The sequence below is a fragment of the Bradyrhizobium genomosp. I (2014) genome, assembly GCF_000261685.1.
In the GTDB taxonomy this organism is placed as follows: Bacteria; Pseudomonadota; Alphaproteobacteria; order Rhizobiales; family Xanthobacteraceae; genus Bradyrhizobium.
In genome coordinates, this window is the sequence record NZ_AJQE01000330.1 from 1 (window position 1) to 44,184 (window position 44,184).

The window sequence follows — 44,184 nt, forward strand, 5'->3', positions numbered from 1 at the left end:
GATCCCGCGCATCGGCGCGCCGTAGATGACGATGTTGGGTTTCGGGAGCTGCGGCGTCGGGTGATAGGCCGGAAGCCGCGGCAGATAGGCGTAGTACATCGAGAGATCGGCGATCTCCTGGTCGGTCAAGTTGATCGCGAACGGCGACATCACGGCATTGGTGCGCGCGCCTGAGCGGAAATCGTGCAGCTCCTTGTAGATCACGGCCGCATATTGACCGGCGAGATTGGGCGAGTCCGCGCGGCTGATGCCTGTGGGGCCGTGGCAGATCGCGCAGCGCTGCGCCAGCGTGGCGCCGCGGCCGATCGCCTCCTGGTTCGATCGTGACAAGGTGCTCGAGGTGAGCACGACCTCGGACAGGCGCACGGTCTCCTCCGGCGCCGCCACGGTCGGGGCGCGCTGCGGCACGCCGGCGGCGCTGCAGATCGCGTCCCAGACATTGGCGAATTGCACCCAGGGCTGCGCGAAGGGCAGCACGATGAACCCGGCAATGGCGGTCACGATCAGGATCGCCGCGGTGATGCCGACGCCGATCCTGAAATGCCTGTTACGGAAGCTAAAGAGGTCGCGGGCGCTCATCACTGCGCTCCCACATAGACGGCCGGCACCGAGGTGCCTTCGGTCAGCGCCAGCGTCAGGATCGGGTAACCGTAATTGGTGATGGTGAGGCCGATCATCAGCGCCACCCACAGCGCATGGGTGTTGAGCGCGACAGGCACGGTCGCGGGCTGGTGCACGGCCAGCGCAAAGCGATAGGGGCCGGCCGCAGCCTCGGGTGCGCGCATGCCGCGCGCGAGAATGACCAGGAAGAGGATGCCCGAGGCCAGCACGATGAAGCCGCCGATCGCGGAGAAGGTGACGGAGAGCGCCTGCGGCGCGATCGCGGGATCGCTGAAGTCGAAATAGGCCATGCGGCGCGGCATGCCCAAAATGCCGACCCAGTGCCACGGGAAGGTGGTGACGATCATGCCGATGAACCACAGCCAGAGCTGGGTGCGGATCAGGCGCAGCTCGATCAGTTCGCGCCCGGTCAGATGCGGCCACAGATCATAGGCGATCGCAAAATACATGATCACGATGGCGCCGCCGAAGATCAGGTGGAAATGGCCGGTGATCCACTGCGTGTTATGGATTGAGGCATCGAGCTGGTAGCTCATGTTGATGAGGCCGCCGGCGCCGCCGAAGCCGAGCATGACGAACGAAAACGCGAGCGCCAGCATCATCGGATTGTCCCAGGGCAGGGCTCTGATCCAGCCGAACATGCCGCGCCCGCCGCGCAGGCGTGCGGCGATCTCGACGGAGGCGCAGATCGTGAACACGGTCAGCAGCGTCGGCAATGCCACCAGCGCTGTGAAAGCCGAATGGATGAACTTGAAGCCGGCGCCGACCTGCGGATCGGCAAAGGTGTGATGCATGCCGATCGGCATCGCCACCACCAGGAACAGGATGAAGGAGATCCGCGCCATGCTGTCGGAGTAGACCCGGCCCCCGATCGCGCGCGGCACGATGGTGTAATAGGCGATGTAAGTCGGCATCAGCCAGAAATAGACGATGGCGTGCAGCGTCCAGGAGAAGAACACCCGCGCCAGGCCGGCGTCGATGGTGGCCTTCAGTCCCGCCGCAACAGGAATGATCTGGAGCAACAGCTCGAGAGCCGCGCCGACCGCAGTCCATGCCCACAGATACGAGCCCGCGACATTGGCGAACATGGCGAGCGGCACCGGCGCGCCGGGATGGGCCTTGCGCCAGACGCGCAGATTGATCGACATCAGCGCGACCCAGATCCAGGAGCCGACCACGACCAGCACCACGCCGAGATAGTAGAACACGTTCCCGATCAGCGGCGGATAGAAGGTGTAGAGCACGGAGGCGCGCCCCATTGCGATCGGGACCACCGCCATGATGCTGCCGATCACGATCAGCCAGAAGCCGGCCCAGGCCCAGCGGACGCCGACCAGGCGCTGCTCCAGCGCGGACTCGCTGATGGCGTAGCCGAATCCCATCGCGACCAGGGTCGGGAACACGTAGCCCATCACCGTGCCGTGCGCGGTCAGCGAGCGGTAATAGAGCTCGGGGTTCGAAAGCCAGGTGCCGATCGGACTGCGGATGAACATCTGCCAGGCGCCGAGCGTGAGCGCGACGCCAAACACCGCGAAGGCCAGCCAGAAATGGGCGAGGATGAGCTTCCTATTGGCCAACACAGCTCAGCCTCCCGCCGCCCTTCGCGCGGCCGGCGAATTCGGTCTTGTCGATCACCTTGACCTTGCCCCACATGCCTTCGTGACCAAAACTGCAAAACTCCTGGCAGGGCATCAGATAGTCGCCGGTCCTGGTAAAGCGCATGAGCTGCTCGGAAATGTAGCCCGGCACCAGCATGGTGTTGACGTTGGTGCCCTGGATCAGGATGCCGTGCACGACATCGGCGCTGGTGGCGCGCAGCGTGATCGGCGTGTCCGCGGGCACCAGGATGCAGGCCGGCGTGAAGGAATATTGCTGCCCGATCGCGCGCACGGTCACATTGCCATTGGCCTCCAGCACGCTGCCGAGATTGCTCTCGACGAATTCGCCGGAGAGATGCAACCGCGATGGATCGGTGGTCTCGACGCGCGGTTGCGGCATGGTTGCACGATGGATGCCGGCGAATGCCGCGAGCAGCGCCATGCCAACGATGATGATCACGGCAATAGTGGCCCAGCGCCGCTCGATGCGGGCCGCGACCTCGGCGCTGTCGGGATGGATTTCCTCTGCGCTCATTGCAGCGGCCCGCGTGGCAGGAAGACGAACAGGTAGAAGGCGAGCCACATCGCGACCACACAGGCGGTGGCGAGGCCGGCGACCACGATCGCACCGGACGGGCCTTGTGCGACGACCTCTTCGACGGCCTGGTCGGCGGCGGCTGGGCTGGTCGGCGGATCGGAATTGATCATGACGGATCTCTGGCGTCTCTCAGTTCAGCGGTGCAGACCGCAGCTCGTTGGCCTCGCGTGCCGAGATCGGCGTGCCGCGATTGCCCCAGGCGGTGCGGATATAGGAGACGACGGCGGCGATCTCGTTGTCGGATAGAAGTCCCGCAAAGGGTGGCATGCCGTAGGGCATCGGATTGCCCTTGGTGCCCGGCGGATAGCCGCCATTGAGCACCATGCGGATCGGATTGACCGCCGACTGCATCTCGATCGACTGATTGTTGGCGAGCGGCGGCCAGTGCGGCGGCTTGCCTTCGCCCTGCGTGCCGTGACAGCTCGCGCAGTGCTTGTCGTAGACGGTCTTGCCGAGGCTGATCAGCAGGCTGCTTTCGGTGGTCGGCAGCCTCGAGCTTGCCGGCGACGGAGGCGAGGGCTCCGCAATGCTCTTGAGGTACACCGCCATCGCCCTGGTGTCCTCATCGTTGAGATATTGCAGGCTGTTGTGCACGACCTCGGCCATCGGGCCGTAGACGACGCCGCGCATGGAGACGCCGGTCTGGAGCAGGTCGGTGATGTCCTTGATGCTCCAGTCGCCGAGCCCAGCCTCGCGATTTGACGTGAGCGAGGGCGCGTACCAGTTCTGCATCGGGATCAGGCCGCCCTTGAAGGCCTCCGATTGCGAGGTGCCGCCGAGCGCGTTGATGGGCGAATGGCACATGCCGCAATGGCCGAGGCCCTCGACGAGGTAGGCGCCGCGATTCCATTCCGCGGATTTGGTCGGGTCAGGCTTGAACTCGCCCTCCGAAAAGTAAAGCGTGCGCCAGCCGAGGATCAACTGCCGGTTCGAATAGGGGAAGCGGAGATCGTGCTCACGATTGCGCTGGCTCACGGCAGGGATTGACTTCAGATAGGCGAAGATCGCCTCAGTATCGGCTCTCGTGACCTTGGTGTACGACGCGAACGGCATTGCCGGATACATCAATCCGCCGTCCGGAAAGCGGCCGTAGTGCATCGCCTTGTAGAAGTCTTCGGCAGTCCATTTGCCGATCCCGGTGTCGCGATCCGGCGTGATGTTGGAGGAATACAAGGTGCCGAAAGGCGTCGGCATGGCGCGTCCGCCGGCGAAGGTGCGCCCCTCGGGCGCCGTGTGGCAGGCGATGCAGTCGCCGGCCCGCGCCAGATATTCACCGCGCGCGACGAGGCTGTGGCCGTCCGGGCCAGGCTTCGGCTGCGCCTCGGCGGACGAACCGGCGAAGAGCAACAGCCACACGGCAAGGATTGGTGAACACGATCGCAATTCCGTCTCCTCAGTCCGGTTCGCTGCCGCAGGCGAACGGCAGCACGTACGTGCCCTTCGGGGCCGGCGCGATGTTCACAGGCGCTGGGCGGCTCGCGAGCCATGCCGCGACCGCCGTCACGTCTTCCTCGGTAAGCCGGGCAGCGACCTGCTGCATGCAGTCCGGCGCTGTCGCCGTGCGCGTGCCATAGCGCCAGGCTCCCAACTGCGCGCTGATGTAGTTCGGGCGCAGTCCGAGCAGACCCGGAATTCCCGGCTCCATTCCGGTCAGGGCCGGGCCATGGCAGCTCCCGCACGCCGGAACCTGGCGCTGCGGATCGCCCCGCGACACCAGTGACTGGCCGTGCTGCAGCACCTCCTTGCTTGCATCGCTTGCTGCCACGGGCGGCAGAGCGGGATGCTGATCCGCAAAGTAGTCGGCCATCTGCTGCAGGTACGGATCGGGGAGGAATTCGAGCAAATAGTTCATCGGCGGGTATTTTCGCCGGCCATTCTTGAAGGCAATAAGCTGGTTGTAGAGATAGCCGGCCGGCTTGCCGGCAAGCCGCGGGAAATAGACGTCATTGGTGCCTTCGCCTTGATTGCCGTGACAGGGCGTGCAGGCCTCGACCCGCGCCGCCATCGTGTCCGGCGGCTGATTGGCCGTCTGTGCGGCCGCACCGCCAGCGGCAGCCAAGGTGACAATCACGGCGGCCGAAGCCACGGCGCGAGCGAGCACTTTCGTCGCCCTCCACAGTACTGGTCCGGTTGATTCCGGATCACATCGTACAGCGGCATTATTGCGCCAATATTCTCTCGCGCAAGTTCGGATGCGTGTGATGACGTTTGGTCGCGCCGTCCGCATTCGCAATTCCGATCGAATTCGACGGGACCTGCGTGCTTTTTTGAAAACCAGGCATAGCGCTGTGGCCTCGCGGCAGTTGCTGCCCGAGCTTTGCGTCGTGTCGCCCCTCTTTTGTCACAAGGGCGCAGGGAAGGCCGGATGCCGGCCGGGCACCCGCGGTCCACTGTGCGAAGGTTGCGCTACAAGAAGCTGCACAGCGGCATACAGGTGAGGCCCAACAACCGGCCTTCCCTGCGCAGTGGTTTGACGGCTTATGCCGAGCTCTCCCCGGGGAGCGATGCACTATTGCCCCCGTCGCCTTGCGGATGACTGATGCGCGCGCCCGGTCGGGCCGCCACATCACCGCAAGACTTGGCGCACAGACCCCGGGCGCTAGGACGACACGGTTTTGCCGTACGCCGACAGCACCGGTCGTATGCGCGCTGGCCATCGCTCACGGTTGCCCGCCCTGCGACGCCTCTCGCGCCGGTGCTGCCTGCGTCCACCGCAGCTCACCCCGCGTGTCGTGACGATCGCGATACGCCCCTCTGACCGGGATGAGGTGGCAGGATAATGCGATAAATCAGAATTTCTGTAAAGGCGAAAATCTTTGCGCGAGGCAATTGACCCGGTGGTTGGGTGTTTTGGCCGACGGGCAGCGCAAGGGCTGGTAGAGGGCGAAGGCGATCGGGCCGAGACCTGGAGCAGCGACGGAACACCGCTTGCCGCGAGCGGTACGCCTTTAAGGGTTGTATTTCATGAGATGTTCAACGAGAATCCGAGTCGGGCGCGGGGCTTTTGGAGCGGGACTGTCTAGATGGCGCGCTGGAAGCAATCGTGGAGCGAGGAAGACCTCGATCGGCTCAGGAAGCTTGCAGGCACCAAGCCGATTGCGACGATCGCGAAAGAGCTCGGACGGACCACGGGGACGGTGCTCGCGAAGGCGATCGAGCAAAAGCTCCCCGTGGTCCATCGGGTCGAGCGCGCGGCGCAATAGCTGGACACGCAGTGAGCCTGGAACTCCAGCCGGTCAATGCCCGGGTTTCACGTCGCCCCATTCATGCTATCCACGCGATCCGGCTGTTGCGATCGGTCGGTGTCCGTCCGGCGCCATGCAGCGATTCGCATCGCGCTTTGAGGGACGGTTCAGCCCCGCGGCGAACGCGGCGGCCTGCGCTTCACCGCGTGCCGGCGCGGCGAGCGAGTCACGCGCGGGCGCAGGCGGCTTGCGGCGGCGGGTCGCGGCTTGGCCGCGACTTGCGGACCGCGGGCTAGCTCCATCAGCATGCGCAGCGCCTCGACCACGGAGCGGGCGCGCACGGCGCTGCGGCCGATCGCGCCAAAACGCTGCTCGCGATGGACGATGCGGCCGTCGCGCGCGGCGGCGGCGAAGTGCACCAGGCCGACCGGCTTGCCGGGCGTGGCGCCGCCGGGACCGGCAATGCCGGTGATGGCGACGGCGAGATCGACATCGGCGCGCTCCAGCGCGCCGATCGCCATCGCGGTTGCGGTCTCCTTGCTGACCGCGCCGAAATTGGCGAGCGTGCTCGCTTCGACCCCGAGCATCGCGCGCTTGGCGTCGTTGGAATAGGTGACGAAGCCGCGGTCGATCACGTCGGAGGAGCCGGGGATATCGGTCAGCGCGCCGGCAACGAGGCCGCCGGTGCAGGACTCCGCGGTCGCGATCGTCAGTTTGCGCATCCGGCACAGATCGAGCAGCGAGCGGGAGAGGGCGCGTGCGTCGCTGCCGCCCATGGCCTAGACGCTCCGGGTCTTTTCGTTGAACGGCAGGCGGATGGTGGCGCTCGCGGTGGCCGCGATGCCTTCCTCGCGGCCGGTGAAGCCGAGCCGCTCGCTGGTGGTCGCCTTGACCGCGACGCGGGAGATGTCGACGCCGGAGATCTCGGCGACGCGCGCACGCATGGCATCGCGCAAGGGGCCGATCTTCGGCCGCTCGCAGATGAGCGTGACCTCGAGGTTGGCGACGCGGCCGCCGCGCTGGGCGACGCGCTCGATGGCGTATTTCAGGAACTGGTCGGAGGAGGCGCCCTTCCACTTCGCGTCGCTCGGCGGAAAGTGCGAGCCGATGTCGCCGTCGGCCAGTGCCCCGAGGATGGCATCCACCAGCGCATGTAGGCCGACATCGCCGTCGGAATGGGCGAGGAAACCTTTGGTGTGCGGCACGCGCACGCCACAGATCATGAGATGGTCGCCTTCACCGAAGGCGTGCACGTCGTAGCCCGTGCCGGTCCTGATGTCGCCGAGCAGGCTCGCCAGGCGCGCTTCCTCGCGCACGAAATCCTCGGGAGTGGTGAGCTTCATGTTGGCAACATCGCCTTCAAAGGTTGCAACCGTCAATCCCGCCCATTCGGCAATGGCGGCATCGTCGGTGAAATCAGAGCGCCCGTCTTTGGCGGCGCGACGATGCGCCTCGAGGATGACGTCGAAACGAAAGGATTGCGGCGTCTGCGCGATTCTGAGGCGCGCCCGATCCGGCGTGTCCTCGACATTGCCGCTGTCACCGGTGACCTTGATGGTGTCGGTGACGGGCACGACCGGGATCGCAGCGCCAGTGCGGCTCGCCGCTTCGATCGCGCGCGAGATCACGCCTTCAGAGACGAACGGGCGGGCCGCGTCGTGGATCAGGACGATGTCCGGCTCGTGCTTCGCCAGCGCCTCGAGGCCGGCGAGCACCGAAGCCTGCCGCGTCGCGCCGCCATTGGCCGGCGGCTCGTGCCTGAGCCCTGCGACCGCTGCGGTGAACATGGCGCTGTCGTCGGGGTTCACCACCGGCTGCACCGCTGATACGTCCGGATGGCGGCTGAAGGCCTCCATGGCGCGATAGATCACGGGCACACCGCCGATCTCGCGATACTGCTTCGGCCCGCCGGCGCCTGCGCGCAGTCCACGCCCGGCTGCGACGAGGACGACTGCGGTGCGCTGTGATTTTGCCATAGGACTCGAATACTCAGTTGCTCGTCAAAGAGTCGGGAGTGGTGATTGCCGGCATGCCTCTAGCACGGCAGGCCCGCAAAAAAAGGGGTTTCCCCGGATTGTGGGAAACAGCATTTTGCTGCACTGCACTTGAAAGATTTGCAGAACTGTCTAAACTGTAGGCATGACGCTTGACTGCACAAGAATTGTGCGCAAGATAGGTCATGGCAGGCGCGATGAGGCCCTGTCCAGTCAACGAGACCCCCGTGACCGGCTCGGCAATATCCGGCTCTAAGCCGTTGAAAATAGGCGATATTGATATCGCCACCCCGGTCTTCCTGGCGCCGATGTCGGGTGTGACTGACTCGCCCGTCCGCCGGCTGGCCGCCGACCTTGGGGCTGGTCTTGTCGTGTCCGAAATGACTGCGAGCGATGAGCTCGCCAATGGCCATCGGATGTCTCGCTTGCGCTGCGAAGCCACCGGCATCGGCCCACACGTGGTCCAGCTCGCCGGCTGCGAGACGCACTGGATGGCCGAAGGCGCCCGGATCGCCGAAGCCGAAGGTGCCGATATCATCGACATCAACATGGGCTGTCCGGCCCGCCACGTCACCGGCGGCCAGTCCGGCTCGGCCCTGATGCGCGACCTCGACCATGCCGTCAGCCTGATCGATGCGACGATCGCGGCGGTGAAAGTGCCGGTGACGCTGAAGATGCGGCTCGGCTGGGACGACCGCACGCGCAACGCGCCGGAGCTGGCGCGGCGCGCGGAAGCCGCCGGCGTCAAGCTCGTCACCGTCCATGGCCGCACCCGCTGCCAGTTCTACAAGGGCGAGGCCGATTGGGATGCGATCCGCGCCGTGCGCGAGGCCATCGCCATTCCGCTCGTCGTCAACGGCGACATCACCTCCTACGAGAAGGCGCTCGCGGCATTGCAGGCCTCGGGCGCCGACGCGGTGATGATCGGCCGCGGCGCTCAGGGCCAGCCCTGGCTGCCCGGCCAGATCGGCCGCCGCCTGAAGGGCGGGGCTGAGGAAGCCGTGCCCTCGCTCGCGACGCAGTTGCAATATGTTCGCACGCTCCATGATGGCGTCTGCGCGCTCTATGGCCTGCGCGTCGGACTGAGGCATGCCCGCAAGCATCTGAGCTGGGCGCTCGACGTCGCAGCGCAGGCGAGCCGTGCGCCGGCCGAGAAGCTGAAATCCTGGCGCCAAAAGATCCTGGTCTCGGAGGATCCGCGCCTCGTTCACGATTCACTGCAAGACGCCTTCGACGACTTCGCATGGAGCGCTGCTGCATGAGCTCGGCTGCTGAACATCGTCGGCCGCTTCAGTCCGACAGCGACGCAATCCTGGATGCCTTGCCCAATCCCGTGCTCATGATCGGGCCGGACGGCAAGATCGTCGCCGCCAATATCGCGACCGAAGCCTTCTTCGAGATCTCGACGCAATTCCTGAAGCGGCAGTCGTTGAAGGAGCTGGTGCCGTTCGGCAGCCCCTTGCTGGCGCTGATCGACCAGGTGCGTTCGTCGAACTCGCCGGTCAACGAATACAAGGTCGATCTCGGCACGCCGCGCATGGGCGGCGACCGCCAGGTCGATCTGCACGTGGCCCCGCTCACCGAGCGGCCCGGCCACATCGTGGTGATGCTGCAGGAGCGCACCATCGCCGACAAGATGGATCGCCAGCTCACCCATCGCAGCGCGGCGCGCTCGGTGATCGCGCTGGCTGCGATGCTGGCGCACGAAATCAAGAACCCGCTGTCCGGCATCCGCGGTGCGGCGCAGCTTCTGGAGCAGCAGGCCTCGTCCGAGGACCGCATGCTGACGCGGCTGATCTGCGACGAGGCCGACCGCATCGTGACCCTGGTCGACCGCATGGAGGTGTTCGGCGACGAGCGGCCCGTGGTGCGCGGCCCCGTCAACATCCATTCGGTACTCGACCATGTGAAGCGGCTGGCGCAGTCGGGCTTTGCCCGCAACATCCGCTTCATCGAGGATTACGATCCCTCGCTACCGCCGGTGCTGGCGAACCAGGATCAGCTCATTCAGGTGTTCCTCAACCTCGTGAAGAACGCCGCGGAAGCCCTGATCGACGTTCCCGACGCCGAGATCCAGCTCACCACCGCCTTCCGTCCCGGCGTCCGCCTGTCAGTCCCCGGTCAAAAATCCAGGGTATCCCTGCCGCTGGAGTTCTGCGTGAAGGACAACGGACCAGGCGTGCCGGACGATCTGCTGCCCAACCTGTTCGACCCGTTCGTGACCACCAAGCAGACCGGCTCGGGTCTCGGCCTGGCGCTCGTCGCCAAGATCGTCGGCGATCACGGGGGCATTATCGAATGCGAATCTCAGCCGCGCAAGACCACCTTCCGCGTGCTGATGCCGATGTATTCCACATCGGTGAAACATGCCGATCAAAGCAGTCGCGCCGACTCTGCCGGGAAGTCGTCGCCTGCGTCACAGGGGGCAAAATGAGGACCAACGATGCCCGCAGGTAGCATTCTCGTAGCCGATGACGATACCGCCATCCGCACCGTTCTCAATCAGGCACTGTCCCGCGCCGGTTACGAAGTGCGGCTGACCGGCAATGCCGCAACGCTGTGGCGCTGGGTCAGCCAGGGCGAGGGCGATCTCGTCATCACCGACGTGGTGATGCCGGACGAAAACGCCTTCGACCTGCTGCCGCGGATCAAGAAGATGCGGCCCAATCTGCCCGTCATCGTCATGAGCGCGCAGAACACGTTCATGACGGCGATCCGGGCTTCCGAGCGCGGGGCTTACGAATATCTGCCGAAGCCCTTCGACCTCAAGGAGCTGATCGCCATCGTCGGCCGCGCGCTGGCCGAGCCGAAGGAGCGGACCTCGACGCCGGACGAGGACGCCGAGATGGAGGCGATCCCGCTGGTCGGCCGTTCGCCGGCGATGCAGGAAATCTACCGCGTGCTGGCGCGCCTGATGCAGACCGACCTCACCGTGATGATCACGGGCGAGTCCGGCACCGGCAAGGAGCTGGTGGCGCGCGCGCTGCACGATTACGGCAAGCGCCGCAACGGCCCGTTCGTCGCGGTCAACATGGCGGCGATCCCGCGCGATCTCATCGAGTCCGAATTGTTCGGTCATGAGCGCGGTGCCTTCACCGGCGCCAACACGCGCGCCTCCGGCCGGTTCGAGCAGGCCGAGGGCGGCACGCTGTTCCTGGATGAGATCGGCGACATGCCGATGGAGGCGCAGACCCGTCTCTTGCGCGTGCTGCAGCAGGGCGAGTACACCACCGTCGGCGGCCGCACCCCGATCAAGACCGACGTGCGCATCGTCGCGGCCTCCAACAAGGATCTGCGCGTGCTGATCCAGCAGGGCCTGTTCCGCGAAGATCTGTTCTTCCGCCTCAACGTCGTGCCGCTGCGACTGCCGCCGTTGCGCGAGCGCATCGAGGATCTGCCGGATCTCGTGCGTCACTTCTTCGCGCTGGCCGAGAAGGACGGCCTGCCGCCGAAGAAGCTCGATGCGCTGGCGCTGGAGCGGCTGAAGCAGCACCGCTGGCCCGGCAACGTGCGCGAGCTGGAAAATCTCGCCCGGCGCCTCGCCGCACTCTATCCGCAGGACGTGATCACGGCCTCCGTCATCGACGGCGAGCTGGCGCCGCCCTCGGTCAGCCCCGGCGCCGCGGTCCAGCAGGGCGTCGACAATCTCGGCGGCGCGGTGGAGGCGTATCTGTCCTCGCACTTCCAGGGCTTCCCGAACGGCGTGCCGCCGCCCGGCCTCTATCACCGCATTCTCAAGGAGATCGAGGTGCCGCTGCTCACGGCCGCGCTGGCCGCCACCCGCGGCAACCAGATCCGCGCCGCCGACCTGCTCGGCCTCAACCGCAACACGCTGCGGAAGAAGATCCGGGATCTCGATATCCAGGTTTATCGGAGCGGGGGGTAGCTCTCGAAGCCGACGGTGGCTCAGCTCCCCCTACCAGAGCGGAGCTGAGCCTGTCCGGATCGCGCTGGCCGTTGTGGCTGACGCGGTGAGCAGAAGTCCAGTGGCGCCGAATTGTTCCGCGGTCAGGAATCGGACCGTCCGCCACAGGTGGCGGCGAACACATTCACCTGATGATTGCGCCCGTGGACGGCAGGACGCGCGCGGCGTAGGCCGTCGGCTCCTGCAGGCCGGGGCCGTTGACCAGGAGGTCCGCGGCCACGATCAGCAGCAGAACGGCGGAAACCATTACCCCGAGGAAGAATCTGTCCATCCCGGTCAAGCCGCAGCGGCCGGAATCCGTTCCCGCAGATTAGGCCGCCAAAGATCGGCCTGTGGATTGTGCCCCTCCGCCGCGGGGGCTGCGCCGTGGAATTGTCGCAATTCGGCAACAATGTGGTACGAATACATCAGTATCCGCCCGTCGCGGATCTGTTTTCATCACCTCCATTGCCGGAATGACCAGCGCAGAGACCTCGGCCGCACACTTTGACACGGCCCCAGCGGAAGAGCCCCGGCGTTGGTCGGTGCGGCGCTGGCTGGCGCCCTTTGCCGTGGCGCTGGCGCTGCTGTCGGCCCTCCTGACCTTCCTGGTCCTGACCGGCCTCACCCAGATCGAGCCGACGCCCGAAGTCGTTCGCTCGTTCTACCTGATCAATGCGGCCACGATCCTTCTGCTGGTCGGCATCATCGTCCGGGAGCTCTGGCAGCTGATCCTGGCGCGGCGACGGGGCAGGGCGGCGGCGCGCCTCCATGTCCAGATCGTCAGCCTGTTCTCGATCGTGGCGGTGCTGCCGGCGGTGCTGGTCGCCATCGTCGCCAACGTCACCATCGAGCGCGGCCTCGACCGGCTGTTCTCCGGCCCGACCAAGGAGGTGATCCAGAACTCGCTGACGATCGCGCGGGCCTATATGCAGGACCATGCGCAGCTGATCCGCGGCGACATTCTCGGCATGGCCAACGACATCGCCCATGCGAGGCCGCTCTATGACCAGGACCGCCGCTCGTTCCGGGAGATGCTGACCGCCAGTGCCGGCTCGCGCAACCTGCCCGGTGCGATGATCATCGACAAGAACACCAATATCCTGGAATCCGCCGACACCGGCATGCGGCTGGCCTATTCGCCGCCCGCACCCGATTTCCTCAGCAACGTCAACGAGAACGAACCCGAGATCGCGGTGCTCCCGGACGCGAGCTTCGTTGCCGCGGTGATCCGCTTGCGCGCGTTCAACGACACGTTCCTCTATGTCGCCCGTCCTCTTGATCCGAATGTCGTCAATCAGCTCAAGCAGACCGAAGTCAGCGTCGCCGAATATGCCCAGATCGAGTCGCGCCGGCTCGGCATCCAGGTCGCCTTCGCGCTGATGTTCGCGGTGATAGCGCTGACCATTCTGATGGCCTCGGTGCTGATCGGCCTCAACTTCGCCAATTCGCTGGTTTCACCGATCCGGCGGCTGATGAACGCGGCGCAAACGGTCTCGACCGGCGACCTCCATGTCCAGGTGCCCGTGCACCAGTCGGAAGGCGATCTCGCCCAGCTGGGCGAGACTTTCAACAAGATGACGCAGGAATTGCGCAGCCAGCGCGACGAGCTCGTCAACGCCAGCGATCTCATCGACAGCCGCCGCCGTTTCATCGAGGCCGTGCTGTCCTCGGCGAGCGCCGGCATCATCGGCGTCGATGCTTCCGGCAGCGTCGGCATCCTCAACCGCTCCGCCGAGAAGCTGATCGGGCACTCCGAAGCGGAGACGCTCGGCCATCCGCTCTCCGACGTGCTGCCCGAGCTCGACGAGATGATGAAGACGGCGCGCGAGGGAACCCAGCGCCTGGTGCAGGGCCAGATCACGATCACCCGGGACGGCGCCGAGCGCAATCTGTCGGTCCGCGTCAGTGCCGAGAAGAACCAGCCGCACGACAGCTACATCATCACGCTCGACGACATCACCGAGCTGGTCTCGGCCCAGCGCACCTCGGCCTGGGGCGACGTCGCGCGCCGCATCGCGCACGAAATCAAGAACCCGCTGACGCCGATCCAGCTCTCGGCCGAGCGCATCCGCCGCAAGTTCGGCAAGTCCATCACCGAGGACAAGGACAAGCAGATCTTCGACCAGTGCACCGACACCATCGTGCGTCAGGTCGACGACATCAGGCGCATGGTCGACGAGTTCTCGCGTTTTGCGCGGATGCCGAAACCGGTGATGGAAGGCGAGGACGTCGCCGACACCGTGCGGCAGGCGGTTTTCCTGATGAAGGTCGCCCATCCCGAGATCGATATCGAGGCCGAGTTCAAGCAGGATCCGCTCCGCGCCCAGTTCGACCGGCGGCTGATCTCCCAGGCGGTCACCAACATCGTCAAGAACGCCACAGAGGCGATCGAGCAGGTCCCGCCGGAGGAGCTCGGCAAAGGCCGTATCGACGTCGTGGTGTCACGCGAAGGCGACGACGTGCTGATCGACGTCATCGACAACGGCATCGGCCTGCCCAAGGTCGCGCGCTCGCGCCTGCTCGAGCCGTACGTCACCACGCGCGCCAAGGGCACCGGGCTGGGGCTGGCCATCGTCGGCCGCGTGCTGGAAGACCACGGCGGGCGGATCGAGCTGAAGGACGCCTCCGACTTCCGCGCAGGCCAGCGCGGCGCCTGGATGCGGATGCGCTTTGCCATCTCAGGGCAACCCGCGAAGTCCGAGACGACCGAGCCGGCGCCGGCGGCCGAGGCCAAGGAAGTGACCGAGACGACATCCAAGCCCGGAATCAAGCAAACCGTCACGGAATCCATCAAGAACCAGGAAACAAAAGAGCCGGACGCCGGAACCAAAGAGCCGGCTGAAAAGACCAATGAATCACCGAAAATCGAAGCCTCAACAGGCAGCTGACAAGGCGGGCGCGACCCATGGCAAGTGAAATTCTGATTGTCGATGATGAGGCCGATATTCGGGATCTCGTTGCGGGCATTCTCGAAGACGAGGGGTTCGTCACCCGGACCGCACGTGACAGCGATACGGCGCTCGCCGAGATCGCCAACCGGCGGCCGCATCTGGTGTTTCTCGACATCTGGCTGCAGGGCTCCAAGCTCGACGGCTTGCAGCTGCTGGAGCAGGTCAAGAAGGACAATGCCGATCTGCCCGTCGTGATGATCTCCGGCCACGGCAACATCGAGACCGCGGTCGCCGCGATCAAGCGCGGTGCCTACGACTTCATCGAGAAGCCGTTCAAGGCCGACCGGCTGATTCTGGTCGCGACCAGAGCGCTGGAGAATTCGCGGCTCAAGCGCGAGGTCAAGGAACTGAAGCAGCTCGCGCCGAGCGCCAGCCAGCTCGTCGGCCGTTCGCCGAGCATGAATCAGCTGCGCCAGACCATCGAGCGCGCGGCGAAGGCCAACAGCCGCATTCTGATCGTCGGCCCTGCCGGCGCCGGCAAGGAATTGACCGCACGCACGCTGCATACGGCCTCGGGCCGTGCCGACGGTCCCTTCGTGGTGATCAACGCAGCCGCGATCACGCCCGAGCGCATGGAGCACGAGCTGTTCGGCGTCGAGCAGTCCAACGGCGAGCAGCCGCGCAAGCCTGGCGCGCTCGAGGAAGCCCATGGCGGCACGCTGTTCATCGACGAGATTGCGGACATGCCGCGGGAGACCCAGAACAAGATCCTGCGCGTGCTGGTGGAGCAATCGTTCCAGCGCGTGGGCGGCACTGCCAAGGTGCAGGTCGACGTGCGCATCATCTCATCGACCGCGCGCAATCTGGAAGAGGAGATCGCGGCCGGCCACTTCCGCGAGGACCTCTATCATCGGCTCTCGGTGGTGCCGATCCGCGTGCCGGCGCTGTCGGAGCGGCGCGAGGACATTCCGGAATTGATCGACTACTTCATGGAACAGATCTCGGCCGGCAGCGGCCTGCCAAAGCGGCAAATTGGGCAGGACGCGATGGCGGTGCTGCAATCGCATGTCTGGCCCGGCAATGTGCGCCAGCTCCGCAACAACGTCGAAAGGGTCATGATTCTCGCGGCAGGCGGGCCGGAGGTCATCATTACGGCCGACATGTTGCCGCAGGACGTCGGCTCGATGGTGCCGGCGATGCCGACCAGCAACAACGGCGAGCACATCATGGGCTTGCCGTTGCGCGAGGCGCGCGAAGTGTTCGAGCGCGACTATTTGATTGCACAGATCAGCCGTTTTTCAGGAAATATTTCTCGTACGGCTGAGTTCGTTGGCATGGAACGTTCGGCGTTACATCGGAAATTGAAGGCGCTCGGCGTCGGCTGACGCGTTTTCGAGCGAAATGGGATGCAGTTCGGTGTCAGGAAAGCGCGCCAACACGATAATCTGGCGCGCGATCTTGCGGCCACGCGCGAGAGATAAGCGGGGAAAATCATCGATTTCCGTAGTTTTTCGGGACAATAGGGCGTGGCCTGCCGCGTGAAGCGGCTTGCCTAATATCCCGACCTGTCCTCTAATCGAACCGCCGTTCCTTCCGAGGGGGATCTCATGAGGGAACGGCAACCGGGAGAGGCCCCAAACGTCACAAGAGGGCTGCAACCGGCGCAATAAAAAGAAACTCAAAGCGAGAAAAAAACAATGGCGGCAGACCGCGCACAAAACCTACAGGACACATTTCTCAATCACGTTCGCAAAACCAAGACGCCACTGACGATCTTTCTGGTCAACGGAGTGAAGCTCCAGGGTATCGTGACCTGGTTCGACAATTTCTGTCTGCTGCTGCGGCGCGACGGTCACTCGCAGCTCGTCTACAAGCATGCGATCTCGACCATCATGCCGGGCGCACCCATCCAGTTGTTCGAAGGCGGCGAGGATCAGCCGGCTTGAGAGTGATCTGATTGGAACCCCGGAATTTCGGCGGGGATGCCGACCGTCCGCAGTCGGCAGGGGCTCATACGGGGCGGGTGCTGGTCATCGGCCCCTACTTGCGAGTGCGCTCAGGCAATGCCGATGCGCAATCGGAAGGTTATGTCCTTCGCAACGCCGAGGCGCGGCTCGACGAGGCCGCGGGCCTCGCGCGCGCGATCGATCTCGTCATTGCCGACGCCATCATCGCTCCGGTCAGCCAGATCCGGCCCGCGACCTATATCGGCAAGGGCAAGGTCGAGGAGATCACCGGGCTGATCAAGAGCCTCGATGTCGAGCTCGTGGTGATGGATTGCGCGCTGGCGCCGATCCAGCAGCGCAACCTCGAGAAGGAATGGCAGGCCAAGGTGCTCGACCGCACCGGGCTCATTCTGGAAATCTTCGGCCGCCGCGCCAAGACCAGGGAAGGCTCGCTCCAGGTCGAGCTTGCGCATCTCAACTACCAGCGCTCGCGCCTGGTGCGCTCATGGACCCATCTGGAGCGCCAACGCGGCGGCTTCGGTTTCATGGGCGGTCCCGGCGAGACGCAGATCGAGGCGGACCGCCGCCTGATCCAGGAGCGCATCTCCAAGCTCGAGAGCGAACTGAAGAAGGTGCAGGCGACGCGGCGTCTGCACCGCGCCGGCCGCCAACGCGTGCCGTATCGCGTCGTTGCGCTGGTCGGCTACACCAATGCCGGCAAGTCGACGCTGTTCAACCGCCTGACCCGCGCCGACGTGCAGGCGGCCGACATGCTGTTCGCAACGCTCGACCCGACCTTGCGCGCGCTCAACCTGCCGCATGGCGGCAAGGCGATGCTGTCGGACACCGTCGGCTTCATCTCCAATCTGCCGACCCAGCTCGTCGCCGCCTTCCGCGCCACGCTGGAGGAGGTGCTGGAAGCCGACGTCATCCTGCATGTCCGCGACATCTCGCACGAGGACGCCGAAGCGCAGCAGAGCGACGTGGATGCCGTGCTGCGACAGCTCGGCATCAACCCTGACGATTCCGGCCGCATCATCGAAGTCTGGAACAAGATCGACCGTTTCGACGCCGAGCAGCGCGACGAACTCCTGAACATCGCCGCGCGCAGGCCGGAGGATCACCCGGCGATGCTGGTCTCCGCCGCATCGGGTGAGGGCATCGACGCACTGCTCGCCGCGATCGAGCAACGCCTCGCCGCCAAGCGCACCACGCTCGACCTCTCCATCGACGCCGCCGACGGGGCCGGCATCAGCTGGCTGCATCGCAATGCCGAGGTGCTGGCCAAGGAGCTGCACGACGGCCGCTTCGACATGACCGTGCGGGTGGACGAAACCAAGCGGGATATCGTGGTGAACAGGTTCGACGCCGTGCCGCATCACGCCACATAAGCGGTGTCGTCCCTGCGAACGCAGGGCCCCATAACCACAGGATGGAGTTTGGTGCACGGTATTGGCCGCGTCGCGCCACAGCGAGATCACGCGGTATGGGTCCCCGCGTACGCATCGCGTACGCAGGGACGACGCCGGAATTAGCGGCGGGCTTGATTGCGCTCCTCTGACGGCGGCTTCGTCTCGGCTTTGGCTGCATTCCACAGCGCGTCCATCTCCGCAAGCGACGCCTGCTCGAGCGTCCGGCCCTGCGCCTCCAGCGCGCGCTCGATGTAGGCAAAGCGCCGCTCGAATTTTGCATTGGTCGCGCGCAAGGCGGCCTCCGGATCGGCGTCGACATGACGGGCAAGGTTGACGAGGGCGAACATCAGGTCGCCGGTCTCTTCTGCCAGCTCCTGCTTGTCGTTGCGGTCGAGCGCGGCCTCGATCTCGTCGGCTTCCTCGCGGATCTTTGCGAGCACGGCGCGCGGGTCGTTCCAGTCGAAGCCGACGGTGGAGGCCTTGCGCTGGAGCTCCATGGCGCGCGTCAAGGCGGGCTGGCCGCCCTTCACGCCTGATAGCAGCGAGTTGTGGGACGGCACCTGCTCCGGCGGGCGACGCGCGGCGCGCTCGGCCTTCTCCTCGGCCTTGATGCGGTCCCAGACTTCCTTGACGTGGGCGGAGGCGAGATTGCCGTCCTTGTCGGCGAAGACATGCGGATGGCGCCGGATCATTTTTCGCGTGATGGCCTCGACGACGTCCCCAAAATCGAACGCGTTCTGCTCCGATGCCATCTGGGCGTGGAACACGACCTGGAGCAGGAGATCGCCGAGCTCTTCTCTGAGATCGTCGAGATCGCCGCGGGTGATGGCGTCGACCACCTCGTAGGCTTCCTCGATGGTGTAGGGCGCGATGGTCGCAAAATTCTGCTCGAGGTCCCAGGGGCAGCCGGTCACCGGCGTGCGCAGTGCCGCCATGATCTCGATCAGGCGGGAAATGTCGCGGGAAGGGGTCATTGCGGGGCAGTCTCCTAGCTTCCAGCGTTATGCCAAAAGCGGACCGCCGTTCCCAGCGCGGGTGCGCGGAACGGGCCGATTTCCACCGATTGGCTGATACGTTCCACAATGTTAAAGCGCGGGCCATGAGCGACACATTTTCATCAGAAACCGCCCTGGTGCTGTTCTCCGGCGGCCAGGATTCCACCACCTGCCTCGCCTGGGCGCTCAGCCGCTTTGCCCGCGTGGAGACGCTGGGGTTCGACTACGGCCAGCGCCATGCCGTCGAGCTGGCCTGCCGCGAGCGCCTGATCGACGGCATCAGGCGGCTGCGTGCGGATTGGGCTGTAAGGCTCGGCGAGAGCCATACGCTGTCGATCCCGACGTTGGCGGCCGTTTCCGAGACCGCGCTGACCCGCGACGTCGCGATCGCGATGGGCGCGGACGGCCTGCCCAACACCTTCGTGCCCGGCCGCAACCTGGTGTTTTTGACCTTCGCCGCAGCGCTGGCCTACCGGCGCGGCATCAGCCACATCGTCGGCGGCATGTGCGAGACCGACTATTCCGGATATCCGGACTGCCGCGACGAGACCATCCGCGCCATGCAGGCCGCGCTCTCGCTCGGCATGGCGCGCAAGTTCGAGTTGCATACGCCCTTGATGTGGATCGACAAGGCGGTGACGTGGAAGCTCGCGCATGATCTCGGCGGCGAGGGGCTGGTCGATCTCATCCGCGAGCACTCCCACACCTGCTATCTCGGCGAACGCGGCGCGCAGCACGATTGGGGCTATGGCTGCGGCGAGTGCCCGGCGTGCAGCCTGCGGGCGAAGGGGTGGCGGGAGTTCGTGGCGGGGAAGTAGGTCCGCCGCACTGCTCTCGCGTGCCCCGGACGCAGCGCAGCGCTTCTTCAGCGGTGCGCTGCAGAGCCGGGGCCCATGCCTCGGCAACCTATCGTGCCGTCATCTGGGTCCCGGCTCTGCGCCGCAACGCTTGCGCGTTGCAGCTTGTCCAGGACACGAGAGCGAGCCGCTTGCAATGGCGGGTGCGAGCGCGACCTACCGAAAATCCTCCGGCCGCAGCTCGATCGGCTTGCCGTGCGGGGTGCGGTCGGCTGCGTGGTCCCACGCATCCCGGTAGCGGTGCAGCGTCGCCATCGAGGCGACGCCCTTGCGCGCGACGAGGCCTTCCAGCGTGGCGAGCCAGTGCAGATAGTAGGTCTCGCCGGTATCGGGGTCGCCGGCGGCCTGCGCGCGCTTGATCTCGGACGCCAAGGCTGCGGCCCATTCCGGCCAGGTGAACACGCCGCGTTCGTGCAGCGTCAATGCCATCGCGAACGCATGCGCTTCCCAGGGCGCGCGGAACACCGGGCCGTTGTCATCGCGGGGGATGCTCGGAATGGCCGCCGTCGCGGCCGTGGCAGCTTGTGTGCTGCTCATCATACCGGGTCCAAATAGGGCTCGAACGCGTCGATCGAGACCTTCGTCGTCGGATCACCATCGGGGCCCCAGAGTTCGCGGCCTTCGAACACCACCGTATAGAGCCATTGCGGGTTCTCGCCGCGCTCAATCGCCGCGGAATCCGGAAACACATGACAGCCATGGTTCAGCTCGACGACACCGACATGGCCGCGCACATAACGCGGCAGCCGCGTGTGCGTCGCCGGATGGATGTTCTTGGCGCGCACGCGGTCGCCGATCTTGAACCTGGGCGGCGCAGGAGCAGGGCGGTCGAATTTGCCGCGCACCATCACGCGCTCGACATTGGCAAGATCGAACTTGCCATGCTTGAGCGCCTTGGCCGGCCGCACCGCATGCCCGGCAGCGACGTCCTCGCGGGTGAGATAGCCCTTGGCGATCAGCATCTCCTCCAGACCGAGAAACCATTTCCTGTAGTAGGAGCTGGAGAGATAAACGTCAGGCGGCAGCGTCTCGCGATAGAAGCGCGAGGTATCGATGTTGTAGGCACCGGCGGCGCCCATTGCACGCACCATCGCCAGCACGCGCTCTTCCCAATGGGCGTGGAACATCGGCTCGTTCGGCTCAGGCTCGACCTTGCCGAACCCGTCCATGCCGCCCATGTCGTGCACGCCGTTCATGACGGCGCTCCAGGCGTCCGCGGAAAGCCGGTGCCGATCATGGAATCGCGGGTGACGAGCTCGGCGAGCTGCTCCTCGCTCCAGCCCTCCGTGCCTGCGGGGCGCATCGGCAGCACCAGGAAGCGCGTCTCGGCGGTCGAGTCCCACACCCGGATCTCCATGTCCTTGGGCAGGGTGACGTCGAAATCGGCGAGCACGCCGCGCGGGTCCTTCACGGCGCGGGAGCGGTAGGGTGCCGCCTTGTACCAGACCGGCGGCAGTCCCAGCATTTCCCAGGGGTAGCAGGAGCACAGCGTGCATACGACCATGTTGTGGCGCTGCGGCGTGTTCTCGACCACGACGAGATGATCGCCGACGCGGCTGACATGGCCGAGCGTGCCGATGGCCTTGCTGCCGTCCTCCAGCAGCGCCTTCTTGAAGGCCGGATCGGTCCAGGCCTTGGCGACGACGCGTGCGCCGTTGTGTGGGCCGATCTTGGTCTCATAGGCCTGGATGATGGCGTCGAGCGCGGCCGGCTCGACATAGCCTTTCTCGGTCAGGATCGTTTCGAGCGCGCGCACGCGCAGCTCGGTCTCCGACAGCTCGGAATGGTCGTGATCGTGGTGGTGGTCGTGGCTCATGGCGGTCAAGATAGGCGCAATGGTCCCCGCCTGTCGAGCGTTCGTTGCCGCGCAATACGGGCACGTCAGCGTGACGACATCTGTGCGCCGGTATCCCCGCAAACAGCGTGGATTGGTGACGGACTGGGCGAGCATCGCGAGGATGGCATGCCGCAGGAGAGCGGCGCCGCGTTGAAGTCCGACCGCTTCTACTACTATGCAATCCAGGACGCTGCCTTCGCTATCTATGCGGAGCTGCCTATCACCAAGCCTGCGGCAGCAAGCGCCGCGGCCGCCGTGCTCGGCGTGCGCGGCAATGGCGGTCTCAAAGCACCGCCGCATGAAATCGACATCGTCGCGATCCAGGGCGACAAGGTGTTCTTCATCGCCGCATCGGACGCTGTGAAGACCACTCCGATTCCGGCCTGCGAGAAGGTCTGGAGGCAGATGATGGCCAAGAAGACGCCGCAGGACGCCATGGCCCGCGAAGACCAAGCCATGGACGCCTACACCAAGTGCTTCGCCAAGGAAGCGCCAAGCCAGAGCTGGTTCGCAGCGGCCGTCAAGAAGGCGCAGAGCCATCTCGATCTGCTGCCGCTACGCTAGACCAGCAGCTCGAGCATCTTGCGCCATCCTTCCATCGGGACCTTCATCGCCAGAGCCGCCGGCTGAGTGATCACGTGTCGCTGTCTCGATCATTTCATGCCGCGTGCCGAAGCCGCTGTGGGCGCGCGAGGACCCGGCTTTCCCACGGGCATTCGAGTTGCCGGATAGGCGAATCCAGCCCGGCTTGCGCAAGTGCCGCGAACCGCACGCGCCGTCCATAGAGGAAAATGCGTCAGGTTTTTTAATGGGTTAGATTTGGTCGCGGCGGCTGTGCCGAGAGCCATGTTCGGCGAATGCGATCCCACGAGCTTTCATCTTGTGCTCGCGAAAGGTAGGCGGGATACTACGGGCCTGTATCAGGCCTCGCGGCATCCGGTCCGGCACCAGCTGGAGACCGGGCTTGCTGTTCGCGTAACGAGTTGGCTGCGACCGACGATGAATACGCAGACCCGCGCCCCGAAAGGCGAACGTCATCGGTTGACGGTGCTTTTCTCTGACCTCGTGGGGTCAACAGCCTTAGGTAGAGATATCGAATCCGAGCACCTTTCCGAGCTCCTGAGCCAACTGCGGGAGATTTGGCATCGCGCGGTCGCCGGGCACGGCGGTCGCATCATCAGAACGCAGGGAGACGGTGCCCTCGCCGTGTTCGGCTATCCCCAGTCGGGCGAGGACGACGGTCGTCGCGCCGCGGAGGCGGCACTCGATATCCACGAGTGGGTTGGGCAGTTGCGCCATGATGGCGTGCCGCCGGCTCTCATGCCGCTGCAAATGCATTCCGCCATCCACGCCGGCACCTTGCTCCTGACCGAGGGAGATATCGAGTCCGGCCGATACGACCTGATCGGCGATGTCGTGAACACGGCGGCGCACCTGTCGCGCTACGCTGCGCCGGGGCAGGTCCTCGCCAGCATCGATGCCCTCGGTCCGCATGCAAATTTCTTCGAGCTCGGCGACCGCCTTCAGACATCGGGTGCAGCGGCCGGAATGCCGCAGGCGCGCGTGGTGCTGAGACGAAGCACGGCGACCCGCCGATTCGAGGCAACTTCTCGTCGCGGCCTGACGCCCTTTATTGGTCGCAACGAGGCTTTCAACTTTCTGGCCGGTTTTCTCAGCGAGGCACATTCGACCAGGCAACGTTGCGTGGTCGTCGTCGGCGGTCCCGGGCTCGGGAAGACGCGGCTCCTGGAAGAAGTGTTGCAACACTGTGGTACCGAGCCCTTCAAGCTGCTGCGGGGCAGCTGCGAAAGCTATGCCGGTGCCGAGGTCCTGCAACCATTCCTGCAAATGCTGCGCACCTACCTGGGAATCCGGCCGGACGCATCTGTCGTCGAGGCCGACGAGATTGCCCGCGCAGGCCTGCAGCCATGGGCCGCCCAGCTCGGGCCGCGTGCTGAATCGATCCTCGCGCTGGCGTCGACCGGCGCCGATGCGCGCGGCGGCCGGATGACCGTCGACGGCGTGGTCGGTGACCTGCTCGGATTCTTTACCGTCTTGTCGGCGCAGGGGCCGTCGGTGCTGGTGATCGACGACTGGCAATGGTCCGACGACGCGAGCCGGCAGCTGCTGGAGGTCCTCCTGCAATTGCCCAATGGACCGCGCGTCATCCTCGCCAGCCGGCCGCGCGACGACGGCACGGAATGGATTTCCAGCGCGCCTCATCTGCAGCTCGAGCCGTTCCAGGGCCCGGAGACGGATCTGGCTGTGCGACGCTGGGTGCCACAGGCCGATCCGTTCCTAGTGGCCCGCGTTCACGCCTATGCTGGCGGGGTGCCGCTGTTCATCGAAGAGCTGTGCCACTCCATAGCGGCCAACGATCCTCTTTCGTTCGAGATACGCAGCAAGCAGGGATGGATCGCAACGCTGGTCGCCTCGCGGTTGGCGCGCCTGCCGCCGGATGAGGTGAACGTGGTGCGCGCCGCGGCGGTCATAGGAAACACGGTGCCGCACGGGTTGCTGGTTTCGGCCTGCGGCAGCGAACCCGACCCGGCAAAGATGCGGGCACTGGCCGACGCAGATTTTCTTTACGCCGATCCAGCGGGCGGCGTCCTGCGCTTCAAGCACGGCATTACGCGGGACGCGGTGTACGACACGATCGGCCTGCACGAGCGTCAGGCATTGCACAGGCGCATCCAGGGCGAATTGCTGGCACGATCCGGGCAGGCCGATCGCGAGGACACGCTGGAAGCGCTGGCCTACCATTCGCGCGGCGCAGGTCATTGGGAGAGCGCGGCCCATTATGCCGAGCGCGCCGGCGACAAGGCCATGGCTGCGTTCGCGCTGGATCGCGCCCGAGCCCAATATCAGGTGGCCATGCAATCGCTGGATCGCGTGCCGGATCGCTCGCGCGAGCAGTCGTTGCGCTGGTGCTTGCTGGCCAATAAATTAGGTCTGGTCAACATTTTCGACCCGATGTCGTTGACCGACGACACCACCGTCTTTGAGCAGGCGGTCGTGATCGCGACATCGCTCGGCGACACCGGCGCGATGGCCAGTGCCTATGAATGGCTCGGTTACATGTGCTACGGGTTCGGCCGCTTTCGGGAGGGCGTGACACACACACGGACAGCACTTGAATTGGCGCGCAAGCTCGGTGAGCACCGCATGATCGCGCAGATCGAAGCGTCACTGGGCCAGATTCTCGCGGCAAGCTGCCAATACGACGAAGCCATCACCTTGATCGACGCGGCCATCTCGACCAAGCAGCAACGCAGCCGCCGGCATGGCGCGATCGCCATCGGCACGGCCTACGCGTTGTCGTGCAAAGGCAGTGTGCTCGCCGATCGCGGAGATTTCGACGGCGCTCACGAGTGTTTCAAAGAAGCGATGGCCTTGGTCGAAGGCTCGACCCACCCGGTCGTCAGTTCGGTGCGCAATTGGGTTTCGGTCGTGCTGGTCTGGCAAGGTCGCTGGCAGGAGGCCGAGCGGCTCGCCGTCGAGGGAGCTCGTGTCGCCGAGAACATGCGCAGCCTGCTGCTGCTGGCTGCCTGCCGCGCCGCGTCCGGATTTGCCCGCTGGTCGGCGACCGGCGATGCCGAAGGTTTGCAGCAATTGCGGAACGCGGCGGAATGGATGGAAAGGCGAAACTTCCACTTCTACACGTCGGTTCAATATAGTTGGCTGGTCGAGGCGGCAGCAGCCGAAGGTGATGTCGATGCGGCACGGCGGTACGCCGCCCATGTCCTGCGCCGCGCGCGGGAAGGCGAGCGGCTAGGCGAAGCGGCGGCATGCCGCTCGCTCGCGAAGCTCGCGGCCCGGCGCCGGGATTTCGGACTAAGCCGGCGCTGGTTGCAGCGGGCCGAAACCTCCGCAGGCTGGCGTGGGTCGCTGCGCGACGCCGCCCTGAATCTGGCTGCGCGCAGTGAGCTTCTCGCGCAGCAGGGGCAGGGCGAGGCGGCCCGCGAGACGGCAGTGGAAGCCGCCGAGAAACTGCAGGCGCTCGGCATGCGCTGGCATGCGGAGCAGGCGATCCGGCTTGTCGCCGGCACGCCCGTCATCTGCGCCAACGATGAGATAGCCCTGCCTTAGGGTGAGGGCGACGGCGGCGGCGCGGGAACCCTTCCGTCCATCGTCAAGCTCATTGGAATGGGGCCGGTGCGCATGGGCAGCGGCGCCTCCACCAGTCCGCAGAAGAAACCCAGCATCACGGCCAGTGCCGGGTCTGCGCCCGGACACGAATGGGTGGGATGGCCCGCGACCCTGCGGTTGCCGCCGAAGGCGTGATAGATGTCCTGACGCCCTTCGACGAGGTTCTGCTGGGTGGCGGAGACCGCGCCGGCGACAATGACATCTCCCGGCCTGATCTCGACATCTCCGATGGTGTGCGAAACGACGGCCGTCCGCCAGATCAGTTCGGGCACCGCGCGCAACTGCATGGCCGGAATGAAGTCGTCTCTCAGCCGGTTGAGGGCCTCAGTGTAGTCCTTCGCGACCGTGCCGGCATAGCGGGCGCGCAACGCCCACAACGTTCCTTCACGCAGCCATTCGTTCAATATCCTGCGCAGGTTTCCGTCGACCGTCGGAATGAAACCCATCATGGCGCCGGCGATCGTTCGCGCCACGAACGGGATGTCCCCAGTGCCCCGCGGCGAGTTGTAGACGGCCTTCGTGACGGGTCCGTTTGTCGGCCCGAACTGTGTCAGGAAACCTTCCATGGCGCGGCGTGCAGCGTCGCCATGTGCCGCGCCGATCGCCTCCACTGTCTTGTTCGGATGGGGCTGGAAGATGTAGCGCGAGGGGGACAGGAAATGGCCGGGATAGCCAGGCGGCTCGCCTGGCTTCCAATCCCAGCGATAGCCGACGCGGCGGAAATAGCCGCCGGCCTCGCTCAATCCGAACCACTCTTCGCAGAAGGCGCCGAGCAGCGGATCGACCAATTCATGCACGTCGACGGTCAGTTCCCAGCTCGCTTCGCCGTCGTGGGCGGCATAACCGATCGTCTGCTGGACCATGAAGCCCAGCACCTTCTTTACGACCCCGCGCGCCAGCTCGAACGTGGCGAATTGGTCGAGGGCCATGATCGCAGCGTTGCAGACGGCAGATTCCTGCTCGTAGACCTGGTCTGGCTGTCTGGCGTCGCGGCCGAGATAGAGGATGCCGAACGACCGCGTCATGCGGGGCAGGTAGCCGGTGATGGTCAGCTTGGTGTCGGAATCGGTGAAGACTTGATGGACGAGGTCGCGGTCGGCCACCAGGACCCCGAAGGGCGTACGCAGCACGCCGCCGTGGCGCTCGCGGATTGCAGCCCAGATCGACGCGTTGACGAAATGCGAGGCTGAATCCGGATCTTCGAGCGCCGTCTTCCAGGCGGCCATCGCCGCGGCTTCGCCCTGCCGGCTCTCGATCAGGCGCAGACGCGCGATCTCTCTTTCGCCGTCATCCACGCTCCACGTCACCGCCGGTTTGTGTCCCTGGCTCGCCGCCCATTGCTGCAGATCGGCAAGTGCCTTCTTCGATGGCGCAAAGAAATAGGCTCCCCATTCCAGACGTACGAACGGACGGGGCTCGTCGTGGAGCCGGTCCGAGCCGTCCAGCGCCACACGAACGGTCCGGCCGCCATGCTCGAAACGGAAATGCCGAAGCCGGCCGGGTTCGGCGAGGCCGAGGAAAGGATCGCTTTCGCGGGAGGAGGATCCCGAGCTGTTGCCGCCGGCGAGCCAGCTCTGCACCACCTCGAACTGCTCGCCGAGGCTGGCATTGTAGGCCATGAAAACCAGGCCGCGCTCCGGTTGCGGGGCGGATTTGGCGGCTTGCGGGTCGTCACGGTTGACGGGCGGACCGTAGGACATGCCGCGCCTGACGATCCGGGGGGGCCGGGCGCCGGCATCCGCCTTGGTGATCGGGATACGCGGATTGGCGCGCCGTATGTGCGCGTGAAACGGACACAGTTGGGCCTGCGCATCGGCGTCGTAGTTGAAGTCGTTGTAGCCCTTATCGGGAGGTGGAGTAGGGGTCAGGGGTTGGCCGGCCTGCGGATGGCCGGTCGGCCAGCGTCCCATCATCTTGGCCATCAGCATCTCGCGCGTCAGGGCAGGTGCGTCCGGGCCGGCCGCCTCGGTCGCCTGTCGCGTGGCGCGGGACAGGACGTCCTCGAGCTGCTCGACATCCTGTCGCAGCTTGCGCAGCGCCATGAAACTGCCGTCGCGAAGCATCGCGTGAGCACGATTGGTGGCATCGCCAAGCGGCGCCGTCTCGTCGGCGAGGTTCGGGTAGCCGCACAGAATCTCGCCGAGATGCACCCGATTGGAATAGCTCTTGCCGGCCTGGCTCTCGTACAGCACCGGATTCGAAGTGCCGTCGGCGAAACCGAAATGGTCCTTCATGTTGGATCCATCCCGCTGCCGCTGCATCCACTGAATCGAGAGCGGCCTGACGCCCCGATCCACCTCGACCAGGCGGCTCATTTCGGCCATCAACGGTTTTCTCGCATCCGCTGCCGCCTGCGGGTCTTTATTCGGGTCCTTGGACAGCAGGCGAAGCTGAAGGACGGCATGGACGGAGCTCATGCTGATGCGCGGCGCAGGATCATCTTCGCGCAGGTCCGGCGCGCCGATGCCGAGCGCCCAGTTGCTTGCCGGAAGGCGCCAGCGCTGGGGATGATTCCAGCGCACGTCGCCGAGCAGGCCGGCGCGTCTCTCCATGCCCTGCACAAACTCTTCCGGCAATGTGCGCACCTCCGCGTCGGACAGTCCGGCGTGGCGCAGCCCCTCGATCGTGAATGCGATGTTGGTAACGATCTGCCCCGGGGTCAGGGCGTCGGTTTCGGACGTCACCTGCAGGACGTTGAGAAAAGCCGCCAGCGCGGCCGGACTGGCGAACTGCAAGAGCAGCAGGCAGCCGTGATCCGAAGCGGGGTAGGCGGTCAAGATCCCGCCTTGCACGTTGCCGCGATCCTGCAACGGCAGTTCGGCCGGCAGGGCGAGCGGCAGCTTGCGCCGCACCGGCGCCACGTCGGGCGGCGTCATCAACCAGAGCAGGGCCTCTTCATATCGAAGGCGGGCGCGCTTGACGCCACCGGCGTAAATGGGGTCGTTGATCATGGTGACGAATTCCGGCAGCAGCTCGTGGGCGGCCCGATGCAGAATCACCCCGTCATGCGTCCCCGGCGGATAGAAGTCGGCCAGATGGTAGAGCGCCGCCAGCGCGCGTATGCCGTGGCGAAACGGAGGCCGGCCGGCAGCTTCGATGGTGAGCGGCTGGCTGAAGCCGGCATTGGTCGGATCGACGCCGATCTTGCCGTCGACCTCGAATATCGAGCGTCGCGCAACGTCCTCCGGCGACGGAATTCTGATCTGCGTGACGATCCGATCGGCGCCTGGGCCCGAGGCTCGCCGATAGACGCGCTCCTCCATCCGCAGGAAGCGCGTGTCATCCACGGTCAGGTCAGGGGTGGAATAGAGGAAATAGGCTTCGGTCTGCCTGCTCTTGAGCCAAATGCCCCAGTTTTCGTAGGTGTTCTCGTGACCGAGCCAATAGCCCTCGGTATTGCAGAAGATCAGGTCGAGCAGCCGCGCGGCCTTCTGCCAGATGACGCGGACATAGGCTTCCCAGGAGCCGTCGAACGTCGCGGTCAGCAGCACATAGTCCACCGCGTCCTCGGCATCGTCCTCGGGTTCGAGCACGGCGATGCTCACGGAGTGGATGCGTCCGACGCGGTCCACGGAGTCCGACAACACACGGGCGAGCTCGTATTCATACGCGCTGGCGCGTCCGCCATTCAGCGCCCGCAGCACGTATTTGACTCGCGTCTTGTACGTCGTCGCGTCCAGGGACGGCACGAACCCTTTCTTGATCGGAGCCATCACCCTGAAATCCGACGTGCCGGCCATGCTGCCGGTCTTGATGGTCAAATCCCGGCGCATGTCTCTACCCCCCTGGTGCGAGCGGCCTTAAATCGTGCCATCGCAAAAATGCAGCTATTACGTTTTCATTTCCGCAAACATGCAATCTGGCTCACAATATTTTCAATGCGCGCACGAATCTTGACGCCGCCTTTCGGCTGCACCGTCTTCGTCGCGGCAGTTCGAGCCATAGAGCGTCCCAACTGTGCGGCTCCGGCGCGCTTGCTTCTATGAACTAGCCCACAATTCCGAACTTTCTTCGCGATCACAGACCGAAAAATCGCGCGAAAGAAACCAGCGTCCTCGTTGCGTGCTACGCGGCCAATTCGACCGACTTGCCGGCCTCGTCGATCAGATGCACGCGGTCGATGTCGACGCGCGGCAAAAGCGTTCGAATCTCGTCTTCCTGCATCAGGCTGAACGCCGTCGACAGTGCGTCCGCGGCGGTCGCGCTGCGGGACACGGCCGTCACGCTGCGGTAGCGCAGAGCGCAGCCGCCGGTCCGGGGATCAAACAGGTGGTTGAAGTGTGCCCTGGAATCGAACCGGAAGCCGTAGCCGCCCGAGGTGGACACGGCGCGGTCGACGATCGGCAGCACCGTTTTCATGCGATCCACGATGTCTGGATCGGCGATGCCGATGTCCCAGGGGTGTCCGTCCGGACGCGAGCCGATCGCGCGGGCCTCGCCCATGTCGACGAGGCTATGAGAGATGCCGTGCGCCCGCAGAAGGTCGACAACCTTGTCCGTGACGTAGCCTTGTGCGATCCCGTTCAGGGTGACGGCCATGCCTCGGGGCAGAACGATCCGGTCACGGCTGATCGACAGCCGGCCGCTGCCGGTGCGCGCGAGCGCCGCCTGGATCTCTGATGCCGCAGGACCGGCCGGATTCGCGTCATCTTGCGCGAAGTGGCGGGCATAGAGATCCCAGAGCGGCTGCACCGTGACATCGAACAGACCGTCCGTCAGCGTGGAATAATGCTGCGAGGTCGAGAGCAGATCGACGACTTCGGGGGCGGGATCGACCAGAATACCGGTCCGGTTCAGCTCGACCAGGGCGGAGTCGTCCAGGTAAAGGCTGAACAGCCGCTCGAGCCGGCGCGCCTCGGCGCATGCCAGCGATATCAGCAACTCGGCCCGGCGGCGGTCTTTGTCGTGGATCTCCATCGTCGCGACCGCACCCAGCATCGTGCCGCGCCAGGTGACCGGCGCGGCCTCGGCACGAACGGGGCGTCCGACGGACAGCGGGCCGAGCCCCGCCGCCGCGGCGCTGATCCGGATGAATCGTCGGCGCGTCAGCGCTTGCGTCATGGCGTCCTCCTGGAGCGGTTGCCCGGCGGACTTTCTGTCGCTTCGTCGGGTGCCGCGCCGCCGCTGACATTCGCCGACGCCAGGACATAGTCGCGGGGCACCTCGTCGAAGCCGACGATTCTGCCCCCGTTTTCACCGGCGAACTTCTCCGCCGCCGCCCGGTCCGAAAACGGAACGACCTCGTCTCCGCCCATGCCGCTCCTGACCCGGCTCTCGATCACGAACAACGCCTTGCGCGCCTCGACCCAGTTGTCGGCGCCGGGCTTGTCCCAGGTCGGTGCCCTGCCCATGTCGGACACGTAGATCGCCTGGATGTCTTTGGGCTCGTCCGGCAGCATGGTGAAGGCGAGGGTGTCGCGTACGGACGAGAACCAGACAGGCTGAATGAGGCTCGTGGCGAAAATCTGCCCCTTGGGTCCTGGGTGCTCGAGCACGTTCATGCCGCAGTAATGGCCGATGTCCTCCGCCGTCATCCGATGCGGCGGCGGGATCTTCGCAGCCTGCTTCTCGTTGCAGCCCGCAAGCGCCAGCGGCACCAGCAAGGCGCAAACGATGACCAACCGCCTCACAGCTCCCTCCGCGAGAAGGCGACCGCGGCCAGCCCCAGCGGCAGCAGCGTCCAGCTGAGCAGGGTGGTCAGAAGGACCGGTATCGTCAGGGACGTGCTTTGAGCAAGGCCGGCCATGCCGGCGAAGGTGCTGACATTGGCGAACCCGGTCAGGTTGATCAGCCGGTAGGCGTCGGTCGGGTTCGACAGCAGCAGGGCGTTGAGCACGGTCGCCGAGATGCTGCGTCCCTGATCGAGCGCAAGCACTCCCAGCAGCGCCATGTCGTAGATCAGCACCAGCAGCAGCCACAACCCGACGCAGATGCCGGCAGCTGTTCCGCGGTCGCGCACGAGCGCGCTGACCAGATAGCCAATGGCGACGAATGCGGCTCCCAGCAGCACCGAGGAGCCTACCATCGCCGCAAAGGCGAGAAGACTATCGCCATCAATGTCACTGCCCGTTGCTGCCAGCGCTCCGACGGCCGCGCCGTAGCCGAGGCAGGTCGCAAAGCCGAGGACGGCGAGGTGGCCCAGGAACTTGCCGAGCAGCACTTGCCACCGCGCGATCGGATAGCTCAGCAGCAGCAGCATCGTCCCTCGCTCCATCTCGCCGATGATGGCGTCGTGGGAGATCAGAAGCGCAATGAGCGGAACGAGAAAGATCGTCAGGCTCGACAGGCTGACGATGACCACGTCCAGCGCGCGCACGCCGACGTTCCCGGTCGGCGCGCTGCCGAGAAAGGTCAGCGACAGGGCAAGCCCGGCGAGCAGGAGCGTTGCCGCCAGCACCCAGCGATTGCGGATGGCCTGGTGGATTTCCTTGGCGGCGATGATCAGGACGTTCATGGCGCCTGCTCCGACTGCCGAAGAAAGTGAGCGTAGAGCTCGTCGAGGGTCGGCGGGACCACGTCGACGTCCTCGACGGAATTGCCGGCGGCCGTTGCGCGATGCAGCAGCTCGATCTTCCGCTCCGGCGCGGCGTCGATCTCGACGATGTGGCCGTTCAAGCGGCGGCAAGTCGCGTCCTTGGGCGCCCAGCCCGGCAGCTCGCTCGGAGCAAGCCCTGCGACCCTGAGGCGGATCCTGGTGGGCAGCCGGGCGAGGCGACGCAGCTCGTCGATCGACCCGTCCGCGACCTTGATGCCGCGGTTCATGATGATGACCCGGCCGGCGCGCTCTTCGAGCTCGGTGAGCGCATGCGACGACAGGAGCACGGTCGCGCCCGCCGCGGCGAGCCGCGCGATGATGTCGTAGAAGGTCTGCCGCAACTCCGGATCGAGGCCGGTGGTCGGCTCGTCCAGCAGCAGCACGCGCGGCTGACCCAGCAGCGCTTGCGCGAGCCCGAGCCGCTGGCGCATGCCCTTCGAATAGGTGTTGACCCTGCGGCGGCTGGCGGCGCCCAGGCCGACGGCGTCGAGCAGCTCCAGCGCCTTGGCGACCGGCTCCCGCTTCAGCCTGGCGTAGAAGGCCTGCGTCTCGCGGCCGGTCAGGGCAGGGTCGAACGAGACGTTCTCCGGCAGGTAGCCGAGCTGTCGTCGGCCCGCGAACTCGCCGGCGGCCGGATTGTCTCCGAGAACCTCGATGGAGCCGCTGGTCGGCCGGATCAAGCCGAGCATGAGCTTCATGAGCGTGGTCTTGCCGGCGCCGTTGTGGCCGATCAAGGCGACCAGCTCGCCTTGGCCAAGCGTGAACGAGGCATCGCGCACGGCCCTGATCCGGCCATACGCCTTGGTGACGTCGCTGACGTGGACCGTGGCGGTCATCGCGTCTCCTTCGGTGTCCGGTTCTTCGGCGGCGCCACCAGCGGATGGCTGTCGACCACGCCGCCCGGCAGCAATGCCGGAAACTGCGCCTGCGCCCAGCGGATCACCTGGACGGCGGGGCTGTTGATCAGGACCTTTGCAGCGGGCGCCGTCCACAGCACGCGATCGATCAGGTCGTTCGGCCGGTACGCCGTGTCGGCGATTCCGTCGCCGTTCAGGTCGAATGCCGGGTTGTCGCTCCAGTAGTTGCCGCGTCCCCCGATCGACCAGTCCAGATGCCGGGTGCCGACATATTTTACCTGGTTGGCATTGCCGACGAAAGCATTCCCCGTGATTTCGTTGCCTTCGGAGCCGGCCGTGAAATGCACGCCGATGGCGCAGCGTTCGAACCAGTTGTTGCGGAACTTGTTGTGATTGGTGTTGTAGATGAACACGCATTTTTCCGGGCCGGTCTTGAGAGTGCCCGCCCGTTTCGTCTGCGGAAGCATGCCTCGCTCGTCGTCGGGACCATCCTCCGTCTTCTGTATCGTCGGGTTCAGCGGGCCGCCCATGACCCGATTGCCTTCGATATCGGCGTAGTTCGCGTAGTTGAACAGAAGTCCATAGTCGCGATCGTGATCGGAGCTGTTGCCTCGGATCACCAGACGGTTCGAATACATGATCGCGTAACCGACATGGTTGCCGATCGAAACGTTGCCGCTGACCTCGCTATCGTTGGTGTACATGTAGTGGACCGCGAAGCGAACCTGCTCGAAGCGGTTGTCGACGAAGCGGTCCTTGCTGGAGGAGATCGAGAAGATGCCGTCGCGGCCGTAGCGGAACGTGTTGTTCGCGATGGTGACGTCGGGCGCATTCCAAAGCGAGACGCCGTTGCCGGCTTCGCTGAGGCGCCCGCCGCGCAGTCCCTCGATTTCGTTGCGGACGATCCGGGAGCCCCTGGCACCATGCACATAGACGCCGAACAGGTTTCCGACCAGCCGGTTGTCCTCGATCGTCGCGCGCTCGGCCGTCTTCTGCAGGAAGATTCCGGAATTCATAGCCTGCAAATCGCGGCCGGACGCCCGGATGGTCATCCCGCGGATGGTGACATCGGGCGCGCTGACGGTGACGACGTTGTCGGCGCCGTCGCCGTCCAGTACCGTACCTTCGGTCCCGACCAGCTGCAGGGGACGGTCGATCCGGATCGAGCCGTGATATTCACCCGGTGCAAGTTTGACGACGTCGCCGGCACGCGCGCCATCCAGCAACGCCTGCAACGGCTGGCCTGGCGCAGCCGTCAAGGTCTCCGCTTCGGCGAAGCTGGACAATCCGGCGGCGACCAGCGCCGCCGGAAACATGCGTGACAGGTGACCCACGAGGTCGCTCCGATCAGACCGACTTCGGTTCGACGAGCATCCGGCCCTTCATCTCCATATGCATGGCGTGGCAGAACCAGGAGCAATAGTACCAGTAGACGCCCGGCTTGTCGGCCGTGAAGGTCACCGACGAGGTGGCCATCGGTCCGATCTCCATGTTGATGCCGTAGTTGACGATGCAGAAGCCGTGCGTCAGGTCTTCGACCGCATCGATATTGGTGATGAAGACGGTCACTTCGTCACCTTGCTTGACCTGGAACTGCTCAAGGCCATAGGCCGGCGCGGTCGACGTCATATAGACCCGCACCTTGTTGCCGTCGCGGATCACCTTGGAATCCGCCTCGAGATTGATGCCGTCGGCCTTGGCCTGCTTGACCGCATCCGCAAACATCGGATCCGCGCGGTCCCAGATCGAGATCGGGTTGATCTTGGAGCGGTGGACGATGGTCGCGTCATGCGGCTCGGCGAAGCTCGGGCCGTCGTGCACCAGTTTCATCTGATCGCCCGAAATGTCGATCAGCTGATCGTTCTCGGGCTTGAGCGGTCCGACGTTCAGGAAACGGTCCTTCGAGAACTTGTTCAGCGAGATCAGCCATTTTCCGTCGGCCTCCTTGGTCTGTCCCATCGAGCTATGGTTGTGACCGGGCTGATAGTGCACGTCGAGCTTCTGGAGGATGGGATTGACCTTCTCACCCTTGAAGGCCCGCTTGGCGAGGTCGATGTTCCACTTGCAGATCTGGCTGTCGAGGAACAGGGTGGTGTAGGCGTTGCCCTTGCCGTCATAGGCCGTGTGCAGCGGGCCAAGGCCGAGTTCGGGTTCTGCAACGACGACGTCGCGCGGCTTGATCTTGTCGTCGAACAACTGGTCGAACAGGCGGACGTCCATCACGGTCACGGTGGGCGAGAGTTTTCCTGCCGCCACGATGTGGATGCCGTCGGGAGCGGTGTTCATGCCGTGCGGATTGTTCGAGACCGGAACGTAGCGCGTGTAGGGCGAGCCCTTGCGGCCGTCGATCACGGGCACGCCGTTCATTTCCTTGAAGTCGCCCTTCTTCACGGCCTCCTCGATCCGCTTGATGTTGAAGAGGACGACCCAGTCCTGTTCGGCGGCGGTCATCTCAGCCAGTGTGACGCCTTCCTCGCCGTTGTAGCAGGTCGAGAAGGCGTATTTGCCCTGGTAGTCGGCGTCGACATTGTCGAGGTTACCGCTGACGATGACCTGCCAGGCCACCTTCATCGTGTCGCCGTCGATCGCGCTGAGCATCGAACGATACTGTTTGGGGTCGTCGAGGACCTTGCCGTCGTTGGGCAGGGGTACGCCATCCTCGCCATTGGCAAAGACATAGCCCGTGCGTGGATATTTCTGCACCCGCAAGCCGTGGACGGTATGCTGGTTCGGCAGTTCGATGATCTTGTCGCACTTCATGACGTCGAGCCGCACCCGCGCCACCCGGCTGTTGGCCTTGTCGTTCATGAAGGCATAGCGCCCATCATAGGTGCCGTCCGTGAACGAAATGTGCGGGTGGTGGAGATCGCCGTTCATGTAGGTGGCGCCGCGGCTCCTGAGGAATTCGCGCGTCGCGGGCTGCAGCCCTTCGGTCAGAACCTTGATGCTTTCATTGGTCTGGCCCCAGCCGGTCGCGCTGCAGCGGTTGAAGACCGGAACACGCATCAATTCGCGCATCGAAGGGAGCCCGACGATCCGCATCTCGCCGGATTGGCCGCTCGAGAAGAACACGTAATATTCGTCGAGCTCGCCAGGCGCGACCTCGGTCTTCTGCACGGCGGGCCTTGCCGCCGGTGCTTTCGGCGCAGGATTCTTGGTCTGCGCGTCCGCGGACGAGACGAATCCGTCCTTCATCATGGCTCCGCCGGCAAGCCCCATGCCCGCCGCGGCCGCCGTCGTTCCCAGCACTGTTCGTCGGCTGACGCCCTTTGCCTGTTCGTTCTCGCTCATGATTGCCTCCTCGGCTTCCGGTTCAGTCAGGTGGTGGAGAGATGGCGGGTGAAGCATCGACAGGCTTGCCGCCGGCGGTGATGACGGTCGCGGGACCCTTGCCGCCCGAGCGCATCGAGGGCGAGGACATGGCCGCGAACTTCTCGCGCTTGAGCCGCACCTGGATCATGTGCGGGCAGCGGTGATCGTCGTAGTAGAGTTCCTGGCAATGCATGCAGTAGATGCACTCATTGACGTTGATGTGCCCCTCGGGATGGATCGACTGCACCGGACACTCCTTGGCGCAACGTTGGCAGGGCGAGCCGCATTCTTCCCAGCGCCGCAGCCATTCGAAGGTCCGCATGCGGCCTGGAATTGCAAGCGCCGCGCCGAGCGGACAGAGGTAGCGGCAGAAGAAGCGCTCGATGAAGAGGCCGATGACGAGCAGGGCGACAGCGTAGGCCACGAATGGCCAGCCCCGCGAGAACTTCAGGATGATCGCCGTCTTGAACGGTTCGACCTCGGCAAATCGCTCGGCCATGTCGACGGAGTAGAGCGACAGGCCGAACAGTCCGAGAAAGATGATGTACTTGATCGGCCACAGCCGTTCATGCAGTCCCCACGGCACTGTGATTTGCGGCACCTTGAGCCACTTCGCGACAGTGTTGGTGAGCTCCTGCAGTGCGCCGAAGGGGCACAGCCAGCCGCAGAATGGGCCGCGGCCCCAGAACAGTAGCCCGCCAGCCGTCGCGGCCCACAGAATGAAGATCAGCGGAGCGGCGAGGAAGAATTCCCAGCGGAAGCCGGTCACCAAGGCATTGGTGAAGGTGACGACGTTGACGACGGAGAGCTGCGCGTTGGCGTACCAGCCGAGCCAGACCAGAACGAAGGCGAGATAGCCTCGCCGCACCCAGGTGTACAGAACCGGCCTGCGCACCAGCAGGTTCTGGAAGAAGAAGATGCCGGTGAGGGCGGCCAGCATGAACGCGGTGACGCCGATCGAGACCGTGCTCGACCGCCAGATCCGCATCCAAAGCGCCTCATCTGCCTCCGCGGGCGGTGGGGCCGCAGCTTTTGCCTGCGAGCGCGGAGGCGCCGCGCTCTCCGGCACCGTCACGGTACGCTGCTCGCGGCGTATGTAGCTGTCGGGCAGGGCGTAGTTGAGGTCGAAGGTCAGAAATGCCTTGTCGCGGCCGCCCAGACTCCGTTGCACCAGCAATTGAAGCTGCCACGGCTGGGTCGGATCCAGGGTGAACTCGGGAGGGGTGACGAACAGTCCGATTTCCCTGAACTCGGGCGCGCCGGCCGCTTCCAGTGCGCCAAGGCGGGTATGGTTGCGGTCGCGGAAGCGGGTGCTGTTGCCTTCCTGCAGGATCTCGATGCGATCGAAGATGCCGCCGCGTACGTAGGCCGAGCCCTTGAAGGAGTAGGGACCGTTGCCGGCGACGACGATCGCCTGCTGCCCGGGCTTCAGACTGTCCTTCAAGCGTCGATAGCCGTCCTCGCCGAGCAGGCTGCGGCCGATCGTAGGAGCGGTGACGAGCGCCACGTAGAGGTCGATGAAGCTGTCGCTCGCGTCACCTGGTTCCGGATACTGGCTCGCCGCAGCGCTGCCGGACTTCGCAAAGGCGTCGTTGACGTCACCGATGCCGAGATGAAGCCGGCGTATCGAGCCATCACCGACGAGGCTCTCCCAGTCGCGGATTTCGCTGTGTTCGAGATCGAGCGTCTTGATGACCGGGGGCAGGGCCGCCGACGCCGCAGCGCTGTCGCCGCCGCCGACGCGACCGCTTCGGATCAGCTTCGATGCCGCGCGGACGATGCTGTCGCCCATCACCAGCACGGTGACCGTCGCGCCGCTCACGATATCGACCTGCGGCGGCCTCTCGGCACCGCTTGCGACCGGCTTCATGTCCTTGCCGATCAGGGAGTTCATGGCTGCGACGATGCGGGCTTCGGGAATGCCGACCAGGACGATCGGCTCCTTGTGATCGACGAGCTTGACGCCGGTGATGACGCCCTTCGGATCGATGCCGGCCAGCAGGTGAATCGGTTTGCCGGAGTAGCCGACGGCATTCGCGAAATCGGAGTTGAGGAAGACGAATCCCTGGAGCTGGTCGCCGCGGTAGACCGGCACGATCGGCGGATCGCCTTGTGGCGGGCCGAAGCGATCCGCGCCGGGGAAAAACTCCGCAGGCGCGATCTTCGGCAAGTATGTCGGCAAATCGCCGGCGGCGCATGCGGGCGAAATATAAGTCAGACACAACAGCAGCCAGCTGGCGAGCGCTAGCGCTGCACGCCTTGCGAAGGCGGTATCGTCATCCGGTCGCTTCAACATGTCGATTCAAATGCGATCTGCGCAGCCAACCGGGCCGCGCGTGCCTTGACATTCTTCGTCGATGATTTGTCGCCGCTGACGTGCAAAACTCATCGCGTGCGACCACATCTGTCAAGCCCGCCGCAGAGATTTGCGCTCGCGCCGGAACGGATCAGGAATCTGCATTTGGAGTCCTTGCATGCCATTTCTACGCACTTCGTTGCTCAGTGCTGAGCCCGCAGGTGTATTGAAGTCTCTCGACGAGCTCTTTGCGCTAGCGCATGCAATGGAGCAGGAGGCGGCCTATCGGTATGATGCTCTTGCCGAAGATATGCGCGGGCAGGGCAAGGCCGATCTTGCGGACGTGTTCACGCGACTTGCTGCCGCCGAGCGCGAGCACGTCGACAGCGTCACACGGTGGTCGCAATCCCGATGCGGCAAAGGCCCGGATCCTGCCCTGGTGCGCTGGGAAGCGCCGGAACCCCTCGATCCGGAATCGGCCGCCGAAGTCAAAACATCCCGTTTGATGACGCCGTACCGCGCGCTCGCCATGGCGGTCCGCAACGAGGAACGCGCCTTCGCGTTCTGGTCCTACCTGGCAGCCTACTCGCATGATGCCGAGGTCAAGAAGGCGTCCGAGGCCATGGCCAGGGAGGAACTCGGCCATGTCGCCACGCTGCGGAAGGAGAGGCGCCGCGCGTATCATCGTCAACACGAACGGGATTCCGTCGAAGCATCCGCAGCGCCACAGCCGCCGATCGATGCGCGAAAGCTCGAGCTTCGTCTGGTTGCGCAACTAGCCGAGCTTGAGCAACGCCTGACCGGTCCAGCCGCCGTCCGGACACGGGAGATTCGCCAGCAGGCAGGCAAGATGGCCGCCGCCGCCGCCGGCTTCGGGAGCTTTCCGGCGTCCATGGAACGAAAGGATCCTCTGGAGATCGCCGAAGCCCTCGTCGATGGTTATCTCGACGGCGCCGAGCGCGCGAGCGACCCAGTCCACCTTGAAAGCCTGCAGCAACTTGCGGAGCAAGCGATATCGAGGCTGGCATGGCTGCGTTCGTTCTTGGCGAACTAGACCCGATGCAGTGCCGAGTCGCACGGCGGCTTCGTCGGCGCTGAGGCCGGCCAGTCCTCTGATGCAATACGAGCTCAGTTCGGGCGGGATCTGCTGACCGGCGGCAGGGCTGCTGGACCAGCATGGCCTAATCTCGAATTCGCATAAGGTATATTATGGAATATTTTTATATTCAATTTGATCAATCATTTAGAGGAAACTCCTGCTGCCGTATCTTCACTTGGGCGCCGATTTGGTCCGTGCCTCGACGATCGCCTCAGCTATTGACGGCTACTGTGCATGGGGTTGTTTTTCAGATTTTGAAATCGACCCCGTGTTCCGAAAGCCGATATTGCCGTGACCTTGTCCGGCTGCAATAAGCGGGGCCTCGCGAGATCGCAGATGACCTTCAGGCCGACCGTCCGTATAGGTTTGCATCTCAGAACAACAACAAACCTTCCGAGGAAGCAGACCCATGGTCTTTTCAACGCGCTTTTCCCGACGCACGCTTCTCAAGGCCTCCGCCGCGACCACGGTCCTGGGTGGCCTCAGTGCGCCCCATGTTGCCCGCGCCCAGAGCGCCGAGTTCACCTACAAATACGCCAACAACCTGCCTGACACCCATCCGATGAACGTGCGCGCCAGGGAGATGGCGGCGGAGATCAAGAGCGAGACCGGCGGCAAGTTCGACCTCCAGATCTTCCCGAACAACCAGCTCGGGTCGGACACCGACATGCTGAGCCAGATCCGCTCCGGCGGCGTCGAGTTCTTCACGCTGTCCGGCCTGATCCTGTCGACCTTGGTGCCGGCGGCGTCCATCAACGGCATCGGCTTCGCGTTCCCGGACTACAATACGGTCTGGAAGGCCATGGACGGCGACCTCGGCGCCCATGTCCGTGGTGAGATCAAGAAGGCCGGCCTCGAGGTCATGGACAAGATCTGGGACAACGGCTTCCGCCAGACCACGTCGTCGACCAAGCCGATCAACGGTCCGGACGATCTCAAGGGCTTCAAGATCCGCGTGCCGGTGTCGCCGCTGTGGACCTCGATGTTCAAGGCGTTCGACGCGGCCCCTGCCTCGATCAATTTCAGCGAGGTCTATTCGGCACTCCAGACCAAGATCGTCGAGGGCCAGGAGAACCCGCTCGCGATCATCTCGACCGCGAAGCTCTACGAGGTGCAGAAGTACTGTTCGCTGACCAACCACATGTGGGACGGCTTCTGGTTCCTGGCCAACCGCAGAGCCTGGGAAAAGCTGCCGCAGGACGTGCGCACCGTCGTCGCCAGGAACATCAACGCCGCGGCCGTCAAGGAGCGCGAGGATACCGCCAAGCTCAATGCCAACCTCCAGCAGGAACTCGCAACCAAGGGCCTGACCTTCAACCAGCCGACTGTTGGGCCGTTCCGGGACAAGCTGCGGTCTGCCGGCTTCTATGCCGAGTGGAAAGGCAAATATGGCGATCAGGCCTGGGACCTGCTGGAAAAGGCCGTCGGCAAGCTGTCGTAACGCGTCGGGGCCGTCATGGCTCATATCGAGATCGAGGTGACCGAAGTAACGGGCGAGGTGGCTGTGCAGTCCCCTCGCCGACCTTCGTTGCTGGGCTCAACGGAGCGCGTACTCGGCTTCCTCGTCGAGGTCCCGGCGGCGATTCTCGTCGTCGCCGAGATCGTGATCCTGTTTGCCGGCGTGGTCGCGCGCTACGGCCTGCACCGACCGCTGATCTGGTCGGACGAGCTCGCTTCGATTCTCTTCCTGTGGCTGGCGATGCTGGGCGCGGCGGTCGCATTCCGGCGCTCCGAGCACATGCGCATGACCGCGATCGTCGCGAGCGCGAAGCCTGCGATGCGGGCCTATCTCGATCTGGTCGCGACCTGCGCGGCGCTGGCGTTTCTTGCGCTGATCGTCTGGCCGTCCTGCGACTATGCTTACGAAGAGAGCTACATCACCACCCCGGCACTGCAGATCTCCAATATGTGGCGCGCTGCCGCACTGCCGGTCGGCATCGGCCTGATGGTGGCGTTCGCCCTGCTCCGGCTGCTACGCGCGGCCGACTACCGAATGGTTGCAGCCGCCGTGCTGTCGGTTGCGGTCGTGATCGGCGCATTCTGGCTGGCGGAGCCGTCGCTGCGGCCGCTCGGCAATCTCAACCTCGTCATCTTTTTCGTCGGCGTTGCAGGCTTCTGCGTCTTTGCCGGCGTTCCCATTGCGTTCGGCTTTGGCCTCGCCATCTTCGGCTATCTCGCGCTGACGACGCGGACGCCCGTCATGGTGCTGGTCGGGCGGATGGACGAGGGCATGAGCCACCTCATCCTGCTCTCCGTGCCCCTGTTCGTATTCCTCGGCCTCCTGATCGAGATGACCGGCATGGCGCGGGCCATGGTGGCGTTCCTGGCGAGCCTGCTTGGCCATGTCCGCGGCGGTCTACATTACGTGCTGGTCGGCGCGATGTACCTCGTGTCCGGCATTTCCGGCGCCAAGGCGGCCGATATGGCGGCCGTTGCGCCCGTGCTGTTTCCGGAGATGAAACAGCGCGGCGCCAGGCCCGGCGACCTCGTCGCGCTTCTGGCGGCGACGGGCGCCCAGACCGAGACCATTCCGCCGAGCCTCGTGCTGATCACGATCGGCTCGGTCACCGGCGTCTCGATCGCGGCGCTGTTCACCGGCGGCCTCTTGCCCGGCGTCGTGCTCGCGATCACGCTGTGCCTGCTGGTATGGTGGCGCTACCGCCGCGAGGACATGAGCCACGTTCGCCGCGCCACGGGTGGCGAGATCGCCAGGACCTTCATCGTCGCCCTGCCCGCGCTCGCGCTGCCCTTCGTGATCCGCTATGCCGTGGTCGAGGGCATCGCGACTGCGACGGAAGTCTCGACCATCGGTATCGTCTATGGCGCTCTCGTCGGCCTCCTCGTCTACCGCCGCTTCGACTGGCGGCGGCTGTTTCCGATGCTGGTCGAGACGGCCGCGCTGTCTGGCGCGATCCTCCTGATCATCGGCACGGCGACCGGCATGGCCTGGGGCCTGACCCAATCAGGCTTCTCGCGCTCGCTGGCGGCGGCCATGACCGGACTGCCGGGGGGCGCGGCGACCTTCATCGCCGTGTCGATCCTCGCCTTCACCATTCTCGGCAGCGTGCTGGAGGGCATCCCGGCGATCGTGCTGTTCGGGCCGCTGCTGTTCCCGATCGCCCGCGCCGTCGGCGTGCACGAGGTGCACTATGCCATGGTGATCATTCTCGCCATGGGTATCGGGCTATTCGCCCCGCCCTTCGGCGTCGGCTATTATGCCGCCTGCGCTATCGGACGCGTCGATCCGGCCGAGGGCATCAGGCCGATCTGGGGCTATATGCTGGCGCTGCTGGTGGGATTGATCATCGTCGCGATCTTCCCCTGGATTTCGATCGGATTCCTTTGAGGTGTTTTCAGGAGGGTGTCGATGAGTGAGCGGCAGAACCAGTACAATATCGGCCTCGACAAGACTCCCGCCAACTACGTGCCCCTGAGCCCCCTGAGCTTCCTCGCGCGCAGCGCCGCGGTGTATCCCGGTCATCTCAGCACGGTCTACGAGGGGCGCAGCTTCACCTGGGCGCAGACCCATGAGCGCTGCAAGCGATTTGCATCCTGGCTCGCGGGCAAGGGTATCGGCGTCGGCGACACCGTTGCGGCGATGTTGCCCAACATTCCGGCGATGAACGAGGCGCACTTCGCCGTGCCCATGACCGGCGCCGTGCTCAACGCGCTCAACATCCGCCTCGATGCGCCTTCGATCGCGTTCCAGCTCGACCATGGCGGAGCCAGGATCATCCTGGTCGATCCCGAATTTTCGGGCGTCATCACCGACGCACTGGCGCAGATGAGCGGGCCAAAGCCATTCGTGATCGATGTCGACGACGCCGCCTTCAAGGGCGGCAAGCGGATCGGCGAGATCGAGTATGAGGCCGCCGTTGCCCAAGGCGATCCTGGCTTCGCCGCGATCACGCCGAATGACGAGTGGGACGCGATCGCGCTGAGCTACACCTCGGGCACGACGGGCAATCCCAAGGGCGTCGTCACTCACCATCGCGGTGCCTACCTGAATGCGGTCAGCAACATCCTCGCCGGCAACCTCGGTCAGCATCCGGTCTATCTCTGGACGCTGCCGATGTTCCACTGCAACGGCTGGGG

The 44,184-nt window shown here is 65.0% G+C and carries 35 protein-coding genes and 1 pseudogene; 15 read left to right on the plus strand and 21 right to left on the minus strand.

The window, feature by feature from the left end:
* The 6 genes from IC50_RS29595 to IC50_RS29620 all read right to left on the minus strand — a co-directional run.
* On the minus strand, positions 1-579 hold a 579-nt coding region (locus IC50_RS29595; RefSeq protein ID WP_035713131.1), incomplete at its 3' end, for a c-type cytochrome.
* Positions 579-2,201, minus strand: coding sequence for a b(o/a)3-type cytochrome-c oxidase subunit 1 (locus IC50_RS29600; protein WP_035713132.1), 1,623 nt, complete (start codon positions 2,199-2,201; stop codon positions 579-581). The genes IC50_RS29595 and IC50_RS29600, both read right to left, overlap by 1 nt.
* Positions 2,188-2,754: a cytochrome c oxidase subunit II gene (locus IC50_RS29605; protein WP_035713135.1), complete on the minus strand. Its 567-nt coding sequence runs from the start codon at positions 2,752-2,754 to the stop codon at positions 2,188-2,190. Before IC50_RS29605 ends, IC50_RS29600 begins: the two co-directional genes overlap by 14 nt.
* On the minus strand, positions 2,751-2,927 hold the full coding sequence (locus tag IC50_RS42635) for a hypothetical protein (RefSeq protein ID WP_035713137.1): 177 nt from the start codon (positions 2,925-2,927) through the stop codon (positions 2,751-2,753). The genes IC50_RS29605 and IC50_RS42635 overlap by 4 nt, the downstream gene beginning before the upstream one ends.
* A 19-nt stretch (positions 2,928-2,946) precedes the next feature.
* A complete protein-coding gene (locus IC50_RS29615; protein WP_440588152.1) occupies positions 2,947-4,167 on the minus strand; it encodes a cytochrome c in 1,221 nt (406 codons plus the stop codon).
* Between the two features lie 43 nt (positions 4,168-4,210).
* Complete coding sequence (locus tag IC50_RS29620; protein WP_035713143.1) at positions 4,211-4,918, minus strand: c-type cytochrome; 708 nt, start codon at positions 4,916-4,918, stop codon at positions 4,211-4,213.
* 922 nt (positions 4,919-5,840) lie between these two features.
* Here IC50_RS29620 and IC50_RS29625 point away from each other — a divergent pair.
* Positions 5,841-6,020 (plus strand): hypothetical protein, encoded by a 180-nt coding sequence (locus IC50_RS29625; protein WP_035713145.1) that lies wholly within the window; start codon positions 5,841-5,843, stop codon positions 6,018-6,020.
* Between the two features lie 149 nt (positions 6,021-6,169).
* Here the strand turns inward: IC50_RS29625 and IC50_RS29630 are convergent, their stop codons facing one another.
* Both IC50_RS29630 and IC50_RS29635 read right to left on the minus strand, forming a co-directional pair.
* Positions 6,170-6,778, minus strand: a complete 609-nt coding sequence (locus IC50_RS29630) for a CinA family protein (RefSeq protein WP_035713148.1) — start codon at positions 6,776-6,778, stop codon at positions 6,170-6,172.
* Between the two features lie 3 nt (positions 6,779-6,781).
* Positions 6,782-7,978: a bifunctional 2-C-methyl-D-erythritol 4-phosphate cytidylyltransferase/2-C-methyl-D-erythritol 2,4-cyclodiphosphate synthase gene (locus tag IC50_RS29635; RefSeq protein WP_035713152.1), complete on the minus strand. Its 1,197-nt coding sequence runs from the start codon at positions 7,976-7,978 to the stop codon at positions 6,782-6,784.
* Between the two features lie 278 nt (positions 7,979-8,256).
* Here IC50_RS29635 and dusB point away from each other — a divergent pair, with 278 nt between their 5' ends.
* From dusB to ntrC, 3 genes are read left to right on the plus strand one after another with little or no spacing between them, the layout of a single operon-like run.
* The gene (gene dusB, locus IC50_RS29640; protein WP_085974024.1) at positions 8,257-9,258 is read left to right on the plus strand and encodes a tRNA dihydrouridine synthase DusB; all 1,002 of its coding nucleotides are present in this window, start codon (positions 8,257-8,259) and stop codon (positions 9,256-9,258) included.
* Entirely contained in the window at positions 9,255-10,430 is a 1,176-nt protein-coding gene (locus IC50_RS29645) for a two-component system sensor histidine kinase NtrB (RefSeq protein WP_035713228.1), read from the plus strand. Before dusB ends, IC50_RS29645 begins: the two co-directional genes overlap by 4 nt.
* Positions 10,431-10,439: 9 nt before the next feature.
* On the plus strand, positions 10,440-11,882 hold the full coding sequence (ntrC, locus tag IC50_RS29650; RefSeq protein ID WP_028174062.1) for a nitrogen regulation protein NR(I): 1,443 nt from the start codon (positions 10,440-10,442) through the stop codon (positions 11,880-11,882).
* 163 nt (positions 11,883-12,045) lie between these two features.
* Here the strand turns inward: ntrC and IC50_RS42640 are convergent, their stop codons facing one another.
* Entirely contained in the window at positions 12,046-12,192 is a 147-nt protein-coding gene (locus tag IC50_RS42640) for a hypothetical protein (protein WP_193374170.1), read from the minus strand.
* 184 nt (positions 12,193-12,376) lie between these two features.
* On the opposite strand from IC50_RS42640, the gene IC50_RS29660 reads away from it, so the two are divergent.
* The 4 genes from IC50_RS29660 (at position 12,377) to hflX (ending at position 18,131) form a co-directional block, all read left to right on the plus strand.
* Positions 12,377-14,791 carry a sensor histidine kinase NtrY-like gene (locus IC50_RS29660; RefSeq protein ID WP_035713163.1) on the plus strand — a complete coding sequence of 805 codons (2,415 nt, stop codon included), beginning with the start codon at positions 12,377-12,379 and terminating at the stop codon, positions 14,789-14,791.
* 17 nt (positions 14,792-14,808) lie between these two features.
* Entirely contained in the window at positions 14,809-16,179 is a 1,371-nt protein-coding gene (ntrX, locus tag IC50_RS29665) for a nitrogen assimilation response regulator NtrX (protein WP_027558046.1), read from the plus strand.
* Between the two features lie 312 nt (positions 16,180-16,491).
* Positions 16,492-16,740 (plus strand): RNA chaperone Hfq, encoded by a 249-nt coding sequence (gene hfq / locus IC50_RS29670; RefSeq protein ID WP_007591126.1) that lies wholly within the window; start codon positions 16,492-16,494, stop codon positions 16,738-16,740.
* Positions 16,741-16,751: 11 nt separating this feature from the next.
* Positions 16,752-18,131, plus strand: coding sequence for a GTPase HflX (hflX, locus tag IC50_RS29675; protein WP_035713167.1), 1,380 nt, complete (start codon positions 16,752-16,754; stop codon positions 18,129-18,131).
* Between the two features lie 140 nt (positions 18,132-18,271).
* Here hflX and mazG read toward each other — a convergent pair whose 3' ends face one another.
* A complete protein-coding gene (gene mazG / locus IC50_RS29680) occupies positions 18,272-19,126 on the minus strand; it encodes a nucleoside triphosphate pyrophosphohydrolase (RefSeq protein WP_035713170.1) in 855 nt (284 codons plus the stop codon).
* A 125-nt stretch (positions 19,127-19,251) separates the two neighbouring features.
* Here mazG and queC point away from each other — a divergent pair, with 125 nt between their 5' ends.
* The gene (gene queC, locus IC50_RS29685; RefSeq protein WP_035713174.1) at positions 19,252-19,965 is read left to right on the plus strand and encodes a 7-cyano-7-deazaguanine synthase QueC; all 714 of its coding nucleotides are present in this window, start codon (positions 19,252-19,254) and stop codon (positions 19,963-19,965) included.
* A 195-nt stretch (positions 19,966-20,160) separates the two neighbouring features.
* Here queC and IC50_RS29690 read toward each other — a convergent pair whose 3' ends face one another.
* The 3 genes from IC50_RS29690 to nthA are packed head-to-tail and all read right to left on the minus strand — an operon-like array spanning position 20,161 to position 21,820.
* On the minus strand, positions 20,161-20,541 hold the full coding sequence (locus IC50_RS29690) for a nitrile hydratase accessory protein (protein WP_035713231.1): 381 nt from the start codon (positions 20,539-20,541) through the stop codon (positions 20,161-20,163).
* Positions 20,541-21,200 carry a nitrile hydratase subunit beta gene (nthB, locus tag IC50_RS29695; RefSeq protein WP_035713177.1) on the minus strand — a complete coding sequence of 220 codons (660 nt, stop codon included), beginning with the start codon at positions 21,198-21,200 and terminating at the stop codon, positions 20,541-20,543. The genes IC50_RS29690 and nthB overlap by 1 nt, the downstream gene beginning before the upstream one ends.
* A complete protein-coding gene (nthA, locus tag IC50_RS29700) occupies positions 21,197-21,820 on the minus strand; it encodes a nitrile hydratase subunit alpha (protein WP_035713182.1) in 624 nt (207 codons plus the stop codon). Before nthA ends, nthB begins: the two co-directional genes overlap by 4 nt.
* Before the next feature lie 123 nt (positions 21,821-21,943).
* On the opposite strand from nthA, the pseudogene IC50_RS29705 reads away from it, so the two are divergent.
* Both IC50_RS29705 and IC50_RS38570 read left to right on the plus strand, forming a co-directional pair.
* A pseudogene (locus IC50_RS29705) lies at positions 21,944-22,405 on the plus strand (hypothetical protein); the annotation flags it as partial.
* Between the two features lie 435 nt (positions 22,406-22,840).
* A complete protein-coding gene (locus IC50_RS38570; protein ID WP_162131533.1) occupies positions 22,841-25,930 on the plus strand; it encodes an ATP-binding protein in 3,090 nt (1,029 codons plus the stop codon).
* On the opposite strand, the gene IC50_RS29725 is transcribed toward IC50_RS38570, so the two are convergent.
* The 8 genes from IC50_RS29725 to IC50_RS29760 all read right to left on the minus strand — a co-directional run bounded on the left by IC50_RS29725 (position 25,927) and on the right by IC50_RS29760 (position 38,990).
* Positions 25,927-29,763, minus strand: coding sequence for a hypothetical protein (locus IC50_RS29725; RefSeq protein WP_035713194.1), 3,837 nt, complete (start codon positions 29,761-29,763; stop codon positions 25,927-25,929). The two genes, IC50_RS38570 and IC50_RS29725, sit on opposite strands and share 4 nt — an antisense overlap.
* Before the next feature lie 292 nt (positions 29,764-30,055).
* Positions 30,056-31,051 carry an FAD:protein FMN transferase gene (locus IC50_RS29730; protein ID WP_035713197.1) on the minus strand — a complete coding sequence of 332 codons (996 nt, stop codon included), beginning with the start codon at positions 31,049-31,051 and terminating at the stop codon, positions 30,056-30,058.
* Positions 31,048-31,620 (minus strand): nitrous oxide reductase accessory protein NosL, encoded by a 573-nt coding sequence (locus IC50_RS29735; RefSeq protein WP_035713199.1) that lies wholly within the window; start codon positions 31,618-31,620, stop codon positions 31,048-31,050. Before IC50_RS29735 ends, IC50_RS29730 begins: the two co-directional genes overlap by 4 nt.
* Positions 31,617-32,444, minus strand: a complete 828-nt coding sequence (locus tag IC50_RS29740) for an ABC transporter permease subunit (RefSeq protein WP_035713202.1) — start codon at positions 32,442-32,444, stop codon at positions 31,617-31,619. The genes IC50_RS29735 and IC50_RS29740 overlap by 4 nt, the downstream gene beginning before the upstream one ends.
* The gene (locus IC50_RS29745; protein ID WP_035713206.1) at positions 32,441-33,361 is read right to left on the minus strand and encodes an ABC transporter ATP-binding protein; all 921 of its coding nucleotides are present in this window, start codon (positions 33,359-33,361) and stop codon (positions 32,441-32,443) included. The genes IC50_RS29740 and IC50_RS29745 overlap by 4 nt, the downstream gene beginning before the upstream one ends.
* Positions 33,358-34,698 carry a right-handed parallel beta-helix repeat-containing protein gene (locus tag IC50_RS29750; RefSeq protein ID WP_035713210.1) on the minus strand — a complete coding sequence of 447 codons (1,341 nt, stop codon included), beginning with the start codon at positions 34,696-34,698 and terminating at the stop codon, positions 33,358-33,360. The genes IC50_RS29745 and IC50_RS29750 overlap by 4 nt, the downstream gene beginning before the upstream one ends.
* Before the next feature lie 31 nt (positions 34,699-34,729).
* Positions 34,730-36,673, minus strand: coding sequence for a TAT-dependent nitrous-oxide reductase (gene nosZ, locus IC50_RS29755; protein ID WP_035713213.1), 1,944 nt, complete (start codon positions 36,671-36,673; stop codon positions 34,730-34,732).
* Positions 36,674-36,695: 22 nt separating this feature from the next.
* Positions 36,696-38,990: a NosR/NirI family protein gene (locus IC50_RS29760; RefSeq protein WP_050991151.1), complete on the minus strand. Its 2,295-nt coding sequence runs from the start codon at positions 38,988-38,990 to the stop codon at positions 36,696-36,698.
* Positions 38,991-39,168: 178 nt separating this feature from the next.
* Here IC50_RS29760 and IC50_RS29765 point away from each other — a divergent pair, with 178 nt between their 5' ends.
* The 4 genes from IC50_RS29765 to IC50_RS29780 form a co-directional block, all read left to right on the plus strand.
* Positions 39,169-40,044, plus strand: a complete 876-nt coding sequence (locus IC50_RS29765; protein ID WP_035713216.1) for a ferritin-like domain-containing protein — start codon at positions 39,169-39,171, stop codon at positions 40,042-40,044.
* A gap of 454 nt (positions 40,045-40,498) precedes the next feature.
* Positions 40,499-41,530 carry a TRAP transporter substrate-binding protein gene (locus IC50_RS29770; protein ID WP_035713219.1) on the plus strand — a complete coding sequence of 344 codons (1,032 nt, stop codon included), beginning with the start codon at positions 40,499-40,501 and terminating at the stop codon, positions 41,528-41,530.
* Positions 41,531-41,545: 15 nt separating this feature from the next.
* A complete protein-coding gene (locus IC50_RS29775; RefSeq protein ID WP_035713222.1) occupies positions 41,546-43,435 on the plus strand; it encodes a TRAP transporter large permease in 1,890 nt (629 codons plus the stop codon).
* 21 nt (positions 43,436-43,456) lie between these two features.
* Positions 43,457-44,184: AMP-binding protein (locus IC50_RS29780; RefSeq protein WP_035713225.1), on the plus strand; the 728-nt coding region annotated here is incomplete at its 3' end.

Coding starts and splice junctions, on each gene's coding strand:
- IC50_RS29605 (WP_035713135.1), bottom strand. CDS start 2,754: ATGAGCGCAGAGGAAATCCATCCCGACAGCGCCGAGGTCGCGGCCCGC.
- IC50_RS42635 (WP_035713137.1), bottom strand. CDS start 2,927: ATGATCAATTCCGATCCGCCGACCAGCCCAGCCGCCGCCGACCAGGCC.
- IC50_RS29625 (WP_035713145.1), top strand. CDS start 5,841: ATGGCGCGCTGGAAGCAATCGTGGAGCGAGGAAGACCTCGATCGGCTC.
- IC50_RS29630 (WP_035713148.1), bottom strand. CDS start 6,778: ATGGGCGGCAGCGACGCACGCGCCCTCTCCCGCTCGCTGCTCGATCTG.
- IC50_RS29635 (WP_035713152.1), bottom strand. CDS start 7,978: ATGGCAAAATCACAGCGCACCGCAGTCGTCCTCGTCGCAGCCGGGCGT.
- IC50_RS29645 (WP_035713228.1), top strand. CDS start 9,255: ATGAGCTCGGCTGCTGAACATCGTCGGCCGCTTCAGTCCGACAGCGAC.
- ntrC (WP_028174062.1), top strand. CDS start 10,440: ATGCCCGCAGGTAGCATTCTCGTAGCCGATGACGATACCGCCATCCGC.
- IC50_RS42640 (WP_193374170.1), bottom strand. CDS start 12,192: ATGGACAGATTCTTCCTCGGGGTAATGGTTTCCGCCGTTCTGCTGCTG.
- IC50_RS29660 (WP_035713163.1), top strand. CDS start 12,377: ATGACCAGCGCAGAGACCTCGGCCGCACACTTTGACACGGCCCCAGCG.
- ntrX (WP_027558046.1), top strand. CDS start 14,809: ATGGCAAGTGAAATTCTGATTGTCGATGATGAGGCCGATATTCGGGAT.
- hfq (WP_007591126.1), top strand. CDS start 16,492: ATGGCGGCAGACCGCGCACAAAACCTACAGGACACATTTCTCAATCAC.
- mazG (WP_035713170.1), bottom strand. CDS start 19,126: ATGACCCCTTCCCGCGACATTTCCCGCCTGATCGAGATCATGGCGGCA.
- queC (WP_035713174.1), top strand. CDS start 19,252: ATGAGCGACACATTTTCATCAGAAACCGCCCTGGTGCTGTTCTCCGGC.
- IC50_RS29690 (WP_035713231.1), bottom strand. CDS start 20,541: ATGAGCAGCACACAAGCTGCCACGGCCGCGACGGCGGCCATTCCGAGC.
- nthB (WP_035713177.1), bottom strand. CDS start 21,200: ATGAACGGCGTGCACGACATGGGCGGCATGGACGGGTTCGGCAAGGTC.
- nthA (WP_035713182.1), bottom strand. CDS start 21,820: ATGAGCCACGACCACCACCACGATCACGACCATTCCGAGCTGTCGGAG.
- IC50_RS38570 (WP_162131533.1), top strand. CDS start 22,841: ATGAATACGCAGACCCGCGCCCCGAAAGGCGAACGTCATCGGTTGACG.
- IC50_RS29725 (WP_035713194.1), bottom strand. CDS start 29,763: ATGCGCCGGGATTTGACCATCAAGACCGGCAGCATGGCCGGCACGTCG.
- IC50_RS29730 (WP_035713197.1), bottom strand. CDS start 31,051: ATGACGCAAGCGCTGACGCGCCGACGATTCATCCGGATCAGCGCCGCG.
- IC50_RS29740 (WP_035713202.1), bottom strand. CDS start 32,444: ATGAACGTCCTGATCATCGCCGCCAAGGAAATCCACCAGGCCATCCGC.
- IC50_RS29745 (WP_035713206.1), bottom strand. CDS start 33,361: ATGACCGCCACGGTCCACGTCAGCGACGTCACCAAGGCGTATGGCCGG.
- IC50_RS29750 (WP_035713210.1), bottom strand. CDS start 34,698: ATGTTTCCGGCGGCGCTGGTCGCCGCCGGATTGTCCAGCTTCGCCGAA.
- nosZ (WP_035713213.1), bottom strand. CDS start 36,673: ATGAGCGAGAACGAACAGGCAAAGGGCGTCAGCCGACGAACAGTGCTG.
- IC50_RS29760 (WP_050991151.1), bottom strand. CDS start 38,990: ATGTTGAAGCGACCGGATGACGATACCGCCTTCGCAAGGCGTGCAGCG.
- IC50_RS29765 (WP_035713216.1), top strand. CDS start 39,169: ATGCCATTTCTACGCACTTCGTTGCTCAGTGCTGAGCCCGCAGGTGTA.
- IC50_RS29770 (WP_035713219.1), top strand. CDS start 40,499: ATGGTCTTTTCAACGCGCTTTTCCCGACGCACGCTTCTCAAGGCCTCC.
- IC50_RS29775 (WP_035713222.1), top strand. CDS start 41,546: ATGGCTCATATCGAGATCGAGGTGACCGAAGTAACGGGCGAGGTGGCT.